56 protein-coding genes and 1 riboswitch (1 of these 57 only partly in view) are annotated in these 56,481 nt (G+C 66.7%); of the genes, 25 read left to right on the top strand and 31 right to left on the bottom strand.

From position 1 onward, the window contains the following. The 8 genes from mbhE to A8G08_RS21340 all read left to right on the top strand — a co-directional run. On the top strand, window positions 1–1,944 hold a 1,944-nt coding region (gene mbhE, locus A8G08_RS21305; RefSeq protein ID WP_068278606.1), incomplete at its 5' end, for a hydrogen gas-evolving membrane-bound hydrogenase subunit E. Beyond that, window positions 1,941–2,504, top strand: a complete 564-nt coding sequence (locus A8G08_RS21310) for a Na(+)/H(+) antiporter subunit C (RefSeq protein WP_068278608.1) — start codon at window positions 1,941–1,943, stop codon at window positions 2,502–2,504. The genes mbhE and A8G08_RS21310, both read left to right, overlap by 4 nt. Next, window positions 2,501–4,120 (top strand): Na+/H+ antiporter subunit D, encoded by a 1,620-nt coding sequence (locus tag A8G08_RS21315; protein WP_068278609.1) that lies wholly within the window; start codon window positions 2,501–2,503, stop codon window positions 4,118–4,120. The genes A8G08_RS21310 and A8G08_RS21315 overlap by 4 nt, the downstream gene beginning before the upstream one ends. Then, a complete protein-coding gene (locus A8G08_RS21320) occupies window positions 4,117–4,677 on the top strand; it encodes a Na+/H+ antiporter subunit E (protein ID WP_068278610.1) in 561 nt (186 codons plus the stop codon). The genes A8G08_RS21315 and A8G08_RS21320 overlap by 4 nt, the downstream gene beginning before the upstream one ends. 75 nt (window positions 4,678–4,752) lie before the next feature. Beyond that, on the top strand, window positions 4,753–5,034 hold the full coding sequence (locus A8G08_RS21325; protein WP_068278611.1) for a monovalent cation/H+ antiporter complex subunit F: 282 nt from the start codon (window positions 4,753–4,755) through the stop codon (window positions 5,032–5,034). Continuing rightward, a complete protein-coding gene (gene mnhG, locus A8G08_RS21330) occupies window positions 5,031–5,369 on the top strand; it encodes a monovalent cation/H(+) antiporter subunit G (protein WP_084436681.1) in 339 nt (112 codons plus the stop codon). The genes A8G08_RS21325 and mnhG overlap by 4 nt, the downstream gene beginning before the upstream one ends. 49 nt (window positions 5,370–5,418) lie before the next feature. After that, on the top strand, window positions 5,419–5,949 hold the full coding sequence (locus A8G08_RS21335) for a hypothetical protein (RefSeq protein ID WP_068278612.1): 531 nt from the start codon (window positions 5,419–5,421) through the stop codon (window positions 5,947–5,949). A gap of 131 nt (window positions 5,950–6,080) precedes the next feature. Next, window positions 6,081–7,526 (top strand): PepSY-associated TM helix domain-containing protein, encoded by a 1,446-nt coding sequence (locus A8G08_RS21340; protein ID WP_068278614.1) that lies wholly within the window; start codon window positions 6,081–6,083, stop codon window positions 7,524–7,526. 38 nt (window positions 7,527–7,564) lie between these two features. Here A8G08_RS21340 and A8G08_RS21345 read toward each other — a convergent pair whose 3' ends face one another. The 5 genes from A8G08_RS21345 to napA form a co-directional block, all read right to left on the bottom strand. Next, complete coding sequence (locus A8G08_RS21345; RefSeq protein WP_068278616.1) at window positions 7,565–8,857, bottom strand: phosphatase PAP2 family protein; 1,293 nt, start codon at window positions 8,855–8,857, stop codon at window positions 7,565–7,567. Between the two features lie 137 nt (window positions 8,858–8,994). Further along, on the bottom strand, window positions 8,995–10,143 hold the full coding sequence (locus tag A8G08_RS21350) for a glutamate--cysteine ligase (RefSeq protein WP_068278617.1): 1,149 nt from the start codon (window positions 10,141–10,143) through the stop codon (window positions 8,995–8,997). Window positions 10,144–10,175: 32 nt separating this feature from the next. Then, window positions 10,176–10,874: a superoxide dismutase[Cu-Zn] gene (gene sodC, locus A8G08_RS21355; protein WP_068278619.1), complete on the bottom strand. Its 699-nt coding sequence runs from the start codon at window positions 10,872–10,874 to the stop codon at window positions 10,176–10,178. A 91-nt stretch (window positions 10,875–10,965) separates the two neighbouring features. After that, the gene (locus A8G08_RS21360) at window positions 10,966–11,595 is read right to left on the bottom strand and encodes a LytR C-terminal domain-containing protein (RefSeq protein WP_425394589.1); all 630 of its coding nucleotides are present in this window, start codon (window positions 11,593–11,595) and stop codon (window positions 10,966–10,968) included. Window positions 11,596–11,695: 100 nt separating this feature from the next. Next, window positions 11,696–12,028: a nucleoid-associated protein NapA gene (napA, locus tag A8G08_RS21365; protein ID WP_068278623.1), complete on the bottom strand. Its 333-nt coding sequence runs from the start codon at window positions 12,026–12,028 to the stop codon at window positions 11,696–11,698. A gap of 153 nt (window positions 12,029–12,181) precedes the next feature. Between napA and A8G08_RS21370 the strand changes: the two genes are divergently transcribed. The 3 genes from A8G08_RS21370 (at window position 12,182) to A8G08_RS21380 (ending at window position 13,995) form a co-directional block, all read left to right on the top strand. Further along, window positions 12,182–12,778 (top strand): peptide deformylase, encoded by a 597-nt coding sequence (locus A8G08_RS21370; RefSeq protein WP_068278625.1) that lies wholly within the window; start codon window positions 12,182–12,184, stop codon window positions 12,776–12,778. Window positions 12,779–12,795: 17 nt separating this feature from the next. Then, complete coding sequence (locus A8G08_RS21375; RefSeq protein ID WP_068278627.1) at window positions 12,796–13,020, top strand: putative acetyltransferase; 225 nt, start codon at window positions 12,796–12,798, stop codon at window positions 13,018–13,020. Between the two features lie 162 nt (window positions 13,021–13,182). Continuing rightward, window positions 13,183–13,995, top strand: a complete 813-nt coding sequence (locus tag A8G08_RS21380) for an exodeoxyribonuclease III (protein WP_068278755.1) — start codon at window positions 13,183–13,185, stop codon at window positions 13,993–13,995. 3 nt (window positions 13,996–13,998) lie between these two features. Here the strand turns inward: A8G08_RS21380 and A8G08_RS21385 are convergent, their stop codons facing one another. Further along, window positions 13,999–14,460 (bottom strand): MarR family winged helix-turn-helix transcriptional regulator, encoded by a 462-nt coding sequence (locus A8G08_RS21385; RefSeq protein ID WP_245672937.1) that lies wholly within the window; start codon window positions 14,458–14,460, stop codon window positions 13,999–14,001. Beyond that, window positions 14,457–16,106 carry an MFS transporter gene (locus tag A8G08_RS21390; RefSeq protein WP_245672940.1) on the bottom strand — a complete coding sequence of 550 codons (1,650 nt, stop codon included), beginning with the start codon at window positions 16,104–16,106 and terminating at the stop codon, window positions 14,457–14,459. The genes A8G08_RS21385 and A8G08_RS21390 overlap by 4 nt, the downstream gene beginning before the upstream one ends. Before the next feature lie 370 nt (window positions 16,107–16,476). On the opposite strand from A8G08_RS21390, the gene A8G08_RS21395 reads away from it, so the two are divergent. Both A8G08_RS21395 and thiD read left to right on the top strand, forming a co-directional pair. Beyond that, the gene (locus A8G08_RS21395) at window positions 16,477–17,352 is read left to right on the top strand and encodes an endonuclease domain-containing protein (RefSeq protein ID WP_084436685.1); all 876 of its coding nucleotides are present in this window, start codon (window positions 16,477–16,479) and stop codon (window positions 17,350–17,352) included. Between the two features lie 92 nt (window positions 17,353–17,444). Beyond that, window positions 17,445–18,293, top strand: a complete 849-nt coding sequence (gene thiD, locus A8G08_RS21400; RefSeq protein ID WP_068278632.1) for a bifunctional hydroxymethylpyrimidine kinase/phosphomethylpyrimidine kinase — start codon at window positions 17,445–17,447, stop codon at window positions 18,291–18,293. Here the strand turns inward: thiD and A8G08_RS21405 are convergent. The 9 genes from A8G08_RS21405 to thiO form a co-directional block, all read right to left on the bottom strand. Then, window positions 18,230–19,537 carry an RNA polymerase sigma factor gene (locus tag A8G08_RS21405; protein WP_245672938.1) on the bottom strand — a complete coding sequence of 436 codons (1,308 nt, stop codon included), beginning with the start codon at window positions 19,535–19,537 and terminating at the stop codon, window positions 18,230–18,232. The genes thiD and A8G08_RS21405 overlap by 64 nt on opposite strands. A gap of 11 nt (window positions 19,538–19,548) precedes the next feature. Next, complete coding sequence (locus A8G08_RS21410) at window positions 19,549–19,995, bottom strand: YciI family protein (protein ID WP_068278634.1); 447 nt, start codon at window positions 19,993–19,995, stop codon at window positions 19,549–19,551. Between the two features lie 218 nt (window positions 19,996–20,213). Further along, the gene (locus A8G08_RS21415) at window positions 20,214–21,107 is read right to left on the bottom strand and encodes an LLM class flavin-dependent oxidoreductase (protein WP_068278761.1); all 894 of its coding nucleotides are present in this window, start codon (window positions 21,105–21,107) and stop codon (window positions 20,214–20,216) included. A 60-nt stretch (window positions 21,108–21,167) separates the two neighbouring features. Next, window positions 21,168–22,616 (bottom strand): M28 family peptidase, encoded by a 1,449-nt coding sequence (locus A8G08_RS21420; protein WP_068278636.1) that lies wholly within the window; start codon window positions 22,614–22,616, stop codon window positions 21,168–21,170. 5 nt (window positions 22,617–22,621) lie between these two features. Beyond that, window positions 22,622–23,392 carry an ABC transporter permease gene (locus A8G08_RS21425; RefSeq protein WP_068278762.1) on the bottom strand — a complete coding sequence of 257 codons (771 nt, stop codon included), beginning with the start codon at window positions 23,390–23,392 and terminating at the stop codon, window positions 22,622–22,624. Further along, complete coding sequence (locus tag A8G08_RS21430; protein WP_068278638.1) at window positions 23,392–24,327, bottom strand: ABC transporter ATP-binding protein; 936 nt, start codon at window positions 24,325–24,327, stop codon at window positions 23,392–23,394. The genes A8G08_RS21425 and A8G08_RS21430 overlap by 1 nt, the downstream gene beginning before the upstream one ends. Before the next feature lie 67 nt (window positions 24,328–24,394). Further along, window positions 24,395–25,102, bottom strand: a complete 708-nt coding sequence (gene thiG / locus A8G08_RS21435) for a thiazole synthase (protein ID WP_068278764.1) — start codon at window positions 25,100–25,102, stop codon at window positions 24,395–24,397. A 61-nt stretch (window positions 25,103–25,163) separates the two neighbouring features. Then, a complete protein-coding gene (gene thiS, locus A8G08_RS21440; RefSeq protein ID WP_068278640.1) occupies window positions 25,164–25,370 on the bottom strand; it encodes a sulfur carrier protein ThiS in 207 nt (68 codons plus the stop codon). After that, a complete protein-coding gene (thiO, locus tag A8G08_RS21445; protein WP_068278766.1) occupies window positions 25,367–26,428 on the bottom strand; it encodes a glycine oxidase ThiO in 1,062 nt (353 codons plus the stop codon). Before thiO ends, thiS begins: the two co-directional genes overlap by 4 nt. Before the next feature lie 174 nt (window positions 26,429–26,602). On the opposite strand from thiO, the gene thiE reads away from it, so the two are divergent. From thiE to A8G08_RS21460, 3 genes are read left to right on the top strand one after another with little or no spacing between them, the layout of a single operon-like run. Next, complete coding sequence (gene thiE, locus A8G08_RS21450) at window positions 26,603–27,295, top strand: thiamine phosphate synthase (protein ID WP_068278642.1); 693 nt, start codon at window positions 26,603–26,605, stop codon at window positions 27,293–27,295. Window positions 27,296–27,299: 4 nt separating this feature from the next. Continuing rightward, window positions 27,300–28,178 (top strand): SDR family oxidoreductase, encoded by an 879-nt coding sequence (locus A8G08_RS21455; protein ID WP_068278644.1) that lies wholly within the window; start codon window positions 27,300–27,302, stop codon window positions 28,176–28,178. A gap of 17 nt (window positions 28,179–28,195) precedes the next feature. After that, a complete protein-coding gene (locus A8G08_RS21460; protein ID WP_084436689.1) occupies window positions 28,196–29,701 on the top strand; it encodes a flavin-containing monooxygenase in 1,506 nt (501 codons plus the stop codon). Here the strand turns inward: A8G08_RS21460 and A8G08_RS21465 are convergent, their stop codons facing one another. The 3 genes from A8G08_RS21465 to A8G08_RS21475 all read right to left on the bottom strand — a co-directional run bounded on the left by A8G08_RS21465 (window position 29,702) and on the right by A8G08_RS21475 (window position 32,565). Beyond that, window positions 29,702–30,967 (bottom strand): nucleotide disphospho-sugar-binding domain-containing protein, encoded by a 1,266-nt coding sequence (locus tag A8G08_RS21465; RefSeq protein WP_068278648.1) that lies wholly within the window; start codon window positions 30,965–30,967, stop codon window positions 29,702–29,704. Between the two features lies 1 nt (window position 30,968). Continuing rightward, window positions 30,969–31,553, bottom strand: a complete 585-nt coding sequence (locus A8G08_RS21470; RefSeq protein ID WP_068278650.1) for a TetR/AcrR family transcriptional regulator — start codon at window positions 31,551–31,553, stop codon at window positions 30,969–30,971. A 322-nt stretch (window positions 31,554–31,875) separates the two neighbouring features. Beyond that, complete coding sequence (locus A8G08_RS21475; protein ID WP_068278652.1) at window positions 31,876–32,565, bottom strand: NUDIX hydrolase; 690 nt, start codon at window positions 32,563–32,565, stop codon at window positions 31,876–31,878. Between the two features lie 148 nt (window positions 32,566–32,713). On the opposite strand from A8G08_RS21475, the gene A8G08_RS21480 reads away from it, so the two are divergent. The 3 genes from A8G08_RS21480 to A8G08_RS21490 are packed head-to-tail and all read left to right on the top strand — an operon-like array spanning window position 32,714 to window position 37,392. After that, on the top strand, window positions 32,714–34,072 hold the full coding sequence (locus tag A8G08_RS21480) for an MCP four helix bundle domain-containing protein (protein ID WP_068278654.1): 1,359 nt from the start codon (window positions 32,714–32,716) through the stop codon (window positions 34,070–34,072). A gap of 44 nt (window positions 34,073–34,116) precedes the next feature. Then, entirely contained in the window at window positions 34,117–35,094 is a 978-nt protein-coding gene (locus A8G08_RS21485; protein ID WP_068278656.1) for a glutamate ABC transporter substrate-binding protein, read from the top strand. Between the two features lie 6 nt (window positions 35,095–35,100). Next, the gene (locus A8G08_RS21490) at window positions 35,101–37,392 is read left to right on the top strand and encodes a serine/threonine-protein kinase (protein WP_068278658.1); all 2,292 of its coding nucleotides are present in this window, start codon (window positions 35,101–35,103) and stop codon (window positions 37,390–37,392) included. Window positions 37,393–37,813: 421 nt separating this feature from the next. On the opposite strand, the gene A8G08_RS21495 is transcribed toward A8G08_RS21490, so the two are convergent. From A8G08_RS21495 to fgd, 4 genes are all read right to left on the bottom strand, one after another. Further along, window positions 37,814–39,022, bottom strand: coding sequence for an acetate kinase (locus A8G08_RS21495; RefSeq protein ID WP_068278660.1), 1,209 nt, complete (start codon window positions 39,020–39,022; stop codon window positions 37,814–37,816). Beyond that, on the bottom strand, window positions 39,019–41,115 hold the full coding sequence (gene pta / locus A8G08_RS21500) for a phosphate acetyltransferase (RefSeq protein WP_068278662.1): 2,097 nt from the start codon (window positions 41,113–41,115) through the stop codon (window positions 39,019–39,021). Before pta ends, A8G08_RS21495 begins: the two co-directional genes overlap by 4 nt. 70 nt (window positions 41,116–41,185) lie before the next feature. Continuing rightward, on the bottom strand, window positions 41,186–41,788 hold the full coding sequence (locus A8G08_RS21505; protein WP_068278768.1) for a hypothetical protein: 603 nt from the start codon (window positions 41,786–41,788) through the stop codon (window positions 41,186–41,188). A gap of 244 nt (window positions 41,789–42,032) precedes the next feature. Then, complete coding sequence (gene fgd / locus A8G08_RS21510; protein WP_068278770.1) at window positions 42,033–43,043, bottom strand: glucose-6-phosphate dehydrogenase (coenzyme-F420); 1,011 nt, start codon at window positions 43,041–43,043, stop codon at window positions 42,033–42,035. A 213-nt stretch (window positions 43,044–43,256) separates the two neighbouring features. Between fgd and A8G08_RS21515 the strand changes: the two genes are divergently transcribed. Continuing rightward, window positions 43,257–43,766, top strand: coding sequence for a C40 family peptidase (locus A8G08_RS21515; protein WP_425394590.1), 510 nt, complete (start codon window positions 43,257–43,259; stop codon window positions 43,764–43,766). Between the two features lie 45 nt (window positions 43,767–43,811). Here the strand turns inward: A8G08_RS21515 and A8G08_RS21520 are convergent, their stop codons facing one another. The 4 genes from A8G08_RS21520 to A8G08_RS21535 form a co-directional block, all read right to left on the bottom strand. Next, entirely contained in the window at window positions 43,812–44,030 is a 219-nt protein-coding gene (locus A8G08_RS21520) for a hypothetical protein (RefSeq protein WP_068278666.1), read from the bottom strand. Window positions 44,031–44,086: 56 nt separating this feature from the next. Beyond that, window positions 44,087–45,310 carry an O-succinylhomoserine sulfhydrylase gene (locus A8G08_RS21525; RefSeq protein WP_068278668.1) on the bottom strand — a complete coding sequence of 408 codons (1,224 nt, stop codon included), beginning with the start codon at window positions 45,308–45,310 and terminating at the stop codon, window positions 44,087–44,089. Then, complete coding sequence (locus A8G08_RS21530; RefSeq protein WP_068278670.1) at window positions 45,307–45,720, bottom strand: rhodanese-like domain-containing protein; 414 nt, start codon at window positions 45,718–45,720, stop codon at window positions 45,307–45,309. Before A8G08_RS21530 ends, A8G08_RS21525 begins: the two co-directional genes overlap by 4 nt. A 54-nt stretch (window positions 45,721–45,774) precedes the next feature. Next, a riboswitch (SAM riboswitch) is annotated at window positions 45,775–45,888 on the bottom strand. A 49-nt stretch (window positions 45,889–45,937) separates the two neighbouring features. Next, the gene (locus A8G08_RS21535) at window positions 45,938–46,357 is read right to left on the bottom strand and encodes an Rv0361 family membrane protein (protein WP_157108721.1); all 420 of its coding nucleotides are present in this window, start codon (window positions 46,355–46,357) and stop codon (window positions 45,938–45,940) included. Between the two features lie 188 nt (window positions 46,358–46,545). Between A8G08_RS21535 and A8G08_RS21540 the strand changes: the two genes are divergently transcribed. Both A8G08_RS21540 and A8G08_RS21545 read left to right on the top strand, forming a co-directional pair. Beyond that, window positions 46,546–47,925 (top strand): FAD-dependent oxidoreductase, encoded by a 1,380-nt coding sequence (locus A8G08_RS21540; protein ID WP_068278674.1) that lies wholly within the window; start codon window positions 46,546–46,548, stop codon window positions 47,923–47,925. 75 nt (window positions 47,926–48,000) lie between these two features. After that, the gene (locus A8G08_RS21545; protein WP_068278676.1) at window positions 48,001–48,855 is read left to right on the top strand and encodes an amidohydrolase family protein; all 855 of its coding nucleotides are present in this window, start codon (window positions 48,001–48,003) and stop codon (window positions 48,853–48,855) included. Between the two features lie 137 nt (window positions 48,856–48,992). Here the strand turns inward: A8G08_RS21545 and A8G08_RS21550 are convergent, their stop codons facing one another. Further along, window positions 48,993–50,282 (bottom strand): lipase family protein, encoded by a 1,290-nt coding sequence (locus A8G08_RS21550; protein WP_068278678.1) that lies wholly within the window; start codon window positions 50,280–50,282, stop codon window positions 48,993–48,995. A 261-nt stretch (window positions 50,283–50,543) separates the two neighbouring features. Continuing rightward, window positions 50,544–51,017, bottom strand: a complete 474-nt coding sequence (locus A8G08_RS21555; RefSeq protein ID WP_068278680.1) for a DUF456 domain-containing protein — start codon at window positions 51,015–51,017, stop codon at window positions 50,544–50,546. 128 nt (window positions 51,018–51,145) lie between these two features. Between A8G08_RS21555 and A8G08_RS21560 the strand changes: the two genes are divergently transcribed. Beyond that, window positions 51,146–52,234: a CaiB/BaiF CoA transferase family protein gene (locus A8G08_RS21560; protein ID WP_068278682.1), complete on the top strand. Its 1,089-nt coding sequence runs from the start codon at window positions 51,146–51,148 to the stop codon at window positions 52,232–52,234. Between the two features lie 12 nt (window positions 52,235–52,246). Here A8G08_RS21560 and yczR read toward each other — a convergent pair whose 3' ends face one another. Beyond that, the gene (gene yczR / locus A8G08_RS21565; RefSeq protein ID WP_068278684.1) at window positions 52,247–53,710 is read right to left on the bottom strand and encodes a MocR-like transcription factor YczR; all 1,464 of its coding nucleotides are present in this window, start codon (window positions 53,708–53,710) and stop codon (window positions 52,247–52,249) included. Window positions 53,711–53,771: 61 nt separating this feature from the next. Between yczR and A8G08_RS21570 the strand changes: the two genes are divergently transcribed. Together A8G08_RS21570 and A8G08_RS21575 are read left to right on the top strand one after the other, a co-directional pair. Then, window positions 53,772–54,029, top strand: coding sequence for a hypothetical protein (locus tag A8G08_RS21570; protein ID WP_157108722.1), 258 nt, complete (start codon window positions 53,772–53,774; stop codon window positions 54,027–54,029). A gap of 36 nt (window positions 54,030–54,065) precedes the next feature. Then, complete coding sequence (locus A8G08_RS21575) at window positions 54,066–54,593, top strand: methylated-DNA--[protein]-cysteine S-methyltransferase (protein ID WP_068278688.1); 528 nt, start codon at window positions 54,066–54,068, stop codon at window positions 54,591–54,593. Window positions 54,594–54,621: 28 nt separating this feature from the next. Here A8G08_RS21575 and A8G08_RS21580 read toward each other — a convergent pair whose 3' ends face one another. Continuing rightward, window positions 54,622–56,481, bottom strand: partial view of a helix-turn-helix transcriptional regulator gene (locus A8G08_RS21580; RefSeq protein WP_068278690.1) — the 3' portion only. 759 nt of this gene lie beyond the right edge of the window; the window shows 1,860 of its 2,619 coding nt (coding positions 760–2,619); its start codon lies off the right edge, out of view; the stop codon is at window positions 54,622–54,624.

Consider the following 56,481-nt stretch of genomic DNA (forward strand, 5'->3'; position numbering starts at 1 on the left):
ACACCCAATGCCGCCCTCGCCGGCACTGCGCTGATGCTCGCGCACGGCCTGTTCAAGGCGACGCTTTTCATGGTCGTCGGCATCATCGACCACGCGACCGGCACCCGCGACCTGCGCAAGCTCGCGCATCTGGGTGGTCGGCTACCGCTGCTTGCGGCGATAGCCGGATTGGCCGCGGCGAGCATGGCCGGGATACCGCCACTGCTCGGTTTCGTCGCGAAGGAGGCAGCGCTCGACGCGATCGCCACCACCGACGTGATCGGCCGTGGCTGGGCGATTGCCTTGCTCGTCGGTGTCGTGGTCGGTTCGATGCTGACCGTCGCCTACAGCGTGCGGCTGATCTGGGACGGGTTCGGCGGCAAGGGCCGTCCGGAGCCGAGCCCGGCCGTGGAAGGGCTGCACGCCCCCGGCCCGCTGCTGCTGTCCGTCCCGGCGGCACTGGCGCTCGGCGGACTCGTCGGTGGTCTCGCCGCACCCGCGGTCGACCGACTTCTCGCGCCCTACGCCGAGACCCTGCCCGGCCAGCTCGATTACCACCTCGCGCTGTGGCACGGATTCGGCCTGCCGCTCGCACTGACCGTCATCGTCATCGCCGGCGGTGTGCTCGGGTACCTGCGCCTCGACCGGATTACGCACTGGCACCGCCGCGCCTGGCTCGGCAACGCCGACCGCGCCTACGACCGCGCGCTCGACGGCCTCGATGCGATGTCGGGTGTGTTGACCCGGTTCACCCAGCGCGGTTCGCTTCCGCTGACGCAGGCGATCATCCTCATCACATTCGCGCTGCTCCCGTCAGTGGTGCTGCTGTTCGGCGCGCGCATCGATGTCGGCTTCCGGCTCTGGGATTCACCGATCCAACTCGTGGTGGGCGCGATCATCCTCGTCACCGCCGTCGGCACCGCGGTGATGCGCAACCGGCTGGCGAGCGTGCTGCTCGTGGGGGTCACCGGGTACGGGTGCGGCGTGCTGTTCGCCGTACACGGCGCGCCCGACCTGGCACTCACCCAGTTCCTGGTGGAAACCCTGACCCTGGTGATCTTCGTACTGGTACTGCGCAAGCTGCCCGCAGAGGTGGACGACCGCGGCGCCGCGAAGTACCGCCCTGTGCGTGTCGTGATTGCGATCGCTGTCGGCGCCATGGTGACTGCGATGGCCGCGTTCGCGGTCAACGCACGCAGTGCCGCGCCGATCTCGCTGCAACTACCGGACCTCGCCTACAACGTCGGGCACGGCAAGAACGTGGTCAACGTGCTGCTCGTCGACATCCGCGCGTGGGACACACTCGGCGAGATATCCGTGCTGCTGGTGGCCGCCACCGGCGTGGCATCGCTGGTGTTCCGGAACCGCCGGTTCGGCCTCGCTCCCCGCGTCGCCGATGCATCGGCCGAAACCGTGTCGGGCGGCAGCGGTCACCCGGACGCCGTTACCTGGCTGCGCGGCGGCGACCTGATCCCCACCCGGCACCGACTGCTCATCCTCGAGGTGACGACGCGACTCGTCTTCCCCACGATCATGGTGCTGTCGGTGTACTTCTTCTTCAGCGGCCACAACGCACCCGGCGGCGGATTCGCCGGCGGTCTCACCGCCGGTCTCGCGCTGGTGCTGCGCTACCTCGCCGGCGGGCGGTACGAACTCGGCGAGGCGCTGCCCCTGGACGCCGGGCACATCCTCGGTGTCGGCCTGATTTTCTCCGCGGGCACCGCGGTGGTGTCGATGCTGCTCGGCGCGCCGGCGCTGTCGTCCGCAACGCTCGAGGCGACGCTGCCCTTGATCGGTGACGTCACGCTGGTCACCGCACTGTTCTTCGATTTCGGCGTGTATCTAATCGTCGTCGGCCTGGTTCTCGACGTCCTGCGCAGTCTCGGCGCCCGCCTGGACAGCCCCGAGGAGACGGGCGCCAGCACGGCCCGAACCGAAACGGCGCTGGAGGTGGAGCAGCGATGAGCGCGAATCTCGTTTTGCTCGTGGTCATCGGGGTGCTCGTGTCATGCGGTGTCTACCTGATCCTCGAGCGCAGCGTGACGAAGATGCTGCTCGGGCTGGTGCTGTTCGGCAACGCGGTCAACCTGCTCATCCTCACCGTGGGCGGCGCCGACGGAGCGCCCGCGATCGTCGGACGCGAGTCCGAGGTATCGGAGCGGATGTCGGACCCACTCGCCCAGGCAATGATCCTCACCGCGATCGTCATCACGATGGGTGTGGCGGCGTTCGTGCTCGCACTCGGCTACCGCTCCTTCACGATGACCACGCAGGACACCGTCGAAGACGACCCCGAGGACCTCAAGGTCGCGTCGCGGCGATCGCGTGCCGACGCTCCCGACCGGGACCGCTCCGACGACCCCGAGACGGGTGCGGCTACGCCGCTCGGCGACGCGTTCGATGCCCACGGCAACCCGATCCCGCTGGACCAGCTGCCCAGCCTGGAGGACATCGAGGGCTACGAGGAGTTGCACGGCGGAGTCGACCGCCGGGAGACCGCGCAACGCGGAGACCGGATCCCATGACCCTGCCGCAGAGCCTGATCACCACACTGATGCCGCTGCCGGTGCTCGTCCCGCTGCTCGCCGCGGCGATCACCCTCGTGCTCGCCCGACGCCCGCGGGTGCAGCGCGTCGTGACTATCAGCGCGCTCACCATCGTGCTCGCGGTCTCCGGACTGCTGCTGTACCTCGCCGACCGGGACGGCACCACCGCGCTGCAGGTGGGTGGCTGGGATGCGCCGATCGGCATCACGCTGGTCGTCGACCGACTCGCGGCACTGATGCTGGTCGTGTCGTCGATCGTGCTGCTTGCCGTCATCGTCTACGCCGTCGGCCAGGGTGTGCGCGACGGCACCGAGCACCAGCCGGTGTCGATCTTCCTGCCCACCTACCTGGTGCTGACCGCGGGCGTGTGCAACGCGTTCCTCGCCGGCGACCTGTTCAACCTGTTCGTGGGCTTCGAGGTGCTGCTGGCCGCGTCGTTCGTGCTACTGACCCTCGGCGCCAGCATCGATCGGGTGCGGGCGGGCGTGTCGTACGTGATGGTCTCGATGGTGTCGTCGCTCGTGTTCCTGTGCGGCATCGCGTTTGCCTACGCGGCGACCGGCACGCTGAACTTGGCGCAGATGGCGGTGCGCATGGACGGGGTTCCGGTCGGCATCCGGACCGCGATCTTCGCGGTGCTGCTCGTCGCATTCGGCATCAAGGCAGCCATCTTCCCGCTGTCGAACTGGCTGCCCGACTCCTACCCGACCGCGCCCGCGCCGGTCACCGCGGTCTTCGCAGGCTTGCTCACCAAGGTCGGTGTGTACGCGATCATGCGCACGCACACCCTGCTCTTTCCGGGCGGCGAGCTCGACAACGTGCTGATGATCGCCGGTCTGCTGACGATGATCGTCGGCATCCTCGGCGCGATCGCGCAGAACGACATCAAGCGTCTGCTGTCCTTCACCCTCGTCAGCCATATCGGCTACATGGTGTTCGGCATCGCACTGTCCACCACCGCCGGCTTGTCCGGCGCGGTGTACTACGTCGCGCACCACATCCTCGTGCAGACCACGCTGTTCCTGGTGGTCGGCCTGATCGAGCGGCAAGCCGGATCCTCGTCGTTGCGGCGCCTCGGCGGTCTCGCAGCCAGTCCCGTGCTTGCCGTGGTGTTCCTGCTTCCGGCGCTGAACCTGGGTGGTATACCGCCGTTCTCGGGATTCATCGGGAAGATCGCGCTGCTCGAGGCGGGCACCCAGCAGGCGAGTGTGCTCGCGTGGGTTCTTGTTGCCGGCGGCACCCTGACCAGCCTGCTCACGCTCTATGCCGTGGCCCGGGTGTGGACGAAGGCGTTCTGGCGGCCGCGCGCAGACGCACCCGAGGGCGATCGCGCCGACGCCGCGCCGTCGGCCCTGATCGACGAGTCCTTCGACATTGCGTACGCCAAGCGGGCCGATGTCGGGCGGATGCCGGTGTTCATGCTCGTGCCGACGGGCGCGCTGATCGCGGTCGGCCTGGCGATGATGGTGTTCGCCGGGCAGATCATCGAGATAAGTGACCGGGCCGCGGTCGATCTGCAGGACCGTTCGATCTATATCGACGCGGTGCTCGGCCCGGGCTACGTCGAACAGGTCGAGGCAGGTGGAGCGCCATGACCCGCACACGGCTCGTCCAATTCGGCGTCCTGGCCTGGCTGACACTCGTCTACTGCTGGCTGTGGGGCCACGTCAGTGTCGGCAATATTCTCGCCGGGCTCGCCGTCGGCGTCGTGATCATGGTGATGCTTCCGCTGCCGCGGGTCCCGGTCTCCGGCCGGTTGCATCCGGTGTCGTTCGTGAAGCTGGTCGGCCTGGTGATCTACCTGTCGCTGGAGTCGAGCCTGCAGGTTGCCTGGCTCGCGATTCGACCATCGCCCCCACCGGTCACCGGCGTGCTGCGGGTTCGGCTGAACATCCAGTCCGACCTGGTGCTTGTGCTGACCTGCGACGTACTCAACCTGATCCCCGGCACGATGGTGCTCGAACTCGACCGTGATCGGCGCGTCGCCTATGTGCACGTGCTCGACGTGGGCAGCGAGAAGGCAGTCGACTACTTCTACAAGACGACCCGGCGCATCGAGGCGGCCTTCGTCGCCACGTTCGAGCGGCCGAGCGAATGGCAGGGGCCTGATCCAGCCGAGATTTCAGGGCGGGACGAGGAGGCCGGATCATGACGACCTTCGCCGGAGGTCGCGCAATGACAACCTCGTCCGGAGGCGAGCAATGACAACCTCGTCCGGAGGCGAGCAATGACAACAGTCGCGATCATCGCGGGCGCGATGCTGCTGGTCGCCGCCGTGCTGACCACCTACCGCGTCATGGCCGGCCCGAGCACGCTGGACCGGCTGATCGGCATCGACACCCTCATCGCCGTTTCCATCTGCGGTCTCGCGGTGTGGGCGACGTGGAGCCGCGACACCGCCGTGGTGCCGGCGATCGTGGCGCTGTCACTCGTCGGCTTCCTAGGTTCCGCCAGTGTCGCCCGGTTCCGGGTACCCGACAACAAGCAGAACGGGGAGGCCGGAAAGTGATTGTGCTCGACGTGATCTCCGGGACGCTGATCATTCTCGGCGCGCTGCTGGCGATGACGGCGGCGGTCGGAATCGTCCGGTTCGGCGACACCCTCTCGCGCATGCACCCCGCGACGAAACCACAGGTGGTCGGCATGGTTTTGGTGCTGACCGGTGCGGTAATCAACCTGCGCGGCAATGTGGACATCTGGATGCTGGTCCTGGTCGGGCTGTTCACCTTGGTCACCGCGCCGGTGGTTGCCCATATGGTCGGCCGGGTCGCCTATCGCGAGCAGCGCGACCAGGACGGACTGCTGGCAATCAACGAACTCGACGACGAGGTCGAACGCTTCTGACGCTGCCTGCGCGCGAATACCTTCCTGACCACCCAGTATTCTTCTCTCCATGCAATCGCGCGGTGAAGCGGTCGCGCGACTGCGCGGTTGCGCTGTCGGCGCCCTATCCGGTGCTATTGCCATCGCTGCGCACGGCGCCGCGGGCGGTGGCATGCCGCCCGGCCAAGCCGCGATCGTCGCCTTGCTCCTTGCGTGCACCGCGACCGGCGCAGCCGTAGCGAGCGCTCGGATCACCGAGCTGGTGCTGCCGATCCTGATCGTCGTGGTCGCCGCAGGCCAACTCGTCGGCCACGCCACACTTGCCCTCACCAGCGTGCATTCGCACGGTCTGCAACTATCGCCCGCGATGCTCGGCGCCCACGCCGCCGCAACGGTCGTCGCGGCGATCCTGATCCGCGGCGGTGAACGTGCCTGTGCGGCAGCGTTTGCCGCAATCGCCCGGATCGCTGTCGCGATCCTGACTCCGCTGCGCGTTCACACCCCACTGTGGGTGCGTACGCCCGGTACTCGGCGCGCCCGTGCCCTGGAACTTTTGGTCGGTGCCGCCGACGGCACCCGCGGTCCACCCGTCCTCGCCTGATTCGCACACCACCCCGCATTCGTGGGGTGGCTTCTCGCGCTGCGCTTTCCGAGCCGCCGCGCGTCCATTCGAGCCGACCCTTGCGCGTCGTGTGACCGCCGGCGGCTCGCCGAATCGAAACGAGACATTCGTTGACGACAACCGAAGTCGCGCGCGATGACGCCGACTCCAGACCTTCCGGCCAGCCCGCCCGGTCGCTGCGCCCGCTGATCCTGCGGTTGCACTTCTACGCCGGAATCCTGATCGCCCCATTCCTCATCGTGGCCACCATCAGCGGTGGCCTCTACGCCCTGGCTCCGACCCTCGAGAAGGTTGTCTACCGCGAATACCTGCATGTCGACTCGACCGGACCGGCGATGCCGATGGCCGAGCAGGTCCGCGCGGCCCAGCAGGTCCAGCCGGGGCTGGCACTGAATGCCGTGCGGCCCGCACCGCAGCCCGGTGACACGACCCGCGTGCTTTTCACCGACCCGAGCCTGGGTGAGTCGGAGCGGCGGGCCGTGTTCATCGACCCGGTGACCGCGCAGCCGCTCGGCGATCTCGTCGTCTACGGAAGCAGCAGCGCACTGCCAATACGCACCTGGATTTCGCAGCTGCACCGGCACCTGCACCTCGGCGAACCGGGCCGCATCTACAGCGAGCTCGCGGCGTCGTGGCTATGGGTGGTCGCACTCGGCGGCTGCTACCTGTGGTTCGCGCGCTACCGGACGTCCCGCGCACGCAAAGGGTCGACGGTTCGACTGTGGACACTGGACCGGACCAGCAAGGCCCGCGTTCGCACGCTGAACTGGCATGGCGTTGTCGGCCTCTGGCTAGCGGTGGGCCTGGTGTTCCTGTCCGCCACCGGGCTGACCTGGTCGCGCTACGCCGGCGAGAACATCACCGACCTGCGCAGCGCGCTGAACTGGAAGACTCCGGCCGTCGAGACGGCACTCGGCGGAGCAGAGACCGCGCCGACCTCCGGCGGCGGGCACGATGGTCATGGTGCGGCGCAGCACCGGGTTGCGGACCCCGCCGAGCTAGCGAACCGGATCGACGAGCTCGATTCGGTGTTGGCTGTAGCCGCACGCAACGGCGTCAGCAATGCCGTCGAGTCGACAATTCCAGCCGATACGGCAACCGCTTTCAAGGTCACCGAGACGCGACAGCCCTGGCAGTTCGCCACTGACTCGATCGCCATCGATGGCGCGTCGGGCACCGTGGCCGATGTGGTTCGGTTCGCCGACTGGCCGTTCGCGGCAAAGCTGACCACCTGGGGTATCGCGCTGCACATGGGCCTCTTGTTCGGCCTTGCCAATCAAATCGCCCTCGCGTTGCTCGCGGTTGGGTTGCTCACCGTGATCGTCCGGGGCTATGTCATGTGGTGGCAGCGACGTCCGGTCCGCGGACCGGGCCGGGTGGGACGCGCACCGGCACGCGGCGGTCTCCGCCGAATCGGCCCGGTGCCATTGACCGCCGTGATCGTGGGAACGGTCTTCGTCGGCTGGTATGTTCCGCTGCTCGGCATCAGCGTCGCAGCGTTCCTGGCACTCGACCTTGTGGTCGGCCGCTGGCAGGCGCGTTCCGCCGCACGGTAATTCGCGAGGCCGGACCGTGGTGAATCAGCCGGACTGGTTCACACGGCCCGGTCGACGAGTTCGCCCTGGGAGAGTTCCGGCGTGGACGAGGCATCGTCATCGCCCCGGCTCCACCAGGCCGGCGGGAAGAAGGTCACCCAGTACCCGGCGACCATCGCCGCAAGCACCCCGACGAGCAGGATGCCCGACGGCGCGGGGTGCTCCGCGAGAGTCTCGGCAAGCAATCGGTAGGACAACATGAGTCCGGCGAAGGCCAGGGCCCCACCGCCGACCAGGCGAATCCGGAACCAGCCCCAGCCGCGTTCCGGATCGCGCAGCGCGGACTCGACGGTCAGGCACAGCATCGCGCCGACGATGAGGTCGACGCCGTAGTGGTATCCGAAACCCAGTGTCGCGGTGAGGGTGCAGAGCAGCCAGACCGTGCCGCCCCACCGCAACCAGACCGGTCCGCGCCGGGAGTGCAGGAAAAGCGCAAGTGCCCAGGCGGTGTGCATCGAGGGCATGCAGTTGCGCGGGGTGAAGTCGTCGAACGGCATCGGCTGCGGTTGATCGATCGGCGGGTTCACATCCGGCCAGTAGTCGCCCATCGAGTAGGCGCCGCCCTCGGAGCCGAACGCGAAGATCGGTCCCACGACCGGGAACAGCATGTAGATCACCGGACCGATCAGGCCCAGTACGAGGAATGTGCGCACCAGGTAGTGCGTCGGCCAGATACCCGTCGAGGCGACGTTGCGCAGCTGCCAGATCGCGACCGCGATCGCCGCGACCGGCAACTCGATGTAGACCCAGTGCAGAACGTTGTATCCGACCGGACCGGCCGCCTCCACCGCGCGGCCGAGCACCCACGACGGCGAGCCGAGTGCGCGGTCCGCGACGAGCGCGTACTGGTCCCACACATTGGGCAGCGCGTTCGCAGTGAAGTGCAGCCAGGTGTCGCCGATCTTCGTGGCGAGGATCAACAGCGCGCCGAGGCCGGCGGCGTGTAATGCGTTGCGCCGGTCGGCGCCGCTCCACCGCAGCCAGGCGATCAGCACCAGACCGGTGAGCACGATGGTCGGACCGTTGCCGACGGTGAGCACGCCACCCCGGAATGCGCGAACCGCGGCGAAGACGATGTCGATGCCGACTGCCGCGGCGAGTGCGATCACTCGTCTGCGGGCGCTGATCCCGACCAGGGCGAGGGCCAGTCCGGCCCACGGCACCGACGCCGATTTCGGAGTCGCGACGAAGTCTCCGGCCAGGCTCGTGAGCGGTCCTTGGAATCCGGCCGCCATCGCCACGATCTGCACCACGACGAGGAGAATCGCCACGCCGACAACCACGGCGGCCATCGCAAAAGGCAACGACGGCCGATTACCCGGCGTCCTTACCTTTTCGAGCAGCATGTGCCGATAGTAAACGGCAGCTGAACGGCCTCCGACGACCGCTCGACCGTAAGGTGACGAATCGACCTTCCTCGACGGGCAGGTTACGAATCGAGTTCGTTGACCAGCGAGTCCACCACCGCGACGAGGTCGCCACCGTTGGCCTTGGCCACCGCGCGCTGCCGCTGATACGACGCGCCATGGCGCGGGATTTCCGCCACCAAAGCGAGTTCGTCGGAGCAACCCAGGCGCTTCGCGGTCGGTTCGAGCTTGTTCAGCAGATCATCGAGATCCTCGGTCACAAGCCGCTCGTTGCTGTCAGCGTCCACAATCACGATCGCGTCGAGCCCGTACCGAGCCGCACGCCACTTGTTTTCCTGCACGTGCCACGGCGGGATGCTCGGTAGGTCCTCGCCTGCCTCGAGGCGGCGGTCGAGATCGACGACCAGGCAATGGGTAAACGCGGTCAAGGCCGCAAGTTCCGATCGAGTGGAGACGCCATCGCAAACGCGGATCTCGATGGTGCCCCACTTCGGCGCGGGCCGGATGTCCCAGTGCATCCCACCGAGTTGCTCAATGACGCCGGTCTTCATCTGGTCGCGCACGAACGCCTCGAACTCCGACCAATTCGCGAACTGGAACGGCAGCCCGGCCGTCGGCAATTGCTGGAACATCAGCGCGCGGTTGCTCGCATACCCGGTGTCCACCCCGGCCCATACCGGCGACGACGCGGACAGCGCAAGGAGGTGCGGGTACTGCAGCAGCAGCGAATTCAGGATCGGGAAGACCTTCTCGTGGTGTGAAAGCCCGACGTGCACGTGCACGCCCCAGATCAGCATCTGCCGACCCCACCACTGCGTGCGTTCGATCAGCTCGTCGTAATGCGGCGACTGGGTCAGCTGCTGGCTCGACCACTCGGCAAAGGGATGCGTGCCAGCACAGAACAAATCGACGCCGTGTTCCGATGCGGCCCTGCGCACGACGTCCATCGTCCCGTGCAGGTCGTCCATGGCCTCGCCCACGGAATCGTGCACGCCGGTGACCAATTCGACGGTGTTGCGGAGCAACTCCTTGGTCACCGGCTGGATGCCGTCGCGCGGCGGAAGATCACCGACCGCATCGAAAACCGCTGCCGCCGTGTTGGAGAGATCGCGGGTCTGCTTGTCGACGAGCGCGATCTCCCACTCCACACCGATGGTGTGGCGCGGCGACGCGTTGAAGTCGAGTCGTGGAACCGCCGATGTCTCGGTCATGCGACTCCCGTCGCTCGGCTTGGCGCGGTGAACTATTCGATGACGCCGCAGGCCACGCGTGCCCCGGCATCGCCCGTGTTCAGCGTGGTCTGATCCGGAACCGCCGCGTTGTCAGGGAGGGCGTAGCGGGTCGGGATGTTGGCGAAGTTGTCGGCCTTCTCGTGCACCATCACCGCGTGGCCGCCGTCGGCCTTCAGCTCTTCGATGGTGAAGGCGTCGGTGGTGGTGCTCAGCGAACCGAAGCCGTCCTCACGCACGGAGAGCGAGGTCAGGTCACCGGTGGCCGGGTGGCCGGTGTGGCCCTCCACCTGCCAGTGCCCACCCGCGGACGCGAAGTTGGCGGGCGCACCACCGGACGGCGCGACCGAATTCGGCTCGCACTTGGCGAATTCGTGAATGTGCAGGCCATGGAAGCCCCCCTCGAGGCCGCTCGCCTCAACCTCGATCGTGACGTAGCGGCCCGAGCTGGTGAACTTCACGGTTCCCGCGGCCCCGCCGGACGGGTCCTTCAGCGTCGCGACCAGGCTCTCGCCTTCCGCAGCGGTGCCCTCCTCCTCGCCGGCACCGGCCGGGGCGGGCGAACCGGTCCACACCGGCGGCGTCGTGCCTTCCACGTCGCTCGGCTCCTGGCCGTTGGAGCACGCTACGAGTCCGAGTGCCGCGACCGCGACGAGGGGCGCCGCAAGGCGAACGGTGTTGCGACGAACACTGGGCCGGGCCGGGGAAACCATCAACCGCTCCTTCGAAGGGTGGCAAGCAAGTCGGACTGATCATAGACGCGGGCAAATCCGGGATTCCCGGACGCCTGCGGGCAAGGGAGAATCACTCTCCGGCCAGGATCACCGTCACGCCGTCGCTGGTCGCGGGAATCTCTGGAATGGCTGGTGCGACAGCCGCGCCGAGCTGCTTCGCGATCATCGCCGCCGCCTCTTTCGCGCCCGGCTCGTCGCTGTAATACACCGTGGATTCGGTGAGGTTGCGGTCGGCGAAGTTGCCGGTCTCGGTGACCGTCCAACCATCCCCACGCAGTTCCGACGCGGTTTCGTTGGCCAATCCGGCGACCGCACTGTTGTTGAGCACGCGCACCGGCACCGCCGCGACCACGTCGGCGCTCACCGCGCCGGGCGTTGTGGTGACACCCGCACGGGCTGTCGTCGTCGCAGCAGCGGCCGCCGTCGTCGAGGCCCGCGCGACCGCGCTCGTTGTGGGTGCGGCAGAGGTCGTTCGCGTCGTCGTCGCAGACGGTGTGGTTGTCGGCGCCGCGGATGTCGTGCTGGTCGACGGTCTCGCGACAACCGCGGGAACCTTCGGCACGGTGGTAGTCGGCCGCGCCGCGACCGTCTGCGTGGTTGTGGCCGCAGCCGCCAGCGAAGCGTCGTCGGAGTCGGAATCAGATGACCAAGACAACGCGCCCAGACCTGCGAAAAGTATCGCGAGCGCGATCAACACCATCGCGAGCGCGCGAAGCGGGGGCCCTGAGGGCGCCGGATTCGGATTGCTCACAGTCGAGACCCTAGTCGACGCAATGGATACGGCAACGTTGCCGAACCGGCTATGTGACGTCGAATCCGAGTCGACGTGCCGCCCTTGCCTTCTGGCGGCTGGCGCGCAATCGGCGCAGCCGCTTGATCAGCATCGGGTCGGCTTCGAGGGCTTCCTGCCGGTCCACCAGCGTGTTCAGCACCTGGTAGTAGCGAGTCGCCGACATATCGAAGAGCTCCTTGATGGCCTCTTCTTTCGCGCCGGCGTACTTCCACCATTGCCGCTCGAACGCGAGGATGTCGCGCTCGCGACGGCTCAGACCCCCCACTTCACGGTCATCGGCCTCCGCCGACAGCCCGTCCGGTCCAAGTTCATTCCGACTATGCGCAGCTGCGCCGTCCATCTCGCTCCCTCAGCCGACTGCACGGAGAAACTACACGGATGTGTTTCGTCGCCATTCAATCACGTAACGACCGGTCGGGCGGCGAAGTATGGGCGAGTCGCGAGGGCCCGTACGGGCAAATGCGTCCGAGGACGCCACAGTATTCTCTCGACCATGGCTGTCCTCCCCATCCGCATCGTCGGCGATCCTGTTCTGCACAACCCGACCGAACAGGTCACCGCGTCACCGGAGGAGATCGCGCAGCTCATCTCCGACATGTACGAGACGCTCGAGGCGGCCAACGGTGTCGGCCTCGCCGCCAACCAGGTCGGCGTGCCACTGCGGCTGTTCATCTACGACTGCCCGGATATCGGCCCCGACGGCAAGCAGTACTTCCGCAAGGGCGAGGTCATCAACCCCGTGCTGGAGACCTCGGAGATCCCCGAGACGATGCCCGACCCCGACGACAACGACGAGGGCTGCCTGTCCGTCCCCGGCGAGCAGTACCCGACTGGGCGTGCCGATTGGGCCCGCGTGACCGGCACCGATGCGAAGGGTGAACCGGTCGAGATCGAGGGCACTGGCTTCTTCGCCCGGATGCTGCAGCACGAGGTCGGTCACCTGGACGGTTTTCTGTATGTCGACGTGCTGATCGGCCGCAACGCCCGGGCGGCGAAGAAAGCGATCAAACGCGCTGGTTGGGGTGTGCCGGGCCTTTCCTGGGTACCGGGCGAAGGCCCCGACCCGTTCGGCCATGACGACGAGGACTGATCCCCTCCGGCTCGGCCATGACGATGAATGACATCCCGCTGGGCACCCGGGTAGTCATCCGCTACCGGCGTCCCGACGGTTCGACACCGCCGCTGACCGACGTCATCGGCGAACTGCTCGGCCACGATCCGCTGATCGTCCTCAAGGCCGACGGCGAATCGGTTGAAGTCCCCCGCGACCGAGTGCTCCGCATGAAAGTGCTCGGCCCGCGACCGGAACGGCGGCCGTCCACTTCCGACTGAGTCGCCGCCGGCCGCGACCCCGCCGCCACCAGTGACCACCCGGGCCCACCGCCCGCCACGTGACGGTCATACCGATCACCTGAAGCGCGAGCGGGCGTGCATGAATTGCCCGCGCTCCGGATACGCTCTCTGCGGTTCATCGCAGAGGAGATCGGAGCATTCGTGCGCGTCGCCACCTGGAACGTCAACTCCATTCGCACCCGCATCGACCGGGTGGTGAGCTGGCTGGACCACAACGACATCGACGTGCTCGCGATGCAGGAGACGAAGTGTCGCGACGAGCAGTTTCCGGCTGAGCGATTCGCGGACGCCGGTTACGACGTCACGCATGTCGGGATCAACCAGTGGAACGGCGTGGCGATCGCGTCCCGAGTCGGAATCGACGACGTCGAGGTCGCTTTTCCCGGCCAGCCCGGATTCGACAAGAACGCAGCAGACTCCCTGATTCCCGCCCCGGTGGTGGAATCCCGCGCGATTGCTGCGACCTGTGACGGCGTCCGGATCTGGAGCCTGTACGTGCCGAATGGCCGTTCGCTGACCGATCCGCATTACGACTACAAGCTCGAATGGTTGCGGGTCCTGCGCAAGGAGGCCGAGCAGTGGCTCGCGGCCAATCCCGATGCGCAGATCGCCCTCGCCGGCGACTGGAACATCGCACCGACCGATGAAGACGTGTGGTCCCCGGAACTCTTCGTGGGCAAGACGCACACCTCGATCGCCGAGCGCGAGGCGTTCGAGTCGTTCATCGAATCCGGCTTCACCGATGTGGTGCGGCCACACACCCCCGGACCCGGGACCTACACGTACTGGGACTACACCCAGCTGCGCTTCCCGCGCCGAGAGGGCATGCGCATCGACTTCGTGCTCGGCTCACCGGCATTCACGGAGCGCGTCGCGTCGGCCGGGATCGATCGCGAGGAGCGCAAGGGCACCGGCGCGAGCGACCACGCGCCGGTGTGGGTCGAGCTGAGCTGAGCGCTATTCGTCGAGTTCCTTCTCGAACGCGGCGAGCGAGGTGACAAGCGCGTCCCGCTGCGCGGCATCGAGCCGATCGAGTGCGGCGGCGACCTTGCGAATGCGCGCGGAGCGAAGCCCGGTCGCAAGCGATCGGCCCTGTTCGGACGGGGCGAGCAGCTGCGCCCGGCCGTCGGCGGGGTCTGGAGTGCGATCGACATAACCATCGCGGTCGAGTCCGGCGACGATGCGCGACATTGTCGGCGCGGTAACGCGTTCCGCGGCCGCGAGATCACCCAGCCGCATCGGTCCGGACCACACCAGCGTCGCGAGCGCCGAGGCTGAGCCGGGGCTCAACGTGGCCGGATCGCCGAACCGGCGCAGCGTGCGAACAAGCCGGCCGATTGTCAGCGATACGTCGACGGCTTGTTTCAAGTCCTGCTCGGGCTCGGCCGGGTTCTGCACTGCCATGGATTGCGCGGTCACGACCGAGACTCCACCAGATCGGACTCCTCCACTTCAACCACCTCTTCGTGTACGTACCGCCCACCGGCGAACCACGACGCGGCCGCGCCGATGAGCGTCATCACGATCGCGCCGAGGAACACCACGACAAGTCCGTTGTGGAATGGCCCAGTGATCAGGTTCGGGAAGAACTCCTGGCCGGTGAGTGTCGCCGAGTCGACGCCCTGCTGGTCGAGTTCGCCCGTCCTGCCGAGCAGTTCCTCGATGGGGTTGTAGCCGAGGAATGCCGCGAACAGGCTGCCGACCGGCGGCAGGTCCGCGACATGCCCCGCGACCTCGCCGGAGACTCCGTGGGTGGTCAACCCCTTCTCGAGTGCGCCGGGCAGGCTGTTCGCGAGTCCGATGACCATCAGGGAGAAGAAGATTCCGATCGACAGCGCATTGCCACCGTTGAACAACGTGCCGCGCATGCCCGACGCGATACCGCGTTCGTTGGCGGGCACGCTCGACATGATCGCCGCGCTGTTCGGCGAGGAGAACAGACCCGATCCGATGCCGTTGACAAACGTGATCAGTGCGAAGATCCAGTAGTCGAAGTTGACCGGGATGATCATAAGCGCGGCGAAGGTGGCAGCGACGACGAGCAGCCCGCCGGTGGCGAACGGTCGCGCGCCGTACCGATCGGACAGGTAGCCGGAGATCGGACCCGCTACGAGGAAACCGATCGTCATCGGCAGCAGGTAGATGCCCGCCCAGAGCGGGGTCTGTTCGAAGTCGTAGCCGTGCAATGGAAGCCAGATGCCCTGCAGCCAGATAATGAGCATGAACTGCAGGCCGCCGCGCCCGATCGAGGCCATCAATCCGGCGACGTTGCTGAGCGTGAAGGCCCTGATCTTGAACAGCGCAAGGTTGAACATCGGCTCTGCGACGCGCGATTCCACCACCCAGAACAACGCGAGTAGTGCGAGGCCGCCGAACACAGAACCGAGCACCCAGGGGCTGGTCCACCCGGTGGGCGAATCGCCATAGGGCTGAATGCCGTAGGTGATACCGGTGAGCAGCACGGTGAGCCCGAGCCCGAAGGTAATCGTGCCGGCCCAGTCCAGCTTGCCGCTGGAACGTTGGCCGAGCTCCTGCAACGACCGGTAGGACCACACCGTGCCGATCACGGCGAACGGCACGCTCACCCAGAACACCGCGCGCCAGTCCCACTCCGACAGCACGCCGCCGATGATCAAGCCCAGGAACGAGCCTGCGATCGCGGCCACCTGGTTGATGCCGAGGGCCACGCCGCGCTGATTCGCCGGGAAGGCGTCGGTGAGGATCGCGGCCGAGTTCGCCAGGATCATCGCACCGCCCACGCCCTGGATGACCCGCCAGGCGATCAGCCAGATTGCGCCGGATCCGCCGTGCAACGGATCGAACGACACCGCCACCGCCGCAACGGCGAACACCATGAAACCCATGTTGTAGATCCGCACCCGGCCGTACATATCGCCGAGCCGGCCGAACATGACGACGAGCACCGCGGACGAGAGCATGAAACCCATGAGCAGCCACAGCAGGTAACTCACGTTGGCCGGTTCGAGCGGATTGAGATCGATGCCGCGGAAGATCGCCGGCATCGAGATGATCACGATCGACGAGTTGATCGCGACCATGAGCATGCCGAGGGTGGTGTTGGACAGCGCGATCCACTTGTAGCCCGGGTGGTCCTTTTCGAACCTGAACCGCCGGCGATTGGTCGCGACGTCGCCGTCGTCCACGCTCCCGGGCGTGTTCTGCGTGGAAGTCAAGGAGGCTCCTATTGAGGAATGCGATCGTGCGACCAGACGCTCGCGCACCAAAATAATTAGTTGATTGCTACTAACTAATCACCAATTCGTGTATCTGCGCAAGCCGGGGACGCTGGGCAACCACCCACTCGGTTCGCGAACGGGATTCCGTCGATACACGACGCCAGCGGTCAGCGGGCACCCCTTGGCCGATTGGGGATAGCGAGAAAGTTGTCCACATTCGGCGCACATCGGTCGATCGATGCCCACAGAGTCGACACGCTCCGACTGTGTACGACTTCGGGGTACGAACGAGAGCACAGCTACGAATGGAAGGTCTCACGGATACGACCTCGACAAGCGCTGCCGCCGCGGGCGCTACCACCGACTACTTCCGTCGGTCTACAGCATCCGCGAACCCAACGCGCTCACTCGATGTGCCGCGATCCTCGCGTGGGAACCGGCGGCGGTATTCAGTCACCGCACCGCGGCCTGGTTGTGGCACATGCTGCCCGAGGCGCGACTATTCGAAGAAACCGTGCCCCCGAACCTGCACAAGTCGACGCCGGGGTGGCTTCGCCTGTACCGACGAGACCTGCCGCCCGAAGAGGTGGTCAAATCGTGGGACATGCCCACCGTCGGACCGGAGCAAGCACTGATCGACTGCCTTGCTGTATTGCCGAAGGCGGAGGCCGACCGCCTGATCGATGCGGAACTGTCTCGCACCGTGAACATCGAGGCCCTGCGCTTGCTGCACAAGAAGCACCCCGGACGTGTTGGGAACGGCGAGGTTCTCCGCCAGATCCGGACCGCTGCGCCGGCTGCCGCGTCCGAACCCGAGCACCTCCTCGCCCGCGAATTTGCCCGCCGAGACTTCACGATGGCACCCAACGCGCCGGTCGGCCCCTTCTACGCGGACTTCCTCGACGCTCGCGCCCGGTTGGTCGTCGAAGTCGACGGACTCGCGTTCCACAACGATCCCGCGGTATTTCGGAGGGATCGCCGCCGACAGAACTGGATGGTGCTGCAGGGCTTCCTCGTCCTGCGCTATGCCGCGGCAGACGTATTCGAGAGCGTTTCGGGTGTTGCGGACGAGGTGATTGCGGTGGCGCGGCGACGGCGCAAGTCGCTCGGCTGACGCTGTCCAACCACTAGGACGCCTACCAGGCGGGATACCGGCAGAATCGGCCGCAACCGGTTACAGAGCGTCCCCCAAGTAGGGTCTGCGGAATGGATCTGCTGCCGCTCGCTCCGTCCGGAACAACCCCTGTCCGGGCGCTGACGATCGCAGGAACCGACTCGGGTGGCGGCGCCGGCATCCAGGCCGACAGCCGCACGATGGCCATGTGCGGCGTACACGCATGCGTCGCCGTTGCCGCCGTGACCGTGCAGAACTCGCTCGGTGTCAGCGGGTTCCACGAGATCCCGCCGCAGATCGTGGCCGACCAGGTCCGCTCCGTGGTGAGCGATATCGGCGTGGGTGCCGCCAAGACCGGCATGCTCGCCTCCTCCGCGATCATCAATGCCGTCGCCGAGGTCTGCGACGAGGTTGGCATCGGCAAAGGCCACGCGATTCCGCTCGTGGTCGACCCCGTGTGCGCGTCGATGCACGGCGATCCGCTGCTGCACCCCGAGGCGCTCGACGCCGTGCGCAACACGCTGATCCCGCGTGCGACCGTGGTGACCCCCAATCTCGACGAAGTACGGCTCATCACCGGAATCGACGTGGTCGACGACGCCACCGCACGCCGCGCCGCCGAGACCCTCCACCAACTCGGCGCGCAGTGGGCTGTCGTAAAGGGCGGGCACCTGCGCAGTTCGACCGAGAGCACCGACCTGCTCTTCGACGGCAACGAGTTCCACGAGTTCACCGCACCGCGCATCGACACCGGCAACGATCACGGCGGTGGCGACACACTCGCCGCTGCCATCGCTTCCGCACTCGCACACGGGTATTCGGTCCCGGATGCGTTCGGGTTCGCGAAGGAATGGGTGACGCGCTGCCTCGCCGCCGCCTACGACCTCGGTGGTGGGCATGGGCCGGTGTCGCCACTGTGGCGACTGGAAGAGCCGAACTGACCCGTCATCTCCGCTGCCGCCGCCGCCCGCTCGAGCAACAGACTCCGCTCGTGCTTCGTCGGCGCTACCTCCGCCGCGGCCTCCAAAACTCTTGCGGCATCCCCAAACCGGCCCAGCTTCGTGAGCACGTCACCACGCACCGCGCCGAACAGGTGGAACCCGGCCATCCGCGGGTCCTCCCCCACCTCGTCGAGAGCGATCAGCGCGACTTCCGGACCGTCGGCGTGCAGGAGGGCGACTGCACGATTGAGCGCCACGACGGGCGACGGGGCCAGCTGACCGAGCGCGTCGTAGAGCGAAACGATTGCCTCCCAATCAGTTTCATCGAAGCTTTTGGCCCGCGAATGGCAGCCGGCGATTGCGGCCTGCACGGTGTACGGGCCGAGTGGGCGGCGCAGGGTGATCGCGCGGTCGAGCGCGGCGAGGCCGTGCCGGATCAGTGTGCGATCCCAGCGCGAGCGGTCCTGATCGGGTAACAGGATCGGTGCACCGTTCGCGTCCACGCGCGTGGCGAACCGGGAAGCATTGAGTTCCATCAGTGCGAGCAACCCATGCACCTCCGGCTGATTCGGCAGCAGACCGGCGAGGACGCGTCCGAGTCGCATCGCCTCCTCGGCAAGGTCGCGGCGCACCCACGCATCGCCCGAGGTGGCCGAGTAGCCCTCGTTGAACACGAGGTAGATCACCTCGAGCACCGCGGAAACCCGCTCGGGTAGTTCGTCGGGCTGTGGCACCTCGAACGGCACATGGGCCTCGGCAAGCGTGCGCTTGGCCCGAGAGATCCGCTGCCCGAGCGTCGTCGACGACACCAGGAAGGCCCGCGCGATCTCCTCGGTGCGCAGACCGGCCACCACTCGCAGGGTCAGTGCGACCCGTGCCTCGCGAGGCAGCACGGGGTGACATGCGGTGAAGATCAGTGCGAGCACGTCGTCCCGCAGCGCCGCTGCCGCCGGTTCCGGGTCCGGGTTTTGGGCGAGATCGCGCGCGATCTCCGCGTACCTCTCGTCCCGGGCATGCTCGCGGCGAATGCGGTCGATTGCCTTGAATTTGGCGGTCTTGGTCAGCCAGGCCCCCGGGTTCGCAGGAACGCCGCGCTCGGGCCACTGCTCGAGCGCGGCGAGGAACGCATCCTGCGCAACCTCTTCCGCCAGGCCGAGGTCACGAACCATCCGGGTGAGCGACGCGATGATCTGCGCCGACTCCATCCGCCAGATCGCCTCGATGGTGCGGGTGACGTCCGGCATGTCGTTGCCCGCTAGCTCGTCGGATGCTGTTCGCGAATTCGCTCGTTGAGCTGCTCTTCACGCTCGCGCAACTCGGGGGTGTACACATCGGGGTCGACGTCGTTCATGTCATAGATCGGCCGGATCTCGAGCAGCTGCCGACCGGTCGCATCTGCCGGAGGCGAAGGGCACCGCTTGGCCCACTCGATTGCCTCCTCGAGCGAGCTGACCTCCCAGAGCCAGTACCCCGCGATGATCTCCTTCGATTCGACGAACGGGCCGTCCACCACCGATGTGGTGCCGCCCTGCCACACGATCCGCGCACCGTCCGAGGTGGGCCGCAGACCCTCGCCGTCGAGCATGATGCCGGCGCTGACCAGCTGCTCGTTGTACGTGGTCATCTCGGCCATCATCGCCTCGGTCGGGGCGATCTTGTCCTCGTCGACGCCGTCTCCCTGAATCATCACCATTACGCGCATGACTGCCTCCTGATCGGTTCGCCGTGCGGCGGTCTTGCCGCCCGGTCACCAAACCTTCGAATGAGGTTGCCCGTTTTCGACCGACGCCGAAAAGAAACTTGCACCACCTGCGATCGGCCCCCATTTCCGCGGGTGAACGGATCGTTCACTGCGCTCAGCGGGGTGAACGGATCGTTCACTGCGTTGAACGCAACGGAACTTCCGTTCACACCTTGCGATCAGCCCCGCTCGCGAGCCACCGCTTCCCGCACGGCAGGGACCACCTCGGCCGCAAACTTACGGATCTGATCTAGATCGTCGCCCTCGGTCCCAAAGATGAAGGTGTCCATGCCGCCATCGACGACGAGTTCGGTCAGCTCGTCGATCCACTGCCCCACGGGACCGTTGAGGAACCCCTTGGAACCGGTGGTGGGGATCGAACCGAACACGTTGTACACGCGGCGGATCTCACTCGGCTCGCGCCCGGCAGCGGCGGCGCCGTCATCGATGCGCGCATGCCCGGCGGCCAGCTTCTCGGGCGGGAAGTAGCTCGCCGACGGCACCCAGCCATCCGCGTGGCGCCCGGTTTCGCTGAGCATGCGCGGGCCGAGCACGCCCCACCAGATCGGAACGCCGTGTTCCGGCGGTGGACCGGGGTGGATACCGGCGAGTTGGTAGACCTGGCCGTCGTATGTGACGGATCGCTCGGTCGACCAGATCGCACGAGCCACATCGGTGGCCTCGATGAGCGCGGTTGCCGCGTCGCCGGGCGATCGCCGCGGCCCGCCGAATCCCTCGATCGCATCCCAGAATCCGCCTGCCCCGAGGCCGAGGATGAACCGTCCACCGGACAGGATGTCGAGCGTCGCAGCGGTTTTCGCCATCACCGCGGGCGGGCGCAGCGGAAGGCACGCGACATCGGGGAACACACTGATCCGCTCGGTGCGCGCGAGCAGCGTGGTCATCAATGCGAACGCGTCGAGAAATCGGCGCTGATACGGGTGGTCCTGCACACCGATCAGGTCGAGTCCGGCGCCGTCTGCCACCTCGGCGACCTGCACAACGTGCCGCGCGGATTCGGCTGCGGGATTGGCGAACACCCCGAACCGTGGTTCATGTCCGTAATCGCCCACGATCGCCTCCGATCGGCTCGGCATTACCCCTCGAACCACCCTAACGAGCGCGTGCCGGTCTCAGGCCTGATCGCCGCGCAACCGCTCCCGATCCGCCCGCGCGGGCACCCCGTTCGGTCCGTCGATAGCGGCCGCATAGTGCGCGACCGCCTCTGCCACCGCCGCGGCCTCGATGGTGAGCACGTCCCGGTTCACGTTCGCGGCGGTATCCCCCGGCCCGTGATAGTTCGGGTCGTAGGGCTGCCCGGCGGTGCCGCCCCACAACTGCACCTCGGGCTCGGTCTTGTTTTCCTCCGCGCCGGTATCGGTGCCACCCACCGGGATTCCGTGGTTAAGGAACCCGCTGTAGTCCGAGCGCCCGTCGAGATCCGTCGCGCGCGGGTCGAACCCCCGGGACTGCAGGTACTCCGTCAACGTGCGCTCGATGGCCGCCGACCCCTCGGGTCCCGCGGGCTCACCGGCATGCTCGGAGTCATCACCGTCGTAGACGAAATGCCCGGCGTTGGGCGAGCCGAGCATGTCGAAGTTGAGGTACAGCGCGATATCGAGTCGCTGCTCGGGTTTCAGCGCATCCAGGTACTCGTACGACCCGAGCAACCCTTCCTCCTCGGCACCCCAGAATGCGAAGCGGACAGCGTTCGTCACCTGCGGCGAATCCCCGAGTTGCAGCGCCGTCTCGAGCACCGCCGCGGTACCGCTGCCGTTGTCGTTGATCCCGGGGCCTTCCCGGACGCTGTCGAGATGCGCGCCGACCAGCACCACGTTGTCGGTTGCGCCGGTTCGGGTCTGGGCGATCACGTTGCGCGTCGTGATGGCGCGGGAGCTCGCATCCACCAGCACCGTCACCGGGCCCGTTGTGCCCGCGACATCCGCGCCGGTGTTGTTGTCCACCACCAGGATCGGAATGGTGCCATCCGACGCCTCACCCAGCGTCGCGCCCGGAATCGGGCCGTCCTCGACATTGGCCACGATCACCGCAAGCGCGCCCTGGTCCGCCGCAATGCGGGCCTTGTCCGCGAATGGGCACACCCCGCGCGGGATCAGCACGATCGATCCCCGAGCGGACTTGCCGTCGTAATCCTCCGGCTCGCAACCGGGTCCGTCCTCGTCCGGCAGGGCCAGCAGTGGCGCGGTGATACCACCCGGTGGCGTGGCCGGTGAGTACTCGGCCACGTCCGAGCCGAGTTCGCGCTCATCCACCGTCAGCCGATGTGCCACGACGTCGTAGGTGTCGAAAGTGAACTCCGGCGTGTCGACGTCGAATCCGCGATCGCGCAGCGCGCCCGCGACGTAGTCGGCGCTCGCGTCATAGCCCGGCGTGCCGGCGGAACGATTGCCGCCGTGCTCGTCGGCGGCGCGCTGCAGGTGGTCCAGATGCGCGACGAGTGCGTCCGCGTCTATCGCACTTGCCAGGTCGCGCAGTGGTTGCGGCGGTCGGCTCGGTTCCTCACCGCCGCAACCGCACAACACCAGCACGAGTGCTGTCAGACCGGCGAGCGCGAACCGCATCGTCGTCAGGCGTCGCGCTTGTTCACCACGTAGGCCGCTGCCCCGAACACAACAGCGACGAATGCGACGAAGTACAGCAGTGCGCCCCACGGACCCCAGTGGAAATCGATGCCCTGATCCGAACCGAGGAACAGCTGCGCGTTGGTGAACGGCAGGAACGGCTGGACGGTCCTGCCGAACGAACCGAACAGCCCGAACAGGCTCTCGATCAACAACGGCCACAGCAGAAGCAACGCAATCGCGGCTGCGGACTGACGCAGCAGGGCACCCACGGCGATCGACAGGAACGCGCACAGGGCCGCGTAGACCGGAATGGCGTACATCTTGCGCCAATCGTCAGCGCTGGACAGCACCAACTCCGCGCTGCCGTCGCCACCCGCGATCGCCTTGGCCAGGTAGTAGGCCACAAAGGCGAGCACGAACGTCAGCACGGCACCGTAAACACCCGTCAGAAGACCCTTGGCGACAAGCACTTTCGCGCGAGAAGGCATCGCCTGGAAGGTCGTGCGGATGACGCCGAAGCGGTACTCACTGGTGACGGTGAGTGCCGCGAGGATCATCAACACCAGCACGCCGAAACCGCTCACCCCGCCTGCCGCGACATCGACGGTCAGCCCCGGAAAGCCCTCGGCATTCTCGGGATCCGCGGCCGCCTGCTTGCCGACCCAGCCCATCAGTGCACCGAAGCCGAGCCCGATCGCGATGATGATGACGGTGCACCACCACGGCGAGCGCACCGAGGTTAACTTGATTCGTTCGGCCGTCAATACGCTGATCACAGCGTTCCTCCCATGACCTCGTCGAGCCCCTGGCCGTGGTACTGAACCTCACCGCCGGTCAGTTTCATGAATGCGTCCTCGAGCGAGCCGCGTTGCGCGGCAAGCTCGAACAGCGTGATGCCGTTGTCGGCGGCGAGCTGACCCACCGCGTCGGTGGTCGAGCCGGTCACCAGTAGCGCACCGGCCGCTCCGTCGTCGCGCACCTGCACGCCGTTTGTGCTCAGCGCGCTGCGGAGCTGGTCGAGCTGGGGGCTGCGCACGCGAACCGTCGACTCGGAGGACCGGTCGATGAACTCCTGCACGGTCGACTCGGAGATGAGCTTGCCCCGGCCGATCACGACCAGGTGGGCTGCCGTCTGCGCCATCTCGGCGAGCAGGTGGCTCGACACGAGCACGGTGCGTCCCTCGGCAGCGAGACGCTGCATGAAGCGCCGGATCCAGGCGATGCCCTCGGGATCGAGTCCGTTGACCGGCTCGTCGAACATCAGCACAGGCGGGTCGCCGAGCAACGCGGCAGCGAGCCCGAGCCGCTGGCTCATGCCGAGCGAGAAGCCGCCAGCCTTCTTGCCTGCCACCTCGGTGAGCCCGACCAGATTGAGCACCTCGTCAACGCGGCTCTTCGCGATGCCGTTCGAGGCGGCCATCCACTGCAGGTGCGCCCGCGCCGAACGGTTCGGGTGTACCCACTTGGCGTCGAGCAGGGCGCCCACGCTGCGCAGCGGATGCTCGAGATCCGCGTAGCGCTTGCCAAGGATCAGCGCCTCACCCGACGTCGGGCGGTCCAGCCCGAGGATCATGCGCATCGTGGTGGACTTGCCTGCGCCATTCGGGCCGAGGAAGCCGGTCACCTGCCCGGGCGGCACGGTGAAGCTCAGATCCTCGACCGCCTTGGTGGCGCCGAAGTGTTTGGTCAGACCCCTGACTTCGATCATGGGCTCCACCGTATAGGCGCGCGGAAAGTGCCGGTCGGGGGCAGCCCCGCCCTCGCGCGAGAGTTCGTCAGTCGAGCGACGGCGACGAGGCCTGGGCCCAGAACCGCTTCGGGATACGCCCGGCGCGGCGAGCGCGATGCCCGGCGCGGACGGCGTCCGCCATCGCGGCGGCCATCAGCTCGGGCTGGCGCGCGCGGGTTACCGCAGTCGCGAGCAGCACCGCGTCACAGCCGAGTTCCATCGCGAGCGTGGCATCGCTGGCGGTCCCGATGCCTGCGTCGAGGATTACCGGAACCCCGGCACCGTCAACGATCATCTCGATGTTGTGCGGGTTCGCGATCCCTAGCCCGGTACCGATCGGTGAGCCGAGCGGCATGACGGCCGCGCACCCGACATCCTCGAGCCGCTTGGCCAGAATCGGGTCGTCCGTGGTGTACGGCAGCACGGTGAACCCGTCGTCGACCAACTGCTCCGCAGCGGCGACGAGCTCGATCGCGTCGGGAAGCAGCGTGCGCTCGTCGGCGATCACCTCGAGCTTCACCCAGTCGGTCTCCAGTGCCTCGCGCGCGAGCTGCGCGGTGAGCACCGCGTCGGCAGCGCCGCGGCAGCCGGCGGTGTTCGGCAGCGGAGCGATCTCTAGCCGCTTGAGCAGATCCAGCACGCCCGTGCCGCCCGCGGCGTCGACCCGGCGCATCGCCACGGTCGTCAGCTCGGTGCCGGACGCGACCAGCGCGTGTTCGAGTACGGCCAGGTTTTCCGCACCGCCGGTGCCCATGATCAGCCGCGAGCCAAAGCTGCGGCCCGCGATGACGAGCGGTTCGTCGTGCACGCTGACCTCAGCCACCCTGCACCGCCGTGAGCACCTCGATCTCCCAACCACGGCCTACGGGCTCGTCCCAGCGGGACTTCGGGAACACCGCGCCATCAACTGCGAGCGCGATCCCCTTGCACGGCAGGTTCAGCCGGTCGAGCAGCTCGCGCACCGTCAACTCTGCGTCGAAGTAGTGCTCAGCTCCGTTGACGGTGATGCCGATTTGGCTCATCGCTTCCCTCCGGCAAATCGATCGTGTCGTGCGTGTTTTGCTTCGGCGAGATGCTCGCCGCCGAGTTCGGCGAGCACCGCGTCCACGGTCAGCGGGGTGGTGAGCATCCCGTTGCGGCCGTGCCCGGTGGCGACCACAACGCGGTCGCTCACCCGGCCGATCAGCGGCAGGTTGTCCGGGGTCATCGGCCGCAGACCGGCGATCGCCTCGTGCAGTTCGTACTCGCCGATGCCGGGGACAAGTGCCTCCGCGTCCGCGATCAGGTCGCGCACCCCGGCGACGGTGACCGCGGTGTCGGCAGCCTCGTACTGCGTGGCACCGATGACGATCCCGTCCTCACGGGGCACCAGGTACAGCGGCCTGCCGTGCACGCGCGCACGAACCACCTTCTCCGGCGGCGGCGCGACGCCCGGGCGTGCGCGCAGACGCAGGATCTCGCCCTTCACCGGGCGCACCGGCAGCCCGGCCCACAGCTTGGGCGAGCCGTGTCCCGCCGCGACGACGATCTGATCGGACCGCAGCGAACTGAGGCTGGTCACTTCCTCTGCGACGAACGTGACACCGGCGGCCACCGCAGCGGCACGCAGGGCGCCGACGAGCGCGCGGTTGTCGATGGCGAGTTCGTTGGGCGCGAACAACCCGAGGCGAGCACCGCGGCTGAGTGCCGGCTCGATCTCGCGCACTCCGGCCCGGTCCAGCAGCCACATGTCGAAGCCTTGCCTGCCCACCCATTCCGCGATGGTGCGCAGGTCGGCGGCGTCCGCGGTGTCGAGCGCGACGGTCAGCACACCCTCGGCGGCGAAGACGGAAATGCCGGTGACAGTCTCGAGTCGGCGGGCGAACTCGGGCCAGCGGGCCAGCGACGCGGCGCCGAATTCGAGCGCCTGTTCCTCGCCGGGCCAGCCTTCCGAGAGTGGCGCAAGCATGCCGCCGGCCACCCACGAGGCACCACGGCCCAGATCGGGGTCGTACAGGGTGACCGACCAACCGGCCTCGGCGGCGCGCCAAGCGATCCCGAGCCCGACGACGCCACCGCCGACGATCCCGAGATTGCGCATCGATTCCACCTTTACTCCCCGCGCCGGCATGATCCGGATCAGGTCCTGACGGTCGGGGCTTCCGCCCCCTCTCAGCCCCACTCGACGCAATCACCGAAACGCTCATTCGCGTCATCGAGCGCCGCTGCGGGACTCCCGTGTTGTCCTCCCACGGTAGCCGCTAACGTCGAGACCGTGCATTCCACCCGGTTCACGCCGCGCGACCGCCTTGCCAGCGCGCGCCTGTATCTCTGTACCGACGCTCGCCGTGAACGTGGCGACCTCGCCCAGTTCGTCGATGCCGCACTCGCGGGTGGCGTGGACATCGTCCAGCTGCGTGACAAGGGATCCGCAGGCGAGAAGAAGTTCGGCCCGCTCGACACCGGCGCCGAGCTCGGCGCACTTGCCGAGCTGCGCGCCGTGACCCGGCGGCACGGTGCCCTGCTGTCGGTGAACGACCGGGCCGACATCGCGCTCGCGGCTTCCGCCGACGTCCTGCACCTCGGCCAGGACGACCTCCCGGTGCACTATGCCCGCAAGATCCTGGGCGACGACATCGTCATCGGCCGGTCGACGCACAGTCGCGCGCAAGCCGGGCTCGCCGCGGTGGAGGAGCACACCGACTACTTCTGCACCGGGCCGGTCTGGGCGACGCCCACCAAGCCGGGTCGGGCCGCCGCGGGAATCGAACTGGTCCGCTCCACCGCCGACGCGTCACCCCACCGGCCGTGGTTCGCCATCGGCGGTATCGACGCCGGCAACGTAACCGAAGTGCTCGCCGCCGGTGCCAGCCGGATCGTCGTCGTCCGGGCAATTACCGAGGCCGAGGACCCCGAGCGCGCGGCGCGGGAACTCAAGGACGCGATCACGTCGTACGGCGCACAATGACCGCATGAGCAGCAACCTGCGAGGCAAGGTCGTTTTCGTCACGGGTGGAGCTCGCGGGATCGGCGCCGCGACCGCGCGTGCGCTGGTCCGGGAGGGCGCGTCGGTGATCCTCGTCGATCTCGACGAGGAACCACTGCGCGCAGTCGCGAACGAACTCGGTGACAACGCGCTAGGTGTGGTCGCGGACGTATCCGACCTGGATGCGATGACCAAGGCCGCTTCGTCGGGCATCGAGCGCTTCGGCGGCATCGATCTGGTGCTCGCGAATGCCGGTATCGCCAGCTACGGCAGCGTCGCGCAGGTCGATCCGCAGATGTTCAAACGCGTCATCGACGTCAACATCCTGGGCGCTTTCCACACCGTCCGCGCCACCCTGCCGTCAGTCACCGAGCGCAAGGGGTACTACCTCATCGTGTCCTCGCTCGCCGCATTCGCGGCGGCACCGGGAATGGCGTCCTACGACGCCAGCAAGGCCGGTGTCGAGCATTTCGCCAACGCGCTGCGAGGCGAGATGGCCGAGCACGGCGTCGGTGTCGGGTCCGCACACATGTCCTGGATCGACACCCCGCTCGTTCAGGACGCGAAATCGGATCTGCCCTCGTTCCAGGAGATGCTCGCCAAGCTGCCCGGCCCACTGGGCAAGACTGCGCCCGTGCAGGACTGCGTCGACGCGTTCGTCGCCGGGCTCGCCGAACGCAAGCGCCGCGTGTACGTCCCGCGCTGGGTCGGGGTTATTGGCTGGCTGCGCATGCTGCTCACCACCGGCCCGCTCGAGCGCAGTACCTTGAAGCGCTCGCCGGGCGTAGTCGACCAAATGGATGCCGAGGTCGTGCAACTCGGTCGCTACACCAGCGCTCGGAACGAACGCATGAGCGGCCATTGATCGACGGGAGAACAAGCGTGACCGACCACGTGGATGTGCTGATCATCGGAGCCGGACTGTCCGGTATCGGCGCCGCGTGCCACATCCGGACAGCGTTCCCGAACCGCACGTTCATGCTGCTGGAAAGCCGCGGCGCGATGGGCGGCACGTGGGATCTGTTCCGCTATCCAGGCATCCGCTCGGACTCGGACATGTACACGCTCGGTTACCGGTTCCGGCCGTGGACCGGCGAGGAGGCCATCGCCGATGGCGCGTCGATTCTCGAGTACGTCCGCGACACCGCGCACGAGTACGACGTCGACGAGCACATCCGCTTCCATCACCGTGCGGTCCGGATGGAATGGTCGAGTGCGAATTCGCAGTGGACGGTGACGGTGCATCGCACCGATACCGACGAGACGCTGCAGATCACCGCGAACTTCGTGATGGCGAGCACCGGTTACTACCGCTACGACGAGGGCTACACGCCCGACTTTCCGGGCATCGATTCCTTCGCCGGCGAGGTCGTGCACCCGCAGCATTGGCCTGCGGACCTGGACTACGCGGACAAGCGGGTGGTGATCATCGGCAGCGGCGCAACCGCGGTGACGCTCGCGCCGAATATGGCGGAGGAAGCGGAGCATGTGACCGTGCTGCAGCGCTCGCCTTCCTACATCCTGTCGCTGCCCGGCAAGGATCCACTCGCGCAGCGACTGCGCGGCAAGGTTTCCGAGAAGGTCGCCTATCAGGTGATCCGCGCCAAGAACGTGCTCACCTCGACCGCGCTGTATCAACTGTGCCAGCGCTACCCGACGATGATGCGCGGGCGCATCCGGGCGCTCCAGCAGCGGTGGCTCCCGCCCGGGTACGACATCGATACGCACTTCAACCCGCGCTACAACCCGTGGGACCAGCGGCTGTGCCTGGCTCCGGGCGGCGACATTTTCCGAGCGATCCGCAAGGGCACGGTGACGTTCGAGACCGACACCATCAACTCCTTCACCGAGTCGGGCATCACGCTCACGTCGGGTAAGGAACTCCAGGCCGATGTCGTCATCACCGCTACCGGCCTCAACCTGCTGGTCTTCGGTGGCATCACGATCTCGGTCGACGGCCGCGACGTTGACCTCAACCAGACGATGGCGTACCGCGCGATGATGCTGTCCGGCATCCCGAACTTCAGCTTCATCGTCGGATACACGAACGCCTCGTGGACGCTCAAGGCCGACCTGGTGTGCGAGTACACCTGCCGCCTGCTGGCGCATATGGACGAGCAGGGTTTCAGCTGGGCCGCGCCACAACGCGACCCATCGGTCGAGGAAGTGCCCTTCATGGACTTCAGCGCCGGGTACGTGCTGCGCTCGATGGACGAGTTCCCGAAGCAGGGCACGCGCGCGCCGTGGAAGCTGCGGATGAACTACATGCGCGACATCCTGTCGCTGCGGCACGGCAAGATCGGGACCGCGATGGCGTTCGGCCGGACTGACGTGGTGCCGCTCTCCGCAGGGACCGGATCGCGGACACCACGTCGACAGACCGGGTAATTACGAGCCGACGACCTGTGGAAGGTCTTCGAGTTCGCCGATGAGCGCATCGCCCGCCGCGTCACGTCGGATGCTCGCGCCGAGGCGGCCGGCCGACGCCCGGTATGCATCGCCGGTCACGACTTTCTGCACAGCTGCGGCGATCTTCTTCGGTGCTGCCTTGCGCGCCAACATGACTCCCGCGCCGCGGGTGGTCACGCGAACGGCATTGTCAGCCTGATCGCGGCCATGCGGCAGGATCACCAGCGGCACACCGGCGGCGAGCGCGCGGACCACCGTGCCATGCCCGCCGTGGGTGATAACCGCGGCGGCCTGGGTGAGAATCTGCGAATGTGGTGCTGCCGCAACGACAGTGACGTTGTCCGGTGCGGTGATGGTCGCCGGATCCAGCGCCGGTCCGGTGGTGACCACCGCACGGACCGGTAGCGTCGCGAGCCCGTCGACGATGCGCTGCAGTGTCGCGGCCTGGTCCTGGAAGGTCGAGGACAGCGAGACGAGAACGAGCGGGTCATCGCCGTCCGGCGCCGACCAGGGTTCGGTCGCGGCCCACGCCGGATCATCGAGCACCGCACCGACGTAGCGCACGTTGGCGGGCGGTTCGGTGGTGAAGTCGAACTCGGGCGAGGTGAGCACGAGATGGCGTCGGGCACCGCGAATGTGGTCGAAGAAGGCGTCGACGGGGGCGAGACCGAGCGAGGTGCGCAACGCGTTGATCCCCTCGACGCCCTTGGCCCACTGCCTGCCGACGACGGCGTTGATAGTGGTGTCGCGCAGTCGGCCGAGTGGTCCGCGTGCCGGCTTCAACCCGAGGCCAATCGGCGGTTGGCCGGTCGCCGGCAGGAGGTAGATGTTGGGGAGCAGCACGTCGAACGGGAGCCCCGCGGCCTCGGCGGCGGCCATCGCACCCATCGCGAACATCGAGCACACCACGAGGTCCGGTTCGATCTCGGCGATCGCGGTCGCAGTGTCCTGGGCGTATGCCGGTGCCGGACCAACGAATTGGAGGTCGAGCAACAGGGCGAACATTTGCAGCGGATTTGTGCACTCCCAGTCGCGGTACGGGTCGTCCTCGGGGAGACGGCTCGCACGGTTGGTGGCGTGCGTCCATGGCCGGAAGGTCGCGCCCGTCGCGTCGACGTCGGCGCGCATCGAATCCTCGGCGAGCACCACAACCCGGTGCCCGCGTTCGTGGAGCAGGCGTGCGACGGCGAGTTCGGGTGGCACGGTGCCGCCGCCGTCGACCAGCGCAAAAAGGTATGTGTTCATTTCACTGTCCTTTCAGAACGCCGGCCACCAGGTCGACGATTGTGGATTCGGTTTCGGAACGGCTTAGCTTCAGGTCGCGGCGCAACAGCTTCCAGACGTAAACGTCGGTCGCGGCATGCAGGGCGCCGATGGCGTGGCGGCGCGCGGTCGCCTCGGTGGGCAGTCGGTCACCGAACATGTCGACGATCCACTGCTGATGACCGACCCGAGCGCCGTCGAGCACCTGCGCGAGCTCGGGAATCCGGTCGGCGGAGGCAGCCCACCGGAAGTTGGCGTCGCCCATCCGCTCGTAGTCGGAGACCAGCGCATGTACCGCGGCCTCGATGTCACCGGGTTGGGCGTAACGCACCGAGGTGGTCTGTGCGCCGATCAATTCGGCGACGGCTAGCACCACGCCGAGCTTTGACTCGAAGTGGTTGAGCACCGTCTGGTGCGACACCCCGGCGGCGCGGGCGATGCCGGCGAGAGTGACTTCCTCGTAGGTGTTCTCGAGAAAAAGCTCGCTCGCGGTCTGCGTGATCCGCTCCCGGGTGGCGATCTTGCTGTCGGCCCGGGTGGTCTGCGTGTAGCTGCGTGTCGTTTTCATTTGACTGACACTCAAACACTAATTTGAGCACCAGTCAAGCGAAATGTTTCGACGGCTGTTCCCCCATCACCAAACGTGGGTTGTCGATACGGTCACCGCGCACGTTTCAGGGCCAGCGCGCAGGCCTGGGCGTGCGCGATCACAGGAAACGGTGCGCGGCGAAGCACCCCCGCTGGAACTGCGCGGCGAAGCCCCAGCGAACGGCGCACTGCTGGACAGCGCCGATCCCCGGGCTCATCGCGCACACTTTGCAGTCACCGCGCACGCCTGGGCGTGCGCGGTGGGGCCAAAAGGTGCGCGGCGAAGGCTCGCGCCGCGAGACTCAGCTCGCGAACATCTCCTCGACGGAGAGGGTGAAGACGTCACCGACGAGCCCGGCGGCGCTGGCTCCGGCAGTAATCACGGCGGTGATCTGCGCAGACTCTGCATGCAGGGATTCGGATAGTTCGAGGGCAAGCAGCCAGGCAAATCCCTCGCCGGGCAGGGCGACAGTCCGGGGCAGCGCAGCCTCGAGCACCGCGACGTCCGCGATGCCGTCGAGCACAACGCGCGCCGACGTGGTGCGCAGCGACGGCCAGGCCAGTTCGAAGCCCGGGTGCAACGGCAGCGTGTCGACGTCGTCCTCGGGCACCCAGCGCAGCTCGGCGCTTTCCATGTTCAGGCTCGTGGCCAGCGGCTCCGCCGTGTCGGCGATGACGGTGGTGTACGTCCAGCCGCCCTGCGCGCGAGCGGTGACGACCTCGGCACGGACCCGGATCAGACTCTGATCGATCCCGGCTTCCTCCCACGCCTCGCGTACCGCGGCGTGCTCCGTGGTCTCGTGGCTGTCCCGGGCCCCGCCGGGCAACGCCCAGGTGCCGCCTTGATGGCTCCACACCGCGCGATGCTGTAGCAAAACCCCAGGACGCCCGTCATCGAGCGGGGCACGCAGCAGTAGCCCCGCGGCACCGTGCTTTCCCCAGTTCCGGGTGCCGTCCGGACTGAACCACCAGCCGTCGCCGTCTCCGCGCATGGTGTCGATCCACCTGTTCGTCGTTGCGCCGTTTCACATCGGCGTCACTTATCGCCTCCGACGCACTGTATTCGCTGTCCGCGCGTACGAGAATGGTTAGTGTCGGGGACGATGCGGCTTGCCGCACGGCGAGCCCTGTCCGTCGGAGGTGAACTTGGCTGCGCCTGCGGAGGCACGTCCAATAGGCCCGACCCTGGACAACCTCACGCCCCGGGCGGCCGCGGCGCTGGTTCGTCAGCACCTCGATCCGGCCGATACCAGGGAGTTTCTCCGATCTTCACCGGCAAAACTGGCCGGTGTCGGGATCATCGCGATGGTCCTGTGCGTCATCGCCGGGGTGGTGACAGCGTTGACCGCGGCGGAGCGCAGCGCCGGGCTCGACGAGATGCTCACCGAGACCGAGCCCTTCTCGGTTTCCGCGCAGCAGCTCTACAGCGCGCTGTCTGTTGCCGATGCCGCTGCAAGCACCGCCTTCATCTCGGGCGGCATCGAACCACCGGCGGTGCGCGCGGCGTATCTGCAGGCGCTCGGGTCCGCGGCCGCGTCGACCACTGGCAGCGCAGCCGGAGATGAGCCGCCCGGCAGTCCGGCGCGCGTCGAGCTCTCCTCGATCGCGGCGCAGCTCCCCACCTACGCCGGACTGGTGGAGACCGCGCGCGCCGACAACCGGATCGGGCTACCCGTCGGCGCGTCCTATCTCGGCGAGGCATCGCACCTGATGCAGGCCACGGTGCTGCCGCTGGCCGAGCAGCTGTACGAGCAACGGTCCGAAGCGGTCGAGGAAACGCTGAACCGGTTCGATCAGCCTCCGTGGCTGGCCCTGACCCTGCTCGCGCTGTCGCTGATCACGCTCGCCTTCGCGCAGTTCTATCTGCTCCGGCGATGGCGGCGGGTGTTCAATCCGGGGCTCGTGGTGGCCTCGCTCGCCATGCTGATCATGGTGCTGTGGGTAGGACTGGCAACGTCGCTCGCGGCCGCGGACACCCACGAAGCGCTCGACGACGGCGCCATCCCGACCGACATGCTCACAAGCGCACGCATCTACGCCCAGCAAGCTCGGTCGGCTGAGACACTGAAACTCTCCCGCCGCGATACCAGCGGCCAATACGACCAGGCCTTCGACCAGAAGATCGACGCGCTGCGCGGGGTCCTCGCCAACTACCCGTCGGATGCCAGCGGAAGCGGGATTCTCTCCGATGCGCGGCAGCAGATCGATGCGTGGGTGGCCGCGCACAACCGGATGAATGACGCCTTCGCCCGCACCGATTACTCGACTGCCGTCGCGATCGCCGTCGGCCCCGGAGACGACGACTCGATGGCCCATTTCGAGGCGCTCGACGACGATCTCGAACAGGGCATCGCGGAGACGCGCGACGAACTGCGTGCGGATACCTCCCGCGCCGCGCGCGCGCTCCAGGGTGTCGTGCCAGGTGCGTTCGGGCTCGCCGCGATCGCCGTGCTATGTGTCGTAGTCGGAATGATCCCTCGACTGAGGGAATACCGATGACCCATCGGCTGGGAATACCGATGACCCATCGGCTGGGAGTACCGATGAACCGCCGGGGATTCGCGGCGGGGACGCTGATTGTGCTCGCACTGCTGGTGGGCTGCGGCAACTACGAACCACCGCCGGTTCCCGGCACTGATTCGACGTCGTTCGGTCCACCCCTGCCGCCGGATGCAACCGCGATTCCTGCGGGGGTACCAACCACCGATGCCGCGGGGCCCAATTGCGATGACCCGACAGCGAGCCTGCGCCCGGTACCCAACCCTGAGGATCGCGTGGGACCGACGATCGATGCGATCCGTGCGCGCGGACGGCTGCTGGTCGGCTTGGACACCGGCAGCAACCTGTTCAGCTTCCGTGACCCGCAGACCGGCACGATCCAGGGTTTCGACGTCGATATTGCGCGGGAGATCGCGCGCGACCTGCTCGGCGACCCGAACCTGATCGAGTTCCGGATGCTCGGCTCCGCGGAACGCGAGAAAGCCTTGCAGGACAACACGGTTGACATCGTGGCGAAGACAATGACGATCACGTGCGCCCGCCGCCAGAAGATCGATTTCTCCAGCGTCTACTTCGAAGCCAGCCAACGGATTCTGGCCCTCGACGACTCTGGCATCGCCGGGATCGCAGACCTCGCGGGGCGCCGGGTGTGCGTCGTCAACGGCACCACATCGATGCAACACATCCAGCAGATCCAGCCTGCGGCCGACCTGCTCACCGTCACGAACTGGGCGGATTGCCTGCTCGCACTGCAGCAGGGACAGGTCGACGCAATCAGCACCGACGATTCGATCCTGGCCGGGCTCGCGGTACAGGACCCGTACACGCGCGTGGTCGGCGATCCCATCAGCGCCGAGCCTTACGGGATTGGAATTGCCCAGAACAAAACCGATCTGGTCCGCTCCGTCAACGCCACATTGGATCGCATCCGGGCCGACGGGACCTGGATTTCGCTCTACGATCGGTGGTTGACGGTCCTCGGGCCTTCGCCCGGACCGCCCGCGCCGACCTATCAGGATTGAGGGGCGATGGCGGACCAGGATTCGGCGGATATCGGCACACAGCGTGTCGATTCGACTACCGATGTCGGCACACAGCGTGTCGATCCGACTACCGATGTCGGCACACAGCGTGTCGATCCGACGCACGTACCTACTCCGCCCGACCCCGACACCGGACCACACGGATCGGGACGCAGCAGCAGGCCCACCCGGCACACCGCTCGCCGGCTCGGCAGCGGACTCGTCCCGGTTCCCGATGTCGAACTGCCGGTGGACCCCAAGGACGCGGTACTGGCAAACCCGATCGTGGAGGAGTCCCGCCGGTTCTGCTGGAAATGCGGCAAGCCGGTCGGCCGCGCGGGCGCCGGGCTTCCCGCGATTGTGGAGGGCACCTGCCCGAACTGCGGCGCGCCCTTCGATTTTCGTCCGATACTGCAACCGGGTGACATGGTGGCCGGGCAGTACGAGGTACAGGGCTGCGTTGCCCACGGCGGCCTGGGCTGGATCTATCTGGCGATCGACCGCAACGTCAGCGACCGTTGGGTCGTGCTGAAGGGCTTGTTGCACTTCGGTGATGCAGATGCGCAGGCCGTCGCCGTCGCCGAACGCAAGTTCCTCGCCGAGGTTTCGCATCCCGGCATCGTGAAGATCCACAACTTCGTCGAGCACACGACTGCCAATGGCCAGAGCCAGGGTTACATCGTGATGGAGTACGTCGGCGGCCGGTCGCTCGAGGAGGTGCTCGAGACACACAAACGGCCCGAACGGATTCCGGTCGCCGAGGCGATCGCCTACATCATCGAGATCCTGCCGGCGATGGAGTACCTGCACTCGATCGACTTGGCCTACAACGACCTCAAGCCCGACAACATCATGCTTACCGAGGATCAGCTCGAACTGATCGACCTGGGCGCGGTCGCCACCTTCGAGTCGTACGGAAACCTTTACGGCACACCGGGTTATCAGGCACCGGAGATCGTGCACACCGGCCCCACTGTCGCGACCGAGATCTTCAGCGTTGGACGCACCCTCGCGGTGATGACCATCGATATGCCGAAGCACAAGGGCCGTTACGCGCCCGGGATCCCGAGTCCCGAGGATGCGCCGATTCTGTCGCGTTACCCGTCGTTCCACCGGTTGCTGTTGCGCGCCACGAACGATCATCCGGATCGCCGGTTCACCTCGGCGATCATGCTCCGGCAACAACTGACCGCAGTGCTGCGCGAGATCCTCGCGCAGGACACCGGCGACGAACGGCCCTGGCTGTCCAGCTCGTTCCGGCCGGCCCGAGCGAGTTTCGGTACCGACGAATCGATTTCGCAGACCGATGCCTTCGCTGACGGCCTGCCGCGCGACAACAAGCTGCGTGCGACGACGGTGGCTCGGGCGCTGCCGCTCCCCCTGCTCGATCCCGGCGACTCGTGCAGTCCGATGATCGCGGCGACCGTGCGCGACGACCCCCAACTCAGCCTCGACTCGCTGCGCCGAGTTCATGCCGAGGTGCGCGAGGGAAAGATCACCGCGCCGCCCAATTTCGATTTCGAGGTGTTGCTCGCGGAGGTGGAGGCACTTCTCGATCTCGGCAAGACCGAAACCGCGGGCCGTTTGCTGGATGGCCTGGACAGCACTGCCTGGCGAATCGACTGGTACCGCGCGCTGATCGCGCTTATCGAGGAGCGTCCGGAGGACGCATTCGCCAGCTTCGATGCGGTCCTCGACGCGCTGCCCGGCGAGATCGCACCAAAACTTGCGCTCGCCGCTACTGCGGATCTGATTCTGCAACATCGGCTTTCGCCGGACCGGAAGCACTGGCGCGGCGAGGCCGAGCACTACTACCGCTCGGTGTGGCGGACCGATCATGGCGCGGTGAGCGCGGCGTTCGGCCTGGCCCGCCAGCTCGCGGCCCAGCACAAGGTGACCGAGGCTGTGGAAGTACTCGACGAGGTTCCGCCCACCTCACGCAACTACACGATCGCCCGGATGACGAGCGTGCTGGTGATCCTCACAGGCCGGCCAACGAACGATCTGACTGAGAGCGATCTGCGCGAGGCTGCGACGCGGGTGCGAATGCTGCCGCCGACCGAGAGCCGTTCGATCCAGCTCCAGACAGTGGTGCTCGGCTCGGCACTGATGTGGATGCGCGCGGGTCACCGACCGAAAAGCGATGCGCCCCTACTCGACTGCCCGTTCACACCGCGTGGACTCAGCTACGGCGCGGAGTCCGGGGTACGCATAATGGCGCGGGGGGCGCCGCACCGCAAACACCGCTATGCCCTCATCGATCTGGCGAATAGCATTCGACCGATCAGCTGGCTCTGACCTTTCGCAGGGCAAGCACCGACCCGCCGTCAAGAAATCGAGTCCGGGCGTAGGCCGGTTACCCCATCCACACCTGCCCGTCTGCTTCGTCCGGCTGACGCATGCAGCACCCGAGACCTCAGAGTATTGCCAAATTTCGCACAGACTCCCGAGTGGAAAGCGGTGCCAGACTACGCATCGCCGGTGATCAAGTACAGCACCGACGCCACGAATAGCGAAAGAAGGGGCTACTCATGAATCCGCTCATTCACGACGTCAGGTTCCATCATCATCATCATCACCACCACCACCCGCTTCTCGCCCTCCTAGCACTCCTGGCCTTCGGGTCGTAATAATCCACACCAGCTCAACTGACGAGAGCACTTGATTCCTCTGCCCGGGTCGCTGCTGCGGCCCGGGCAGACGCATCTGCGCGCCGACGCTATGACGGCCCCGGATTTCTGACTAGGCGCAGCGCGGCGCGCGCGATGGCGAGTTCCTCGTTGGTCGGGACAACAAATACGATAACCGGGCTGGCGACGGGCGAAATAACTCTGGCTACTTTGCTTTTCGCATTGTTCCGAGCCTCGTCAACGCTGATGCCATAGCCTTCCAGACCGGCCAGGGCTGCGGCGCGCACAACCGCATCGTTCTCGCCGACTCCGGCCGTGAAGGTGATCGTGTCCACCCTGCCGAGTTCCACCATGTACGCACCGATATAGCGGCGCAGTCGGTGGATGTAGACGTCGAACGCGAGTTTGGCGGCAACGTCGCCGAGCTCGACCAGTTCGCCGAGTTCCCGGAAGTCGTTGACCCCGCTCAGTCCTTTGATACCTGAGTTGCGGTTCAGGAGGTCGTCGACAGAGTCGGTGTCCATACTGGCGACCCGCTGGAGGTAGCCGAATATCGCTGGGTCGATATCGCCGGACCGGGTACCCATCACCAGGCCTTCGAGCGGCGTCAGCCCCATCGTCGTGTCGACAGCGCGCCCACCACGGATTGCCGACGCGGATGCGCCGTTGCCGAGGTGCAGCACGATCTGGTTGAGCTCGGCTGGATCCTTGCCGAGGATCTCCGCTACGCGGCCGGACACGAACTCGTGCGACGTCCCGTGGAACCCATAGCGCCGGATGCCATGCTCGCGCGCGACTTTCGCGTCGATCGCGTAGGTGCGTGCGGCCGCTGGCAGGCCGTTGAAGAATGCGGTGTCGAATACCGCCACCTGCGGCACGTCCGGCAGGAGTTCCCGCGCACTCTCGATTCCAGCGGCATTCGCAGGCATGTGCAGCGGCGCAAGCTCACGGAGGCGGTGGATTTCGGCGAGCACGTCGTCATCGATCAGCGTCGGGGCATTGAACTCCTCGCCGCCGTGTACCACGCGATGCCCGACGGCCCCGACACCTGCGGAAGCGAGGTCCTGCCCTGTCTCGGCGAACAGGTCGAATACCTGACGCAGGCCCTCGGTGTGGTCGGCGATCCTGCCCCGGCGCTCGACAGTGCGCTCGCCGACCTTGTGGCGGATGTGCCCCTCGGGTTCTCCGATTCGCTCCACCAGTCCGCTGGCAACCGCATCGCCACCGACAGGATCCACGAGCTGATATTTGATCGAGGACGACCCCGAGTTGATGACCAGGACCAGCGTCGCGGTCATGCGTGTTCCTCCGCCATCCCCTGTGCCTGAATCGCGGTGATGGCCACCGTATTGACGATGTCGGTGACGAGCGCCCCGCGCGATAGGTCGTTGACAGGTTTGCGCAGGCCCTGCAGCACCGGACCCACCGCGACCGCGCCGGCGCTGCGCTGTACCGCCTTGTAGGTGTTATTGCCGGTGTTCAGGTCCGGGAAGATGAATACGGTTGCCTGCCCCGCGACGGGCGATCCAGGCAACTTGGTGCTGGCGACGCTGGGTTCGATGGCGGCATCGTACTGGATCGGGCCCTCTACGAGCAGGTCCGCACGACGCTTGTGCACGAGTGCGGTTGCAGCGCGGACCTTGTCGACATCGGCACCCGTACCCGATTCACCTGTCGAGTACGACAGCATCGCAATGCGCGGCTCGATACCGAACTGGGCCGCGGTAGCCGCCGAGGAGATGGCGATATCGGCCAATTGCTGTGACGTCGGATCCGGCACGACCGCGCAGTCGCCGTAGACCAGTACCCGATCGGCAAGGCACATCAGGAACACGCTCGACACCGTCGATACCCCGGTCTGGGTTTTGATGATCTCGAACGACGGCCGGATGGTGTGCGCAGTGGTGTGCGCTGCGCCGGAAACCATGCCATCCGCGATCCCGAGGTGCACCATCATCGTGCCGAAATACGATATATCCGTGACGAATTCGTGCGCCCGCTCTTCGGTCATGCCCTTGTGCGCGCGCAGCCGGGTGTATTCGCGGGCGAACTCATCGACGTGCTCCGACGTGACCGGATCGACGACACGCGCCTCGTCGAGATCGACGCCGAGTTCTGCAGCACGGCTGCGCACCGCCGACTCGTTGCCCAGCAATGTCAGATCGGCGACGCCTCGGCGCAGCACCCGTCCCGCCGCGCGCAGCACGCGATCGTCCGAACCTTCGGGCAGCACAATGTGTTTGCGGTCCTGCCGGGCGCGGTCGATCAATTGGAACTCGAACAACTGCGGGGTCATCACCGATGGAATCGGTACCTCGATGTGGCGCAACAGTTCTGCCGCATCGATGTGCTGCTCCACCAGATTCAGCGCCGTATCGATCTTGCGCTGCGATCCGGCCGCCACCCGGCCGCGGGTCGTCGCGGCGGCCCGTGCGGTGGCATAGGTATTGAGGTGCGTGGTGAGAATCGGCAGCCGCGGCTTGATCCCCTCGACCAACCGGGCCACCGACTTATGCGGCAACAGACCGCCGTTCAGGATGATTCCGGCCAGCGACGGAAAGCCCTCGGCCTCATGGGCATTCACCAGAGCGAGCAGCACATCGGAGCGGTCTGCGGGTGCGATCACGGCCAGGCCGTCGGTAAGCCGTTCCAGGATATGTTCGGAAGTCATCCCGCCGACCATCACGTCGAGCACCTCGCGCTGCAGCAGTTCCGGGTCACCGCTGTACAGTTCGCCGTCGATCGCGTCGCTCAGTTCGGCCATCGTCGGCGCGGTAAGCAAAGGAACTTCCGGCAGCACCCAGGACGGTTCCGCGAGACCGGCGAGTGCCGACCTGACCTGTTCGAGATCCGACAGCTCGCACCTGTTCACGGCGACAGCCATGAGATGAGCCTTTTCCACGGCGAGTTCGGCGCGGCACAACTCCACGAGTTGCAGGATCTCGTCGGGCGTCCGGTGCAGTCCGCGCACGGTGAGTAGTACTGGCGCACCGAGGTTCACCGCGATGCGCGCGTTGAAGTTCAATTCGCTCGGGCTCGCGATATCGGTGTAGTCGCTGCCCACGATCACCACGGCGTCGCATTCTTCGGCGACGGAGTGGTAGCGCATCACGATCTCGGCGATCGCGGCTTCCGGGTCGGCGTGCACCTGGTCGTACCCAACGCCGATCGCGTCCTCGTAGCTCTGGTCTGCGGTGACGTGGGCGAGCAGGAGTTCGACAACGAAGTCGGGCTTGTCCGCGGAGCGCGCGATGGGCCGGAAGACGCCCACCCTGGCCGCGTGCGTGCACAACATCTGCAGCACACCGAGAGCCACGGTGGACTTACCGGTATCGCCCTCCGGTGCGGCGATGTAGACACTCGATGTGTGGTGCGCGGTCCCGGCAGCCATAGGGGAAGCCTAGCCCGCCATAAGAGAGCCGACCGATGAAGCGAGCACCGGTCGGCTCAGCGCGGGTGTGCTATCCGGAGATGAGCTTGGGCTGGTGCAGGTCGTAGTAGGTGATGTCACCCATCAGACGCTGCTCTTCCTCGAAAAGCGATCGGAGGTCGTCGGGGATCTCGATCTTCTCCGCCTCGCGAGCCGCTTCCTCCGAGGTGAAGTAGGCAACTTCCACGACGTCGTCGTTGCCATTGGTGCAGATCGTTCCGCCGATGATCTCCGGGCGCACTTCGTGCAGCCGGTCTGCGGTCTCATCGAGAATCTCGCGGAGCCGGCCCGCATCGGTTGTGTGGCCTTCCATTACCTGGACGAAGCCGGCCTCGTCGGAGCCACCGCCCATCCATTCCGTGACGTTCGGGCAATCCATGAACGACACCGGACCGTCGAAACACCGTTCCGTCTCGGCCCACCACGCACCCTGTTCCGGGCGTTCGCTGTTGCGGCGGGCCGCTTCCTCAGACTCGAATCGGGCGAGCGCGACGAACGTGCCGTCGTCGCACATGCCCATGGTGCTCCCGAGGAAGCCGCTCGCGCCGGGCCTCAAATCACGATCCCAACGGTCCATACAGCGCTGTAGTCCGTCCGAATCGGAAACCTTGCCGTGAAAGCATTGAACAAACATCGATTGCCTCCTTGCGGGGATCACCCGCAGTGAAACAACGGCGGTGGCCGACCCGTCGCGGGTCTTCGTCGCCTCAAATCGACGGCCCACGGCCGCGGCCACTCCGAAACAATCGTCCGCCAGGGGTTTGCTACGACGCAAGGGTGCGCAGGAGCAGAGCCTGCGGAGCGACCAAATAGCTCGGCGTTCCGTACCGGTCGGTTCGGCTCGCCGAGCGCTCTGGTGTTGTTGGATGCGGCGGTGCTCAGCCCAGCGCGCGCAGGCGCGGTGCGAGGTCGCGCTCGAACAGGTCGAGGAACCGGCGCTGGTCATGCCCGGGAGCGTGGAAGACAAGGTGGTTGAGGCCGGCGTCGAGGTAGGGCTTGACGCGGGCGACGACATCGTCCGGGTCCGAGCCGACGATCCAGCGCTTGGCGACCTGCTCGATCGGCAGTTCGTCGGCCGCGCGCTCCATCTCGATCGGGTCCTCGATGCTGTGCTTCTGCTCCGGCGTGAGCGAAAGCGGCGCCCAGAAGCGCGTATTCTCCAGCGCCAGTTCGGGATCCGTGTCGTAGGAGATCTTGATCTCGATCATCTTGTCGACGTCGTCGAGGTTGCGCTCCGCCTTCTCCGCGCCCTCGGCGACCGCCGGCATGAGCTTGTCGTTGTAGAGCTCCATGCCCTTGCCGGAGGTGCAGATAAAGCCGTCGCCCGCCCGGCCGGCGTAGCGCGCGACCACCGGGCCACCTGCCGCGATGTAGACCGGAATGCCGCCGTCGGGAACGTCGTAGATCGAGGCGCCCTTGGTGTTGTAGAACTCGCCCTCGAAGTCGACCCGGCCACCGGTCCAGAGTTCACGCATGAGTGCGACGGATTCGCGCAGCCGCGCGAAGCGCTCCTTGAATTCCGGCCATTCGCCGGCGTAGCCGGTGGCGATCTCGTTGAGCGCCTCACCGGTGCCGACACCGAGCATGACACGGCCCGGGTACAGGCAGCCCATGGTCGCGAACGCCTGGGCGATGACCGCGGGGTTGTACCGGAAGGTCGGGGTAAGCACGGAGGTGCCGAGCAGAATCCGCTCGGTGCGCTCACCCACCGCCGTCATCCATGCGAGCGAGAACGGGGCATGTCCGCCCTTGTGACGCCACGGCTGGAAGTGGTCGCTCACGGTGGCGCTGTCGAGCCCGTGCTCCTCCGCGGCGACTGCCAATTCGACGAGTTCACGGGGTCCGAACTGTTCCGCCGAGGCTTTGTATCCGAGCTTGAGTTCCGGCACGTCTGCTCCTTCGATCACGGCTGTGTCTCGCAACACTCACCACGACATTAGTTTGGGCAACAATTTCGCTATCGAACGGGTGAAGTTCGTCGCCACAATTTCCCGTCATTTCACATCGGGCACACCACTAACAGCAGTAATCTTCTTGCGACCTTCCCGGCCACGCGCATAACAACCGCAGAACGAAGGGCGGTCGTCATGTCCGATCCCAAAATGCGCAAAATTCTCACCACCGCCGCGGTAATAGCCGCGACCGTGATTCTCCCCGCCGCCCCGGCGCTTGCTCAATCCACCGGGAGCGGTGGCTCCGGGTCGGGCGGCAGCAGCGGGTCGGGCAGCGCCGGATCATCCGATGGGTTCGCACTACCTGTGCCGAGCCCTGCGGGACTCGGCGCCCTCGCAGCAGCGACCACCCAGACCGGCAAGCCCTACCTGTGGGGCGGCACCGGGCCGAATGCCTGGGACTGCTCAGGGCTGGTGCAATGGGCTTTCCGCCAGGTAGGCGTCAGCCTCCCGCGCACCACTTGGGAACAGGCGGAAGTCGGTCAGAAGGTACCGCTCTGGGCTTTGATGCCGGGTGACGTCATCATCCTCAACCGCGACGCCTCACACGTGGGCATTTACACAGGCTTCGGCCAGGTGTTCAACGCCTACGGTCGCGGGGTTCCGGTCGGGCTCACCCCATTGTCGAATTTCGAGATCAACACAATCCGGCGGTTCTGAGCGTTCGGACGAGCACTCGACCTAGCGCGATATCGCGTGCTCGGATCAGCCCGTGGGCAGGCCTGGTATCGCTCCGATGATCGGCAGCACCAAACTGCATTCGACCGGTTGTGCATGTTCGGGGTCGAGGGCGTTGCGCACGAGTTGGCGTGCGTTGTGGTCGCCGAGGATCGAGAGGTGGTCGGCGAAGTCCTGGGCACACACATCCTGGAGTGTGTGGTTGGTTGCGCCGGGTTCATCCACAATGCCGCTGGTGTAGGGCACGACGATGTTGTCGAACCGCGTGACGATCCACCGTCCTGGGTCAACGGCTGCCTGGGTTAGCTGAGCGCCTGATCCAGATCCGCGAGCAGATCCTCGACGTCCTCGAGCCCGACCGAGATCCGCACCGTTCCGTCGGTGAGCCCAATCGCGGCGCGCCCCTCGGGTCCCATCGCGCGGTGCGTGGTGGTCGCCGGGTGGGTGATCAGCGACTTGGCGTCGCCGAGGTTGTTGGAGATATCGACGATGCGCAGTGCGTCGAGCACCTCGAAGGCGCGCTTCTTGGCCTGATCCTCCGGTGCGTCGAGCTCGAACGTCACCACGGTGCCGCCGCCGCTCATCTGCCGACGGGCGAGGTCGTACTGCGGATGCGATTCGAGGAAGGGGTACTTGACCCACTTCACAGCCTCGTTCGATTCGAGGAACTTGGCGATCTCGAATGCCGACGACACCGATTGCCGCACGCGCAGCGGCATGGTCTCGAGTCCCTTGAGCAGCGTCCAGGCATTGAACGGGCTCAGCGCCGGGCCGGTGTGCCGCATCAGGTTCTTCACCGGGCCGTCGATGTAGTCCTTCTCGCCGAGGATCGCACCGCCGAGCACACGACCCTGGCCGTCGATGTGCTTGGTTCCGGAGTAGACCACGACGTCCGCACCGAGCGCGAAGCTGTCCTGCAGCAGCGGCGTGGCAAAGACGTTGTCCAGCACCACCTTTGCGCCAGCTGCATGCGCGAGCTCGACCACCCGAGGCACATCCACGAGAGTCTGCATCGGGTTGGAGGGAGTCTCGAAGAACACCGCGGTGGTGGGCTTCGAGAGGGCTTCCTCCCATTGGTCGGGATCCTCGCCGTCGACGAAGACGGTCTCCACGCCCCAGCGCGGCAGGATCTCATTGCACACGACGAAACACGAACCGAACAGGCTGCGCGCTGCGACCAGCCGGTCGCCCGCACCGAGCAGCGCGCCGAGCGCGGTGAACACCGCGCTCATGCCGCTCGCGGTGGCGAAGCACGCCTCGGCGCCGTCGAGCAGCCGCATGCGCTCCTCGAACATCGCCACGGTCGGGTTGCCGTAACGCGAGTAGACGAAGTGCTCGACCTCACCGGTGAAGGCGGCCTCAGCGGCGCCGGCGCTCTCGTAAACGAAGCCGGAGGTCAGGTACAGCGCCTCGGACGTCTCCTCGAAACCAGAGCGCTTCACGCCGCCGCGCACGGCCAGCGTGCCGGGGCCGACGTTATTGGGCAGCTTCTTCTCGAACGCGCCGCCGGTGGGGCCGCCGCTCATGACTGCCGCCACGGGAGGCCGATCGCGCGCCAACCCTCGGCGCCACGGTGGCCGTTCTCGTCGAGCGCACCCTCGAAACCCTCGAGGACGTTGTAGGACGGGCCGATGCCCGCCGCGGTCGCGGCCTTGGCAGCGCCGATCGAGCGCTGGCCGGAGCGGCAAAGGAACACCACCGGCCGCTCGCCGGAAATGCCCGCCTCCTTCAACTGGTCCACGAAATTGTCATTGCGCGAACCGGTGGGATAACTCACCCATTCGATGAGGACTGTCGGCCGACTGATCGAAGAAGTGTCGGGCACGCCCACGTACCGCCACTCGGCGTCCGTGCGCACGTCCACCAGGACCGAGTCTGGATGCTCGCACAGCAGGTCCCACGCCTGCTTCGGAGAAATATCGCCCGCGTAACTCACGTTCGATTGCCTTTCACGTGCCAGGGACTCGTTTGGCACTACGAATTGCCATGGAGTCCGCGCTTGCCGGGTCCACTTCGAACACGGCCTGGTCGTCACCCGGAGCACCCCACCGCGGAGGAGGGTTGCCGATCAGCGAGCCGGGGCTTGCCGCTGATGCTCTTGACCTGACCTGGTATTTACCGGCTGAGCAGTGGGTTTGTCAAACCGAGCGGGGTCAGCTGCACACCACCCAGTGCCCGTTCACGCGGGTGAATTGCCACGCCGACGCCGTCTCGTTGCCATCGACTGAGACGGTCACGTCCGCTGTCGCCTTATCGCCATCGACCTGGACGTTTTCAATCTTGTTGATCTCACCGCCATTTGCGATAGGCGAGGAGTCGATCGCGAACCCGGCACAGGTAGCCGACTTGATGCGGTCCTCGTTGTCGTCACGCTTCGCAGCGGCGAGGCTCTGCGCCGCGGTGCCGATCAGGTCGACGTCGGTGACGTTGTCCTCGGCCGGCGAGGTCAGGTTGGCGACGACGATGAAGACGACGACGAGCAGGATCGCCGCAGCGGCCGCCAGGAAGGGGACGATCGTGCGCAAATCGCGCTGATTGTCGTAGCCGGAGGGCTCGGCCTCGTCGTCACTCATGACGGAGATCATTCCTTGCATGCGGCATGCGGCATGACTCGGGGCCGATAGAATTGGGCATTCGCAGCATGGCTCGTACCGCCGCAGATTTGCACCGCGACTCGCGGGGAGGAGGCCATCAGGTAAGGTAAAGCTACCCTAAGTTATTCGATTGACGACCCCCTATCGAGTTAGGTCCGAAAACACAGATGACTGATCAGACCCGCCCGCTTCGTGTTGCCATCGTCGGCGCCGGCCCTGCCGGTATTTACGCCGCGGACGCCCTGATGAAGTCCGATGCATCCGTCAGCGTCGATCTGTTCGAGCGGATGCCTGCGCCCTTCGGCCTGATTCGCTACGGCGTCGCGCCCGACCATCCCCGGATCAAGGGAATCGTCACCGCCCTGCACAAGGTGCTCGACAAGCCCGAGGTGCGCCTGCTCGGCAATATCGACTACGGCACCGACATCACGATCGAAGACATGCGCCGCTTCTACGACGCGGTGATCTTCTCCACCGGCGCGAACGCCGACCGCGCGCTCGAGATCCCCGGCATCGAACTCGAAGGTAGCTACGGCGCCGCGGACTTCGTGTCCTGGTACGACGGCCACCCCGATGTGCCGCGCGAGTGGCCGCTCGAGGCGGAGAAGGTCGCAGTGCTCGGTGTCGGCAACGTCGCACTGGACGTCGCCCGGGTGCTCGCCAAGACCGGCGACGAACTGCTGCCCACCGAGATCCCGCCAAACGTCTACGCCGGCTTGAAGACCAACCGGGCCGTCGAGGTGCACGTGTTCGGCCGCCGCGGACCGGCCCAGGCCAAGTTCACCCCGCTCGAACTGCGCGAACTCGACCACTCCCCCACCATCGAAGTCATCGTGGATCCCGAGGACATCGACTACGACGCAGGCTCCGAGGCTGCGCGGCGCCATTCCAAGCAGGTCGACATGGTCGCGAACACCTTGCAGGACTGGGCAATTCGCGACGCGGGCGACCGTCCGCACAAACTGTTCCTGCACTTCTTCGAGTCACCGACCGAAATCGTCGGTGCGGATGGCAAGGTCGTCGGACTGCGCACCGAGCGCACCGAACTCGATGGCACCGGCAATGTGCGCGGCACCGGCCGGTTCAGGGACTGGGATGTGCAGGCGGTCTACCGCGCCGTCGGCTACCTGTCGCAGAACATCCCCGGACTGCCTTTCGACGATCAGGCCGGCACCGTGCCGAACGAGGGCGGCCGCGTCTTGATTGACGAAGACGCCGACGACGCGGATCGGTTCATGACCGCCACGTACGTCACCGGGTGGATCAAGCGCGGTCCGATCGGCCTGATCGGCCACACCAAGGGCGACGCGAACGAGACCATCGCGTGCCTGCTCGAAGATCGGGAGCGCTTCGCCGGAGCCGCGGAACCCGGCGAGCAAGCCATCGTCGAGTTCCTGGAGAGCAAGCAGGTGCCCTACACCACGTGGGACGGCTGGTACCGCCTCGACGCGCACGAGCGGTCGCTGGGCGAGCCCGAGGGACGCGAGCGGGTCAAGGTCGTCGAGCGCGACGAGATGTTCCGCGCGAGCGAACCACACAAGGCTTAGCGGGCCGCGAAGTCACCCAATCCGGACATCCGCCCGGTTCCGGGCGGACTTGTCCCGTACGGCATTCTGGTAGACGTGTTCGACGCCCATCTGCACATCATCGATCCACGATTCCCACTCGTCGAGAACGACGGCTTCCTACCGGCACCGTTCACGATTGCGGACTATCGCGCACGCATGTCCGGGTTCGGCGTCGACGGCGGTGCCGTGGTGAGCGGGTCGTTCCAGGGCACCGACCAAAGCTATCTGGTGGCGGCGCTGCGCGAGCTCGGACCGGGCTGGGTCGGCGTCACCCAGCTCGACGCCGACGCCACCGATGACGACATCATCTCGCTCGATCGGCTCGGCGTGCGCGCGATTCGCTTCAACCTCAAACGGGGTGCCACCGATATCGGGCGGCTCACCGAGCAGGCGTTGCGCGCACACGAGCTCGCCGGCTGGCATGCCGAGTTCTACACCGACGGACAGATTCTCGGCTCGCTCGAACCGGTTTTGGTGAAGCTGCCCGCGCTGAGCATCGACCACGTCGGCATGTCCCGTAACGCCATGCGGTACGTGCTCAACCTCGTCGACCGCGGTGTCCGGGTGAAGGCCAGTGGCTTCGGCCGGGTCAATCTCGATGTCTCCCAAGCGCTTCGGCAGATCCACCGGGTCAATCCCGAGGCGCTCATGTTCGGCTCCGACCTGCCCGGCACCAGGGCGCGGCGTGCGTTCGAGGAGGCCGATATCGATCTGATCGCGGACTGCGTCGGCGACGATCTCGAGGCGGTTCTTCGCACGAACGCCCGGAAGTTCTACCGGTTGCCTGTCGAGCCGACCCCGCCACCTGGTGGCGATCGCACGCTCGAGATGCCCGCGGTTGCCGCGCGGGCCGGCGGCGATACCAAGCCGCTGCCCGCCATCGACCCGGAGCCGGGCACGCCCGGATAACTCGCCCGATCGTCAACTCACTTGGTGCGGAACGGGTTCGCGCTGCCCGGCACAAGCGCGATGCACCGCCAAGCGATAGACCTGCGCGGCGTGGAGTTCAGTGAACTCCACGCCGCGCAGTCGGAGCGCAGTCCGACTCAGGCGATACTGCAGCCACCAATAGGCTTGTCGCCCAAGCGATCCATGAGGTATGGGACGACATTGTTGGCGACGTAAGCGTCAACGATCTCGGGCCCGAAGTGGCCGGGGATCGTGGTACCCGGCGCGAGCGGCGGGAAGTGGTTGGTGCGGAAGGTGACCGGGGCACCCTTATCGCACCAATCCACGGCAAGCTGACGAGCCTGCGGATACGGCACCGTGTCGTCGTTGATGCCGCTGGTGATCAGCACCGGACTGGTCGGGGTCAGGCGGCCGATGCGCTGGTCGGCAATGGCGCGCATGGCGGCGGGATCCGATGCCAAATGCTCGAAGAGCGGTCGGTGATCGGCAGTCAGGCTGGTGGTCTTCATGAACGGGTGCTTGAAGATGACGTCACCGATGCACTCGTTGCCGAGCGTCGCCAGCAAGGCCTGGCCCTCGGGCGAAGCGATCCGGTCCACCGACCCCTGCAACTCCGGATAGCGCGCGACAAGTCCGTTGATGGCGAACCCGATCGCGCCGCCGATGAGAGCGCCGTCCACCTTCCGGAGCACCGCGCCGATATCGGCCGTCGGCGCGCCGGCCCAGGTGCCCTTCAGATTCAGTTCCGGGGCATACGTGGGCTGCAACTCGGCTGCCGCGGCGGTCGCACCGCCACCCTGCGAGTATCCCCAGAACAGCAGGGGCGTTTCCGGTCCCGTGTTCGAGAGACGGTTCGCGGCGCGAGCCGCGTCGAGCACCGCGTGAGCACCCTCGGCGCGGTTGACGTAGGTATGAACGCCGGGCGTGCCGAGTCCGATGTGGTCGGTGATGAATACCCGCGCACCCATCAGATTCCAGAGCGCCGCCCCCGGCAGTTCCTGATTCGCAGACAGCGAAAGCCCGCCCGGGTCGACGATCATGCCGGTGGGTAGCGCCACCGAGATCGCACACTGGTCACCCTGCCCTTGCGTACCCGGGGCGATGACGACGGTCGGGCGGGGACCCGGCCCGTTCCACGGCGCGCTCGAGTCGATGAACGTTCCGGTCACCGCGGTCGGCGTCCCGTCCTGCAGGCGCGAGGTGTACATCACCTTCTGCGCCGGGACCGGCCAGCCCGTGCGCACCGGCACCGCGGCGAGAACGCCCACCGATTCGGTCTTGATGACCGCGCCCTGCTCGGTCGAGTACTGCGCCGGCGGGGTGTAGAAGGGACCGACCGGTGCTGCTGCGGCCGGCGTCACGCCGAGCGTCGCTCCGCCAACGACGCCAAGCAACGCGATCGCAGCGACGCGGCGAAGCCTGGACATGGCCCGCCGACTGGCTGACTGACTACCTGGTTGCATTTTGTCTCCGTGTTCATTGCCCATGCGCGCCATCGCGCGAGCACTTCACCGGGAGTCGAGAACGGTATTCCCCCGACGTTCCTCCCCCGAGCTACCGAACAGTAACAACGAGTGAGTGCTTCACACCTCTCGGCCCGGCAAGTGTGAGGGCCCTCACCGCAAGGACGGGCCCGGCCACGCCTTGCCAACTGGGCAAATGTCGAAAATCGAACCGCCGCAACCGGTTTAACTACCAGCCACCGCGCCGAGCCAGATCCCCGCAGCGCACAGCGCGCCGAAGAGCTCGATCAACATCGACAGCCCAACGGCTTTCATCGCGTGCATCGTCGCGGGCCAGGCGAGGCGAGCATCGCGGCGGCGCTGGGCCTCGGAAAGGTACGTGCCGAGCACGAACCCGGCAAACAGCCCGACCACCGGGATGATGAAGAAGCCGACGATGCCGAGCAGTCCCCCGATGATGATCGAGCGGTTCGGCACACCGGCATCGCGCAGCCGCCGTCCCGGCCAGGTGTACTTGATCACCCCGCTCACGAGAAGCAGCACCAGACCGATGCCGCACACCAGCCAGGCAGCGCCGGTGCCCTCGACAACCGCCCACACCACCAGTGCCGCCGCGATCAACACCGTGCCCGGCAGAATCGGCACTACGACGCCGACCAGACCGACGGCGATCGCGAGCCCAACCAAGAGTTCACCCATAACACCCACGTTGAGGATTGTGACCGAGTGACGCCGAGAACTCTTGGCCGAGCCGCGGCGACCTAGCGAGCGCTAGTAATGTCCGGGTTATTGTCATCCCGTCAACTTGATCTACCCGAGGGAGCACCGTGACCAGCAAGCAAGGTCCACTCGCAGGCATCCGCGTCGTTGAACTCGCCGGCATCGGACCCGGTCCGCACGCCGCGCTGCTCCTCGCCGATCTCGGCGCCGACGTGGTTCGCGTCCAGCGGGCCGGCGGCCTCCGCCCCGAGGGTGTCCCGACCGACGCCCAGCTACGCAGCCGGACCATCGTCGAGGCGAACCTCAAGGATCCGGCCGATATCGAGAAGGTGCTCGGCCTCATCGATCGCGCCGACATCCTGATCGAGGGCTTCCGCCCGGGAGTCACCGAGCGCATGGGCCTGGGCCCGGATGTCACGCTCGAGCGCAACCCGCGTCTGGTCTACGGCCGGATGACCGGTTGGGGCCAGGAAGGCCCGCTCGCGCCCGTGGCCGGCCACGACATCAACTACATCTCGCTGACCGGCGTGCTGCACGCAATCGGCCGCAAGGGTGAGCGCCCGGTGCCGCCGCTCAACATGGTCGGCGACTTCGGCGGCGGCTCGATGTTCCTGATCTTCGGCCTGCTCGCCGCGCTGATCGAGCGCCAGAGCTCGGGCAAGGGCCAGGTTGTCGACGCCGCGATGGTGGACGGCGCCCTCGCGCTGTCGCACATGATCTGGGGCTTCCGCGGCCAGGGCATGTGGAACGACGAGCGCGGCAACAACCTGCTCGACACCGGTATGGCGTTCTACGACACCTACGAGACCTCCGACGGCAAGTACATGGCCGTGGGCGCGATCGAGCCGCAGTTCTACGCCGAGCTGCTGCGTCTGCTCGAGCTCGATGCCGCTGATCTGCCGGGTCAGCTCGACCCGGCCGGCCAGGACACGCTGCGCAAGATCTTCACCGAGAAGTTCAAGTCGAAGACCCGCGACGAGTGGGCGGCGATCTTCGAGGGCACCGACGCCTGCACGTCGCCGATCCTCACCTTCGCAGAGGCTCCGCAGAACGCGCACATCGCGGCCCGCGGTGCCCTGATCGACGTGGACGGTGTCACTCAGCACCTCCCTGCACCGCGCTTCTCGCGCACGCCGAACGGCGTGCCGACCGCTCCCCCGCGCGTCGCCACCCCGATCGATGAGGTCTGGAAGTAAGGCAGTAAATCGTTAGACCACCAGCGGCGGCGCAGTCGCCGCCGCTGGTGTTCGCGGCGCGACCACCTGATAGGCCGCCGCGATCCCGCTGATCGCAAGCCGCAGATCCGCTTCGGACTGGGCATAGGGCAGCCGGATGAACCGCTCGAATGCGCCCTCGATCCCGAAGCGCGGACCCGCGGCAAGCGTCACGCCGAAGTTGGGTGCCGTCGCGGCCAGCGCGCTCGACATCGGACCCGGCAGCTTCACCCACAACGACAATCCGCCGGGTCCCGGCGCGACCCGCCAATCAGGCAATTGCTCGGACAGCGCATCGAGCAGCGCTGACCGCCGCCCGCGGATCAATTCCCGCCGACGCTCCAGCGGGCCGTCGGGATCGGCGAGCAGATCCGCCGCCGCGAGCTGATCCATAACCGGAGTGCCGAGGTCCATCGAGGCGCGGCTGCCCAAGAGCCGATCGATCACTGTGCGATTCGCGCGAATCCAGCCGACCCGTAGCCCACCCCAGAAGGATTTCGACATCGACCCGACCGTGATGACCTCCGGCCCCCGCGCAAACGACGCCACCGGCGGAGGCGGGGTCATATCGAGTCCGAGATCGACCATCGACTCGTCGATCACCATCGTCATCCGGGTATCCCGCGCGATCGAGGCGAGCTCCGCGCGGCCCTCGACGCCAAGGCACAGCCCGGTTGGGTTCTGGAAGTCCGGCACCAGATATGCCAGCCGTGCCGCGGTTTGCCTTGCCGCGCTGCGGATTCCATCGAGATCCCAGCCCTCGCGCTCCGGCCGCAGCGGCAGCGGGACCGGCCGCGCGCCCACATCACGGATCGCCTGGATGGCATTGGGGTAGGTCGGATGTTCGATCAGCACCCGCTCGCCGGGTGCGGTGAGCATGGTGAACAACAGCCGCAGCGCGTGCTGCGCGCCGAGGGTGACAAGGATCTGCGTCGGATCGGTTGGCAGGCCGCGCTCTGTGTAGCGCGCTGCAATTGTCTCGCGCAGCAACGGGATCCCGAGCGGATCCATACCGTGCGTGGGCAGGTACGACGGAAGTTGTTCGAGTGCAGCCGAATACGCGCCGTGCACCTCCTCCGGTGCGGGTAGCGCCGCATAGGTCAGATCGACCAAGGGAAGATCTGGCGCGACCTTCGGCGCGGGCAGTCCCACGCCCACCGGGGTTGTGGACGACGGCAGGGCGACCACGCCGCGCGCACCCTGGCGACTGAGCAGGTAACCCTCCTCGCGCAGCATTGCGTAGCACGAGGTGACGGTGGTCCGGCTCAGTTCGAGCGCACTCGCAAGGTCACGCTCGCTCGGCAGTGCTGCGCCGAGCGGGATCCGCCCATCGTGGATGAGCATCCGGATTCCCTCGGCGAGAGCCACGTAGGTGGGACGGGCGCCGCGGCCACCGTCGGGTCGCCACAAACCCAGATCGCGGACCAGTGTTGTCACGCCGAGCACTCGTGCAGCCATAAAGCCAGTATGTCGCTACTGGCTATTTAATCAAAGTCCAGATTTCTGCAGCATGGTTGTCATGACAGCACTGGCAACGCTGATCGTGCTGGCCCTGTTCGCCACCGCGATCTTCTCCTTCGCACCCCGTTCCACCAGTAGAAAGGTGTTTCGCCTGGATCAGTTCCGGCCGGCCGCACCGCTCGCAGGCCTGCTTCCGGCCGACCACGACAAGGAACGGCTCTACGCCGATCTTCTCGCCGTGCACGCTCGGGAGCCGGAATCCAGCATCCTGAGCACGCCAACCAGTCCAGTTCGACGCAACTGGACTGGTCAATAGGACAGGTCTGTCGGTCCCAGCGCGCACACTGACGATGTGCTGGCCTACACGTTGTTCGATACCGCGATCGGGCGGTGCGGCCTCGCCTGGAAGGGCGACCGCATCGCCCGTCTGCAATTGCCCGAATCGGACGACGAGACCACCCGGATCCGCATCGGACGCAGCGGCGCCGTGGAAGGTTCGCCGCCGCAGGCCGTGCAGACCGCACTCGATGGGGTTCGCGCGCACCTGGAGGGCGAACTCGACGACCTGTGCTGGATCGAATTGGACCTCGGCGGCGTCAGCGAATTCGACGCGAAGGTGTACGCGATTGCCCGCGCGATCGAACCGGGCCACACGCTGCGCTACGGCGACGTCGCACAGCGGATGCGCGCGCCCGGCGCCGCCCAGGCGGTTGGGCAGGCACTCGGGCGAAACCCGATCCCGATCATCGTGCCGTGCCACCGCGTCCTGGCCTCCGGCGCGAACCTCGGCGGGTTCTCTGCCTTCGGTGGTGCGGTGACCAAAACGACGCTGCTCGCGATCGAGCGCACGCCGGGCTTCGGCGAGCCCGTCCTATTTTGAGCGCTCGGCGCCCGTGTTGTTCTGATTCCTACCGCGCGCCGGGCGGCTTCTGCTCGCCCGCCTTGATCAGCGCGGCAAGCCCTTCCCGATCGGCGACATCAAGCTTCCCGCCCGCCCGATAGATATGCCCCTCGACCGTCCGAACGGAGACGTAGAGACGTTCGGCGATCTGCTTGTTCGATAAGCCTGCGGCGACGAGGTTCGCAATCTCGCGTTCTCGAACCGTGAGCGGCAGCGGCTGCGCGGAGGTCCGCAGCGCGGGCGTCATCGCGCCGCCGCACTCGGCGGCATTGCGGTTTGCGGCCGCAGCGGATTCTGCCGTGGCGCGCTTGTTGCCGGCCCGCTCGTGCGCGCTCGCCGCCTGCGCGGACGCATCGGCCGACGACAGCAGCGCACCGATTCGCTCGTATTCGGCTGCCGCGGCATCCAATTCGGCTCCGTTGTCCGCAGCCACCGCCGCGGCATGACGGGCGTGTATGCCGATCAGCCGGGTGCCCAGTTGCGCGGCCAGCGCCCCAAGGCGCTCGGCGACTGTGCGGTCCCCGAACCGAGCGGCGGAATGAAGGGCGTCGGCCTCAACCGCGAACTGATGCGCGCTTGCCGCCGAATCCGCTGCGGCGTGGCAGGTCTCGATACCGCCTGTCACGGCACCTTCCGCGGCGCGCAGCCATGCCTCGGCTAGCTTCAGCTTCGGTGCGAAGATGGCAAGATGCCGCCCGGCCCGATGTTCGGCCTCGGACAGGTTGCGTGTCGCGTCATCGCAACGCCCCAGTGCCGCGTAAGCCTGCACGAGCTCCGCCAGCGCGGGATAGGTCCAGGTTGTCTGCGCATCGGACACCGTGGCGGCGAGGCCCTGCTCAATCCGAGTTGCCGCGTCCAGGCATCGGCCCGAGGCGAGGTCGACGGTGGCAATCAGGAAATTCGCCATCCCCCAGGCCAAATACTGTCCGGCCGAGGAGAAATCGAGACCCCGTTCCGCCTGCGATCGAGCTCTTGCGAAATCACCGCAGTAAGTCATGGAAAGGATCTCGCCCATTTCCGTCGGGAATCGCAACAGGGCATCCGACTTCGCCACCGACCGGTGGAACCGCTGGGCGATCGGCGCAACATCGGCGCACCGGCCCATGAGCGCGAGCGACCACATCGCCCCGAACGATGCCCACTCGACAGCAGCGGGCAGCGCCCTGTCGTTAGCCAGCACCGTTTGAGCCTGACTCAATGCGTCGTCGAGCCGGTTCTCGAATGCCGCGCAAGCAGAACCTAGCCCAGCGATGATCTCGGCGAGCGCTGGGTTGTCTATGCGTGGCTGCACGAGCGCGAGCACCTCGTCGGCACGCTCGGAATCACACATCGACCAGAACAGATTCGACACTCGGGCACTGCCCCAGCGGACCAACTGCACCTGATCGAGTGTGTCCGGATCGAAGAAGGCCAGGATCCGCTCGCACTCGTTCGGCTGCCCCTGCCACAGCAGAGTGCGGGCCAGCACCTCTGCGGCATCGAAGCCACCGCCGGTATCGAACGCTGCGCGGGCGAGGCGTTCGCCGAGTGGGTGGTCCGCGAGCAACGTCGCATCTACCGCCGCGCTCGTGAAAAGTTCCGCGTCCGCCTGCTGGTCGCTGTCGAGTGCCAACTCCGCCAGTCGAATTCGGGCCGAAGCGGTGTCCAGCGGACGCGTCCGCAGCGCACTGACCAACTGCCCGCGCAGGCGTCGCGACGAGGCGAGCCCGACACGGCGACGAATCACATCGCCGAACAGCGGGTGATTGAAGCTGACGTTCAGCGTCGCACCGTCTGGCTCGATCTTCACCAGATGCCGCGCCTCGGCCTCCTCGACGGCCTCCTCACCGGCGAGTTCGCACAGCACATCGAGATCGAGTGGCTCGCA

It is taken from the genome of Aldersonia kunmingensis (assembly GCF_001646865.1).
In the GTDB taxonomy this organism is placed as follows: domain Bacteria; phylum Actinomycetota; class Actinomycetes; order Mycobacteriales; family Mycobacteriaceae; genus Aldersonia; species Aldersonia kunmingensis.

Excerpts from the sequence above, each read along its gene's own strand:
- A8G08_RS21540 (WP_068278674.1), top strand. The coding sequence starts at position 46,546 with ATGACTGATCAGACCCGCCCGCTTCGTGTTGCCATCGTCGGCGCCGGC.
- thiD (WP_068278632.1), top strand. The coding sequence starts at position 17,445 with ATGGATCTGCTGCCGCTCGCTCCGTCCGGAACAACCCCTGTCCGGGCG.
- A8G08_RS21490 (WP_068278658.1), top strand. The coding sequence starts at position 35,101 with ATGGCGGACCAGGATTCGGCGGATATCGGCACACAGCGTGTCGATTCG.
- A8G08_RS21505 (WP_068278768.1), bottom strand. The coding sequence starts at position 41,788 with ATGTTTGTTCAATGCTTTCACGGCAAGGTTTCCGATTCGGACGGACTA.
- A8G08_RS21470 (WP_068278650.1), bottom strand. The coding sequence starts at position 31,553 with ATGAAAACGACACGCAGCTACACGCAGACCACCCGGGCCGACAGCAAG.
- A8G08_RS21375 (WP_068278627.1), top strand. The coding sequence starts at position 12,796 with ATGACGATGAATGACATCCCGCTGGGCACCCGGGTAGTCATCCGCTAC.
- A8G08_RS21310 (WP_068278608.1), top strand. The coding sequence starts at position 1,941 with ATGAGCGCGAATCTCGTTTTGCTCGTGGTCATCGGGGTGCTCGTGTCA.
- thiG (WP_068278764.1), bottom strand. The coding sequence starts at position 25,102 with ATGGGCACCGGCGGTGCGGAAAACCTGGCCGTACTCGAACACGCGCTG.
- A8G08_RS21535 (WP_157108721.1), bottom strand. The coding sequence starts at position 46,357 with ATGAGTGACGACGAGGCCGAGCCCTCCGGCTACGACAATCAGCGCGAT.
- A8G08_RS21570 (WP_157108722.1), top strand. The coding sequence starts at position 53,772 with ATGACAGCACTGGCAACGCTGATCGTGCTGGCCCTGTTCGCCACCGCG.
- A8G08_RS21455 (WP_068278644.1), top strand. The coding sequence starts at position 27,300 with ATGAGCAGCAACCTGCGAGGCAAGGTCGTTTTCGTCACGGGTGGAGCT.
- pta (WP_068278662.1), bottom strand. The coding sequence starts at position 41,115 with ATGGCTGCCGGGACCGCGCACCACACATCGAGTGTCTACATCGCCGCA.
- A8G08_RS21325 (WP_068278611.1), top strand. The coding sequence starts at position 4,753 with ATGACAACAGTCGCGATCATCGCGGGCGCGATGCTGCTGGTCGCCGCC.
- A8G08_RS21430 (WP_068278638.1), bottom strand. The coding sequence starts at position 24,327 with ATGATCGAAGTCAGGGGTCTGACCAAACACTTCGGCGCCACCAAGGCG.
- A8G08_RS21420 (WP_068278636.1), bottom strand. The coding sequence starts at position 22,616 with ATGCGGTTCGCGCTCGCCGGTCTGACAGCACTCGTGCTGGTGTTGTGC.
- thiS (WP_068278640.1), bottom strand. The coding sequence starts at position 25,370 with ATGAGCCAAATCGGCATCACCGTCAACGGAGCTGAGCACTACTTCGAC.
- A8G08_RS21320 (WP_068278610.1), top strand. The coding sequence starts at position 4,117 with ATGACCCGCACACGGCTCGTCCAATTCGGCGTCCTGGCCTGGCTGACA.
- A8G08_RS21315 (WP_068278609.1), top strand. The coding sequence starts at position 2,501 with ATGACCCTGCCGCAGAGCCTGATCACCACACTGATGCCGCTGCCGGTG.
- yczR (WP_068278684.1), bottom strand. The coding sequence starts at position 53,710 with ATGGCTGCACGAGTGCTCGGCGTGACAACACTGGTCCGCGATCTGGGT.
- A8G08_RS21345 (WP_068278616.1), bottom strand. The coding sequence starts at position 8,857 with ATGGCCGCCGTGGTTGTCGGCGTGGCGATTCTCCTCGTCGTGGTGCAG.
- A8G08_RS21405 (WP_245672938.1), bottom strand. The coding sequence starts at position 19,537 with ATGCCGGACGTCACCCGCACCATCGAGGCGATCTGGCGGATGGAGTCG.
- A8G08_RS21550 (WP_068278678.1), bottom strand. The coding sequence starts at position 50,282 with ATGTCCAGGCTTCGCCGCGTCGCTGCGATCGCGTTGCTTGGCGTCGTT.
- A8G08_RS21465 (WP_068278648.1), bottom strand. The coding sequence starts at position 30,967 with ATGAACACATACCTTTTTGCGCTGGTCGACGGCGGCGGCACCGTGCCA.
- A8G08_RS21495 (WP_068278660.1), bottom strand. The coding sequence starts at position 39,022 with ATGACCGCGACGCTGGTCCTGGTCATCAACTCGGGGTCGTCCTCGATC.
- thiO (WP_068278766.1), bottom strand. The coding sequence starts at position 26,428 with ATGCGCAATCTCGGGATCGTCGGCGGTGGCGTCGTCGGGCTCGGGATC.
- A8G08_RS21555 (WP_068278680.1), bottom strand. The coding sequence starts at position 51,017 with ATGGGTGAACTCTTGGTTGGGCTCGCGATCGCCGTCGGTCTGGTCGGC.
- A8G08_RS21515 (WP_425394590.1), top strand. The coding sequence starts at position 43,257 with ATGCGCAAAATTCTCACCACCGCCGCGGTAATAGCCGCGACCGTGATT.
- A8G08_RS21390 (WP_245672940.1), bottom strand. The coding sequence starts at position 16,106 with ATGCTCATGGTCGCGATCAACTCGTCGATCGTGATCATCTCGATGCCG.
- A8G08_RS21395 (WP_084436685.1), top strand. The coding sequence starts at position 16,477 with ATGCCCACAGAGTCGACACGCTCCGACTGTGTACGACTTCGGGGTACG.
- A8G08_RS21475 (WP_068278652.1), bottom strand. The coding sequence starts at position 32,565 with ATGCGCGGAGACGGCGACGGCTGGTGGTTCAGTCCGGACGGCACCCGG.
- A8G08_RS21335 (WP_068278612.1), top strand. The coding sequence starts at position 5,419 with ATGCAATCGCGCGGTGAAGCGGTCGCGCGACTGCGCGGTTGCGCTGTC.
- A8G08_RS21360 (WP_425394589.1), bottom strand. The coding sequence starts at position 11,595 with ATGGTGTTGATCGCGCTCGCGATACTTTTCGCAGGTCTGGGCGCGTTG.
- A8G08_RS21485 (WP_068278656.1), top strand. The coding sequence starts at position 34,117 with ATGAACCGCCGGGGATTCGCGGCGGGGACGCTGATTGTGCTCGCACTG.
- napA (WP_068278623.1), bottom strand. The coding sequence starts at position 12,028 with ATGGACGGCGCAGCTGCGCATAGTCGGAATGAACTTGGACCGGACGGG.
- A8G08_RS21410 (WP_068278634.1), bottom strand. The coding sequence starts at position 19,995 with ATGCGCGTAATGGTGATGATTCAGGGAGACGGCGTCGACGAGGACAAG.
- A8G08_RS21525 (WP_068278668.1), bottom strand. The coding sequence starts at position 45,310 with ATGAGCGGCGGCCCCACCGGCGGCGCGTTCGAGAAGAAGCTGCCCAAT.
- sodC (WP_068278619.1), bottom strand. The coding sequence starts at position 10,874 with ATGGTTTCCCCGGCCCGGCCCAGTGTTCGTCGCAACACCGTTCGCCTT.
- A8G08_RS21370 (WP_068278625.1), top strand. The coding sequence starts at position 12,182 with ATGGCTGTCCTCCCCATCCGCATCGTCGGCGATCCTGTTCTGCACAAC.
- A8G08_RS21350 (WP_068278617.1), bottom strand. The coding sequence starts at position 10,143 with ATGACCGAGACATCGGCGGTTCCACGACTCGACTTCAACGCGTCGCCG.